General features: G+C 45.2%; 48 protein-coding genes (1 of these 48 cut by a window edge). 24 read left to right on the top strand and 24 right to left on the bottom strand.

The window, feature by feature from the left end; translation table 11 throughout:
- Positions 1 to 833, bottom strand: the 5' portion of a protein-coding gene (locus tag R7E29_RS20075) for a LysR family transcriptional regulator (protein ID WP_053303810.1). The gene continues 67 nt to the left of window position 1, outside the view; the window shows 833 of its 900 coding nt (coding positions 1-833); its start codon is at positions 831 to 833; its stop codon lies off the left edge, out of view.
- A gap of 147 nt (positions 834 to 980) precedes the next feature.
- Here R7E29_RS20075 and R7E29_RS20070 point away from each other — a divergent pair, with 147 nt between their 5' ends.
- The 4 genes from R7E29_RS20070 to R7E29_RS20055 all read left to right on the top strand — a co-directional run bounded on the left by R7E29_RS20070 (position 981) and on the right by R7E29_RS20055 (position 3,641).
- On the top strand, positions 981 to 1,520 hold the full coding sequence (locus R7E29_RS20070; protein ID WP_053303809.1) for an NADPH-dependent FMN reductase: 540 nt from the start codon (positions 981 to 983) through the stop codon (positions 1,518 to 1,520).
- Positions 1,521 to 1,530: 10 nt separating this feature from the next.
- Positions 1,531 to 1,995, top strand: coding sequence for a Dps family protein (locus R7E29_RS20065; RefSeq protein WP_053303808.1), 465 nt, complete (start codon positions 1,531 to 1,533; stop codon positions 1,993 to 1,995).
- A gap of 96 nt (positions 1,996 to 2,091) precedes the next feature.
- Positions 2,092 to 2,973 carry a glutathione S-transferase C-terminal domain-containing protein gene (locus tag R7E29_RS20060; protein ID WP_054577078.1) on the top strand — a complete coding sequence of 294 codons (882 nt, stop codon included), beginning with the start codon at positions 2,092 to 2,094 and terminating at the stop codon, positions 2,971 to 2,973.
- A 32-nt stretch (positions 2,974 to 3,005) separates the two neighbouring features.
- Entirely contained in the window at positions 3,006 to 3,641 is a 636-nt protein-coding gene (locus R7E29_RS20055) for a DsbA family protein (RefSeq protein WP_053303806.1), read from the top strand.
- Between the two features lie 359 nt (positions 3,642 to 4,000).
- Here R7E29_RS20055 and rcnR read toward each other — a convergent pair whose 3' ends face one another.
- Positions 4,001 to 4,273, bottom strand: a complete 273-nt coding sequence (gene rcnR / locus R7E29_RS20050) for a Ni(II)/Co(II)-binding transcriptional repressor RcnR (protein WP_005375370.1) — start codon at positions 4,271 to 4,273, stop codon at positions 4,001 to 4,003.
- Between the two features lie 135 nt (positions 4,274 to 4,408).
- Here rcnR and R7E29_RS20045 point away from each other — a divergent pair, with 135 nt between their 5' ends.
- Positions 4,409 to 5,485 (top strand): nickel/cobalt efflux protein RcnA, encoded by a 1,077-nt coding sequence (locus R7E29_RS20045; protein ID WP_054577079.1) that lies wholly within the window; start codon positions 4,409 to 4,411, stop codon positions 5,483 to 5,485.
- 550 nt (positions 5,486 to 6,035) lie between these two features.
- On the top strand, positions 6,036 to 7,595 hold the full coding sequence (locus tag R7E29_RS20040; RefSeq protein ID WP_017635256.1) for a methyl-accepting chemotaxis protein: 1,560 nt from the start codon (positions 6,036 to 6,038) through the stop codon (positions 7,593 to 7,595).
- A gap of 148 nt (positions 7,596 to 7,743) precedes the next feature.
- On the opposite strand, the gene R7E29_RS20035 is transcribed toward R7E29_RS20040, so the two are convergent.
- The gene (locus R7E29_RS20035; RefSeq protein ID WP_053303804.1) at positions 7,744 to 8,643 is read right to left on the bottom strand and encodes a LysR family transcriptional regulator; all 900 of its coding nucleotides are present in this window, start codon (positions 8,641 to 8,643) and stop codon (positions 7,744 to 7,746) included.
- 141 nt (positions 8,644 to 8,784) lie between these two features.
- Here R7E29_RS20035 and accD point away from each other — a divergent pair, with 141 nt between their 5' ends.
- On the top strand, positions 8,785 to 9,648 hold the full coding sequence (gene accD / locus R7E29_RS20030; protein ID WP_053350528.1) for an acetyl-CoA carboxylase, carboxyltransferase subunit beta: 864 nt from the start codon (positions 8,785 to 8,787) through the stop codon (positions 9,646 to 9,648).
- A gap of 31 nt (positions 9,649 to 9,679) precedes the next feature.
- Here the strand turns inward: accD and R7E29_RS20025 are convergent, their stop codons facing one another.
- On the bottom strand, positions 9,680 to 10,657 hold the full coding sequence (locus tag R7E29_RS20025) for a hypothetical protein (protein WP_318082966.1): 978 nt from the start codon (positions 10,655 to 10,657) through the stop codon (positions 9,680 to 9,682).
- Between the two features lie 449 nt (positions 10,658 to 11,106).
- Between R7E29_RS20025 and R7E29_RS20020 the strand changes: the two genes are divergently transcribed.
- Positions 11,107 to 13,533: a M9 family metallopeptidase gene (locus R7E29_RS20020; protein ID WP_054577080.1), complete on the top strand. Its 2,427-nt coding sequence runs from the start codon at positions 11,107 to 11,109 to the stop codon at positions 13,531 to 13,533.
- 282 nt (positions 13,534 to 13,815) lie between these two features.
- Entirely contained in the window at positions 13,816 to 14,046 is a 231-nt protein-coding gene (locus R7E29_RS20015; protein ID WP_005375384.1) for a PAS factor family protein, read from the top strand.
- Positions 14,047 to 14,123: 77 nt separating this feature from the next.
- On the opposite strand, the gene R7E29_RS20010 is transcribed toward R7E29_RS20015, so the two are convergent.
- Both R7E29_RS20010 and R7E29_RS20005 read right to left on the bottom strand, forming a co-directional pair.
- Positions 14,124 to 14,501 carry a carboxymuconolactone decarboxylase family protein gene (locus tag R7E29_RS20010; protein ID WP_042521541.1) on the bottom strand — a complete coding sequence of 126 codons (378 nt, stop codon included), beginning with the start codon at positions 14,499 to 14,501 and terminating at the stop codon, positions 14,124 to 14,126.
- A 58-nt stretch (positions 14,502 to 14,559) separates the two neighbouring features.
- Positions 14,560 to 14,916, bottom strand: coding sequence for a MerR family transcriptional regulator (locus R7E29_RS20005; protein WP_017821530.1), 357 nt, complete (start codon positions 14,914 to 14,916; stop codon positions 14,560 to 14,562).
- A gap of 521 nt (positions 14,917 to 15,437) precedes the next feature.
- On the opposite strand from R7E29_RS20005, the gene R7E29_RS20000 reads away from it, so the two are divergent.
- Positions 15,438 to 16,787, top strand: a complete 1,350-nt coding sequence (locus R7E29_RS20000; RefSeq protein WP_054577081.1) for an alpha-amylase family protein — start codon at positions 15,438 to 15,440, stop codon at positions 16,785 to 16,787.
- A 108-nt stretch (positions 16,788 to 16,895) separates the two neighbouring features.
- On the opposite strand, the gene R7E29_RS19995 is transcribed toward R7E29_RS20000, so the two are convergent.
- Positions 16,896 to 17,189 carry an ArsR/SmtB family transcription factor gene (locus R7E29_RS19995; RefSeq protein WP_005375388.1) on the bottom strand — a complete coding sequence of 98 codons (294 nt, stop codon included), beginning with the start codon at positions 17,187 to 17,189 and terminating at the stop codon, positions 16,896 to 16,898.
- Positions 17,190 to 17,434: 245 nt separating this feature from the next.
- On the opposite strand from R7E29_RS19995, the gene R7E29_RS19990 reads away from it, so the two are divergent.
- Complete coding sequence (locus R7E29_RS19990; RefSeq protein WP_005375389.1) at positions 17,435 to 17,728, top strand: hypothetical protein; 294 nt, start codon at positions 17,435 to 17,437, stop codon at positions 17,726 to 17,728.
- 92 nt (positions 17,729 to 17,820) lie between these two features.
- Here R7E29_RS19990 and R7E29_RS19985 read toward each other — a convergent pair whose 3' ends face one another.
- The 3 genes from R7E29_RS19985 to R7E29_RS19975 form a co-directional block, all read right to left on the bottom strand.
- The gene (locus R7E29_RS19985) at positions 17,821 to 19,785 is read right to left on the bottom strand and encodes a monovalent cation:proton antiporter-2 (CPA2) family protein (protein ID WP_005375390.1); all 1,965 of its coding nucleotides are present in this window, start codon (positions 19,783 to 19,785) and stop codon (positions 17,821 to 17,823) included.
- Entirely contained in the window at positions 19,782 to 20,399 is a 618-nt protein-coding gene (locus R7E29_RS19980) for an NAD(P)H-dependent oxidoreductase (RefSeq protein ID WP_005375391.1), read from the bottom strand. The genes R7E29_RS19985 and R7E29_RS19980 overlap by 4 nt, the downstream gene beginning before the upstream one ends.
- A gap of 166 nt (positions 20,400 to 20,565) precedes the next feature.
- On the bottom strand, positions 20,566 to 20,991 hold the full coding sequence (locus tag R7E29_RS19975) for a universal stress protein (protein WP_005375398.1): 426 nt from the start codon (positions 20,989 to 20,991) through the stop codon (positions 20,566 to 20,568).
- Positions 20,992 to 21,436: 445 nt separating this feature from the next.
- Between R7E29_RS19975 and R7E29_RS19970 the strand changes: the two genes are divergently transcribed.
- The 7 genes from R7E29_RS19970 (at position 21,437) to R7E29_RS19940 (ending at position 33,257) form a co-directional block, all read left to right on the top strand.
- Positions 21,437 to 23,008 carry an ATP-binding cassette domain-containing protein gene (locus R7E29_RS19970; RefSeq protein WP_033906795.1) on the top strand — a complete coding sequence of 524 codons (1,572 nt, stop codon included), beginning with the start codon at positions 21,437 to 21,439 and terminating at the stop codon, positions 23,006 to 23,008.
- A 206-nt stretch (positions 23,009 to 23,214) separates the two neighbouring features.
- Positions 23,215 to 25,374, top strand: a complete 2,160-nt coding sequence (locus R7E29_RS19965) for a prolyl oligopeptidase family serine peptidase (RefSeq protein WP_017635248.1) — start codon at positions 23,215 to 23,217, stop codon at positions 25,372 to 25,374.
- Between the two features lie 527 nt (positions 25,375 to 25,901).
- Positions 25,902 to 26,693 (top strand): hypothetical protein, encoded by a 792-nt coding sequence (locus R7E29_RS19960; protein WP_132936330.1) that lies wholly within the window; start codon positions 25,902 to 25,904, stop codon positions 26,691 to 26,693.
- A 90-nt stretch (positions 26,694 to 26,783) separates the two neighbouring features.
- Entirely contained in the window at positions 26,784 to 27,926 is a 1,143-nt protein-coding gene (vmeP, locus tag R7E29_RS19955) for an efflux RND transporter periplasmic adaptor subunit VmeP (RefSeq protein WP_318082963.1), read from the top strand.
- Positions 27,927 to 27,936: 10 nt separating this feature from the next.
- Positions 27,937 to 31,077, top strand: coding sequence for an efflux RND transporter permease subunit VmeQ (gene vmeQ, locus R7E29_RS19950; protein WP_262651869.1), 3,141 nt, complete (start codon positions 27,937 to 27,939; stop codon positions 31,075 to 31,077).
- A gap of 120 nt (positions 31,078 to 31,197) precedes the next feature.
- Positions 31,198 to 32,283 (top strand): OmpP1/FadL family transporter, encoded by a 1,086-nt coding sequence (locus tag R7E29_RS19945; RefSeq protein ID WP_167415916.1) that lies wholly within the window; start codon positions 31,198 to 31,200, stop codon positions 32,281 to 32,283.
- 176 nt (positions 32,284 to 32,459) lie between these two features.
- On the top strand, positions 32,460 to 33,257 hold the full coding sequence (locus R7E29_RS19940; protein WP_005385112.1) for a hypothetical protein: 798 nt from the start codon (positions 32,460 to 32,462) through the stop codon (positions 33,255 to 33,257).
- A gap of 47 nt (positions 33,258 to 33,304) precedes the next feature.
- On the opposite strand, the gene speG is transcribed toward R7E29_RS19940, so the two are convergent.
- Positions 33,305 to 33,844, bottom strand: a complete 540-nt coding sequence (gene speG / locus R7E29_RS19935) for a spermidine N1-acetyltransferase (RefSeq protein ID WP_005375417.1) — start codon at positions 33,842 to 33,844, stop codon at positions 33,305 to 33,307.
- 246 nt (positions 33,845 to 34,090) lie between these two features.
- Here speG and R7E29_RS19930 point away from each other — a divergent pair, with 246 nt between their 5' ends.
- Positions 34,091 to 34,243 (top strand): hypothetical protein, encoded by a 153-nt coding sequence (locus R7E29_RS19930; RefSeq protein WP_005375418.1) that lies wholly within the window; start codon positions 34,091 to 34,093, stop codon positions 34,241 to 34,243.
- A gap of 112 nt (positions 34,244 to 34,355) precedes the next feature.
- On the opposite strand, the gene R7E29_RS19925 is transcribed toward R7E29_RS19930, so the two are convergent.
- The 7 genes from R7E29_RS19925 to R7E29_RS19895 all read right to left on the bottom strand — a co-directional run bounded on the left by R7E29_RS19925 (position 34,356) and on the right by R7E29_RS19895 (position 44,354).
- On the bottom strand, positions 34,356 to 35,405 hold the full coding sequence (locus R7E29_RS19925; protein ID WP_025998663.1) for a sensor domain-containing diguanylate cyclase: 1,050 nt from the start codon (positions 35,403 to 35,405) through the stop codon (positions 34,356 to 34,358).
- Positions 35,406 to 35,687: 282 nt separating this feature from the next.
- The gene (locus R7E29_RS19920; RefSeq protein WP_005375420.1) at positions 35,688 to 36,539 is read right to left on the bottom strand and encodes a carbenicillin-hydrolyzing class A beta-lactamase CARB-42; all 852 of its coding nucleotides are present in this window, start codon (positions 36,537 to 36,539) and stop codon (positions 35,688 to 35,690) included.
- 324 nt (positions 36,540 to 36,863) lie between these two features.
- Entirely contained in the window at positions 36,864 to 37,430 is a 567-nt protein-coding gene (copI, locus tag R7E29_RS19915) for a copper-resistant cuproprotein CopI (RefSeq protein WP_054577088.1), read from the bottom strand.
- A 76-nt stretch (positions 37,431 to 37,506) separates the two neighbouring features.
- A complete protein-coding gene (locus R7E29_RS19910; protein WP_054577089.1) occupies positions 37,507 to 40,674 on the bottom strand; it encodes an efflux RND transporter permease subunit in 3,168 nt (1,055 codons plus the stop codon).
- Positions 40,675 to 40,676: 2 nt separating this feature from the next.
- Complete coding sequence (locus tag R7E29_RS19905) at positions 40,677 to 42,395, bottom strand: efflux RND transporter periplasmic adaptor subunit (RefSeq protein WP_213906718.1); 1,719 nt, start codon at positions 42,393 to 42,395, stop codon at positions 40,677 to 40,679.
- Positions 42,396 to 42,407: 12 nt separating this feature from the next.
- Positions 42,408 to 43,796, bottom strand: coding sequence for a TolC family protein (locus R7E29_RS19900; RefSeq protein ID WP_020194750.1), 1,389 nt, complete (start codon positions 43,794 to 43,796; stop codon positions 42,408 to 42,410).
- Positions 43,797 to 43,931: 135 nt separating this feature from the next.
- Positions 43,932 to 44,354, bottom strand: coding sequence for a hypothetical protein (locus tag R7E29_RS19895; RefSeq protein ID WP_017635236.1), 423 nt, complete (start codon positions 44,352 to 44,354; stop codon positions 43,932 to 43,934).
- Between the two features lie 315 nt (positions 44,355 to 44,669).
- Between R7E29_RS19895 and fdhF the strand changes: the two genes are divergently transcribed.
- Complete coding sequence (gene fdhF / locus R7E29_RS19890) at positions 44,670 to 48,908, top strand: formate dehydrogenase subunit alpha (protein WP_318082956.1); 4,239 nt, start codon at positions 44,670 to 44,672, stop codon at positions 48,906 to 48,908.
- A gap of 360 nt (positions 48,909 to 49,268) precedes the next feature.
- A complete protein-coding gene (locus R7E29_RS19885; RefSeq protein WP_005375433.1) occupies positions 49,269 to 49,640 on the top strand; it encodes a hypothetical protein in 372 nt (123 codons plus the stop codon).
- A 109-nt stretch (positions 49,641 to 49,749) separates the two neighbouring features.
- On the opposite strand, the gene R7E29_RS19880 is transcribed toward R7E29_RS19885, so the two are convergent.
- From R7E29_RS19880 to R7E29_RS19865, 4 genes are all read right to left on the bottom strand, one after another.
- The gene (locus R7E29_RS19880) at positions 49,750 to 50,847 is read right to left on the bottom strand and encodes an ABC transporter permease (RefSeq protein ID WP_053303790.1); all 1,098 of its coding nucleotides are present in this window, start codon (positions 50,845 to 50,847) and stop codon (positions 49,750 to 49,752) included.
- A complete protein-coding gene (locus R7E29_RS19875; RefSeq protein WP_054577092.1) occupies positions 50,847 to 51,773 on the bottom strand; it encodes an ABC transporter ATP-binding protein in 927 nt (308 codons plus the stop codon). Before R7E29_RS19875 ends, R7E29_RS19880 begins: the two co-directional genes overlap by 1 nt.
- Positions 51,774 to 51,777: 4 nt before the next feature.
- The gene (locus R7E29_RS19870; RefSeq protein ID WP_213906717.1) at positions 51,778 to 52,728 is read right to left on the bottom strand and encodes an HlyD family secretion protein; all 951 of its coding nucleotides are present in this window, start codon (positions 52,726 to 52,728) and stop codon (positions 51,778 to 51,780) included.
- A 206-nt stretch (positions 52,729 to 52,934) separates the two neighbouring features.
- On the bottom strand, positions 52,935 to 53,726 hold the full coding sequence (locus R7E29_RS19865; protein ID WP_054577093.1) for a PhzF family phenazine biosynthesis protein: 792 nt from the start codon (positions 53,724 to 53,726) through the stop codon (positions 52,935 to 52,937).
- Positions 53,727 to 53,913: 187 nt separating this feature from the next.
- Between R7E29_RS19865 and R7E29_RS19860 the strand changes: the two genes are divergently transcribed.
- Complete coding sequence (locus R7E29_RS19860; protein ID WP_053350504.1) at positions 53,914 to 54,447, top strand: YbhB/YbcL family Raf kinase inhibitor-like protein; 534 nt, start codon at positions 53,914 to 53,916, stop codon at positions 54,445 to 54,447.
- Between the two features lie 19 nt (positions 54,448 to 54,466).
- Positions 54,467 to 55,246, top strand: coding sequence for an AraC family transcriptional regulator (locus R7E29_RS19855; RefSeq protein WP_054577094.1), 780 nt, complete (start codon positions 54,467 to 54,469; stop codon positions 55,244 to 55,246).
- 36 nt (positions 55,247 to 55,282) lie between these two features.
- On the opposite strand, the gene arsB is transcribed toward R7E29_RS19855, so the two are convergent.
- Together arsB and R7E29_RS19845 are read right to left on the bottom strand one after the other, a co-directional pair.
- Positions 55,283 to 56,338 carry an ACR3 family arsenite efflux transporter gene (arsB, locus tag R7E29_RS19850; RefSeq protein WP_005385145.1) on the bottom strand — a complete coding sequence of 352 codons (1,056 nt, stop codon included), beginning with the start codon at positions 56,336 to 56,338 and terminating at the stop codon, positions 55,283 to 55,285.
- Between the two features lie 85 nt (positions 56,339 to 56,423).
- Positions 56,424 to 56,765, bottom strand: coding sequence for an ArsR/SmtB family transcription factor (locus R7E29_RS19845; protein WP_005375451.1), 342 nt, complete (start codon positions 56,763 to 56,765; stop codon positions 56,424 to 56,426).
- A gap of 270 nt (positions 56,766 to 57,035) precedes the next feature.
- On the opposite strand from R7E29_RS19845, the gene R7E29_RS19840 reads away from it, so the two are divergent.
- A complete protein-coding gene (locus R7E29_RS19840; RefSeq protein WP_005375454.1) occupies positions 57,036 to 57,620 on the top strand; it encodes an NAD(P)H-dependent oxidoreductase in 585 nt (194 codons plus the stop codon).
- The last annotated feature ends 51 nt before the right edge of the window (positions 57,621 to 57,671 follow it).

Here is a 57,671-nt window from a genome sequence, read left to right as displayed (position 1 = left end):
TCTTTATGGAAAGGATAAACAACATACAGTGAATGCCTATCAGCTTGCCACATCGATAAAACCTCAACTAATTCCCCAGATTCTAACTCGCCTTTAACGAATAAATCCGGCAGCAATAAAATACCATGGCCTGAGCACGCTGTTTGCTTGAGCGCTAATCCATTGTTTACGACATAAGAACTTGATTGAAGCTCGATCTCTTTGACTTCATCCTCATTTCTGAATAGCCAACGTCTTGCTGACGAAGAAAAACTGTATATGAGGCACTTATGATGAGCGAGATCTTCTGGCTTAAGAATCTCGCTGGATTTTGAAAGATATTCAGGAGAAGCGCAAAGCACTCGTCTCATATCGATAAGCTTTCGGGATCTTAAACTAGAATTGCTTAATTCTCCCCCTCCTCGAATCGCTATATCAATGCCTGAGTCGATGAGATCGACATATTGGTCACTCATGACAACTTCAATAGACAAATCAGGATATTGGTGCATGAATTCACAAATGATGGGGTTAATTTCTAAAATTCCTAACGACATAGGAACGCTTATTTTCAGTGATCCTTTTAACGTATGAGACGACTCGATGACTGACAAATCAGCATGTTTCAAATCATCTAATATGTTGCAAACCTGATTGTAGTAAAGTTGACCATTATCCGTTATGTGCATGTTACGCGTAGTTCGGTTTATCAGAGGGCTTTTAAGATAGTCTTCCAACTCATTGATATTCTTACTAACGGCTGCTTTTGACAGACTTAAATCTTCAGCTGCTGCTTTGAAGCTTCCCAGTTCCACAACCCTTCTGAAAACGGTTAGCGCCCTTATTTTATCCACTTCGACCTCATTTAAACTCTTATTGTTTACCAAAAGTAAACTATTTAGTTACTAACATATAGTTTATTCACCAATGCTAGTCAATTAGTATTTATTGTAATCACCAACACTGAGGTGTTGACCTTAAATACCTAACAGGACTAACTCATGAAAAAGATACTCGCGCTCTCGGGAAGTAATCACAGTCAGTCAATCCATAATACTCTGATTCGTTCCTTGGCTGAAAAAGCCACCCAAACTAAAGTGACCATCATCGAATTGAAAGATTTCGATTTGCCAATGTATGGCATTGATGCAGAGTCAAAAGGTATACCAGCCGACGCCATCACATTGAGACAAATGATGAATGAACACGATGCGCTGATTATTGCTTCTCCTGAGCACAACGGCTCTATGCCCGCATTTTTAAAGAATGTCATTGACTGGCTTTCACGTGTTGCTGAATCAGGTAAATCCTTCTTTGGTGACGATAAGAAACCCGTTCTTTTAGTCAGTACTTCTCCTGGACCGAATGGCGGTGCGACCAATCTCAGAACGATGGCGGAGCTAATGCCATGGTGGGGTGGCGACGTTAAAGGAATCTACAGTTTAGGGAGTTATCAGGAGAAAATTCACGATGGTGAGTTTGACGTAGCGACTAAAGTTGAACTGGAAGCGCTGATGTCTTCCTTTGAAAACGCACTATAGGAGCGTAGGTATGAAAGTGGATATTGGTATAAACGAACAGGATCGTGTTGTGATTGGAGAAGCGCTTAAACGCCTTCTGGCAGACTCCTACACTTTGTATTTGCAAACGCATAATTTTCATTGGAACGTTACTGGCCCCCAATTTCGCGAGCTACATCTTATGTTTGAAGAGCAATACAACGCATTGGCAATCGCCGTCGATGACATTGCTGAGCGAATACGAACACTAGGTGAAGTTGCGCCAGGGACTTACAAAGCGTTCGCCGACCTTAGCTCAGTTTCTGAAGTAGATGGCGTGCCCTCAGCAGAACAAATGGTGTCTATTCTTGTTCGTTCTCATGAGCAAGTGGTCAAGACTTGCCGAGACGTTCTGAAATTGGCTCAGGATGGGGATGATGAATCTTCTGCTTCATTGGTTTCTGATCGAATGCGAGAGCATGAAAAAACAGCCTGGATGTTACGTTCAATGCTGTGAGTCAAATTCGTCGCTGTATACCTTAACAATGTAACGTTGAGCGAAAGCTCGCGTTATTACATATGTTTCCTTAATTTAAGTATGTAGGTGCACCCCATGGCTGTTTTAGAAAAAGGGATTTGGTATCCAAATAAAGAAGTAAAAGACCTGTCTCATGAGGACAGCTTTGAATTGCCAAAAGTCGCTGAGCAAGGGCGTTATCACTTGTACATGTCGTTTGCTTGCCCTTTTGCCCATCGGCCTTATCTGGTGATCAATTACCTAGGATTGAATGACGCAATAACTGTTTCTTCTGTTGCAGCAAAGCGATATTCCGACGGATGGTTATTTGACGATGCTAACTCAGATCCTTTGTACGGCTCTCAAAACTTGATAGAGCTTTACCAACGAGCAAATCCAAATTACACGGGAAGAGTAATAGTACCGATACTATGGGACAGACAAGATCATGCAATTGTAGGTAATGATTCCTCTGCGATAGCAATGGAGCTTGCTACCAACTGGCTACCTTTAGCTAAGAACAAAGTTGAGTTGGTTCCAGATAGTCTGCGAGAAGAAATAGAAAAGCTCAACGAGTGGTTACACGTCAATGTGAATCGAAAGGTCTACCACGTTGGTTTTGCCACAGAGCAGGCAGAATATGATCTAGCCAGTGACACCTTATTTGATGCTATGGAGCAGTTGAACAACAGGCTAAGTCAAACTCGTTATCTGTATGGTTCGAATATCACACTATCGGATCTGTTTCTGTTACCCACACTTGTCAGGTTTGAAGCCGTTTATGAAGTTCACTTTAAGGCCAATAAAAAGCCACTAAAAGCCTTCGATAACCTTTACCAGTATATGCTGGATTTACTCAGTCATGAGAGCATCAGAAAAACGATCGATATCGAGTACATGAAGTTGCATTACTACTTCTCGCACAAGCACATTAACCCTTATGGAATTGTTCCAGCAGGACCGGTCATTAGTTGGTAAGCCAGTAATACTTTCAATCTTGGAGAAAAGTAATGAGCAAAAAAATTAGAGTCGATTTTTTTCACGACGTCATTTGTGGGTGGTGTTATGTTTTGTCACCTCGACTACGCCAGCTTGAAAAAGAGTTTAATTTAGATATCCATCATCATGCATTTGCTTTGTCTGCCTCACGGGAAGAAATGATTGGCAAGTTTGGCTCAATGAAACAAGCGAAGCAAATTATTTTGGAACACTGGGAGCAATGTGCGCGTGCCGACGATAAAAAGCGCGTAAACGTAGAAGGGATGCGTCAGCAGACGTTTGAATACCCATTTTCAACGCCAGGTTTGGTGGCATGTAAGGCGGCTGAACAACAGGGAGGATCCAGTGCTTACTGGGACTATTTTGATGCTGTTACACATGCACATATGAGTGAAAACAGAAATATTGGTGATTTGGACGAGCTTACAGAAATTGCTGGTGAGGTTGGGCTGAATAAGGCTCGTTTTCTTGAGGACTTTGCTTCTCCGGAGCGACAAGCTGAGATACAGCGTGACAGAAAGTTGGCTCAAGAATATGACATCACTTCTACGCCAACGTTGGTTATCAATAAAGGGTGGGTTGTACCGGGTGCTCTCGGTATCAATACATTGCGTAAAACATTAAAAGAGCTCACAAATAAAGTTTGAGTCCCAAGAAAAGCCTTTTCAAATTTTCACAATGCCTTTTGCCAGCTAGATAGCTGGCTTTTTTCAATTTGTGTGAGTTAAAGTTATCCATCTGATGGATATAAGTACTTTCCAACCTGAATAGATTTTGCCCCTATGTGTATCAAGTCGGTTCTGGTTAAAGTTGCAGCCAGAATGATTGATGTGAGCATTATTAGGGAATTTACGGCACTAAGTGAGGTTGTTACGGAATATATTGTTATGTAAATGGCAGGTAGTATGGTCTATATCTGCCATTGCTATTTCCCGCTTAGTAAGCGATTACCTATAAAGGATCTATTCGAGTTTAACCTTAGTGACTTTACTCTAGCGAAGTAGGGTTACTTTATATAAGAGTCCAGTACTTTTAATACGACTTCCATATCTTTTTCACGTTGAGTTTTGTCTTCCTCAAGTACGACGTGTTCAAGTAAGTGACCTTTAATTACTTCTCGCATCAAACCATTTACTGCCCCCCGAATAGCGGCAATCTGCTGCAACACATCTTGGCATTCATGCTCTTCTTCCAGCATTTTTTTAAGTCCATTCACCTGACCCTGTATTTTACTGACTCGAGTGTTGAGCTTCTTTTGATCTCTGGTTGTATGCGACATGTCTTATCTTCTTTAAGTTACGGGCAGAGTTATTCTAACTGATAATGTAGCACTCAATTTATACTGGGGGGTAGTATTTAATACTAGGGGGGAGTATAGTTTGCGATAAATTAGAATCAACAACAGAGAACAACAATGGATTTTGTCGCGTTACTACAACAAGGTAATGGGTGGTTCTTTATTCCCAGTGCCATTTTGCTTGGCGCTTTGCATGGTTTAGAACCTGGGCACTCTAAAACGATGATGGCGGCGTTCATTGTCGCGGTGAAAGGAACGGTCAAACAAGCCGTGATGCTGGGTTTAGCTGCCACACTTTCTCACACTGTAATTGTATGGTTAATCGCTGTTGGCGGGATGTATATTAGCCAGAAATTCACCGCTGAAGCGGCTGAACCATGGATGCAACTTATCTCTGGGGTCATTATCGTGACAACCGGCGTATGGATGTTTTGGCGGACATGGAGCGATGAGCGAGCTTGGAACAAAGCTCAGGATCATGCTCGCGATTGGACGACGCAAGTTGTGGATACAGGACATGGGCATGTTTCGCTTTCGATTACAGAGGAAGGGGAGCATCACCGTTTCCAGTTGCGAACACTCAGCGGTAAACCTTTAACTGCTGAAGGTATCAAGGTTTCGGTATCGAGTGATGGTTATCAACCTGCTGATATTTATCACTTTATAGAGCGTGATGGATACTTGGAATCGGCGTCTTGCATTGAAGTCTCTAATGGACTTTCTGTCACTTTGATCATCGGGCACCATGATCATACCCATGACTTTGATGTACATTTCCGTCCTGGTTCTCATTTAGAAAGCGAAGATAAGGAATATCAAGATGCTCACGAGCGCGCTCACGCTTTAGACATTCAAAAGCGCTTTGAGAATCGAGACGTGACGAATGGGCAAATTCTGCTGTTTGGATTAACGGGCGGTTTGATTCCATGCCCTGCTGCGGTAACGGTTTTGCTTATCTGTTTGCAGCTTAAGGCAATGACTCTTGGTGCGACTTTAGTTGTGTCATTCAGTATTGGCTTAGCCTTGACTCTGGTTGCTGTTGGCGTTGTGGCAGCAGTGGGCGTGCAAAAAGCGACATCTAAATGGAGCGGTTTGAATGATGTTGCACGTCGAGCTCCTTACTTATCGGGCGTCTTGATCAGTGCAGTTGGTTTATACATGGGTATGCATGGATACATATCGCTGACGAGCTAAACTCTGTGGTAAAGATTTTTTTCCTTTCTTTTTTTATGGGCAATGGCTTCATGCCTTGGTTTGCATATTTTGCTGCCGATTCTTGATTGAGAATTACTCGATCTGACATCGCTGCCATATCTACAAACCAAGTCATTCTCGCTTCACCAAACATCTCGTATTACAACCGCTGCGATTGTGGCTCTAATATCTGAACCTGAGATACTAAATGATAAAACGGGAGCACTGACCACAGCGCTCCCGACGGTCAAAACGCTAATTAGAAGTCTTTTCTTTAATGTTCGATACCAATTTGGTCGCATAGTTAAATTTAACTATGCAAACGTTTCCTTTTGCGTACTCGTCCCTTCGCCAAACCTCGTAGAAATGTGACGTTTTGAAGACTTTTTTTCCTTCTGTCTAAAGTAATCGGGAACCAAGCAGATACATAGTTATAAAGTTATGTCTTGCTCTGCCAAACAGACCCAAAATGCAGTTTGGTTGGTTTTGGAGAAGAAAGGCTTAGCGCTCGATTAATGAGCATCAATTGAATTGTATTGAGACAATTATAATGAAAAGAATCATCTTATTAGCAGTCTGCGCCATGTTTGGTATTGCTGTCGTGGCGAGTATGGCATCAACGTACCTAATTTCGAGTCAGAAAATCGATGACATCATCTTAAACAAATCCCAAGTTCAAGCTGAGTTTCTAGCGGGAAATGCGAGTTATATTTTGGAGAACTCAGCCAATCCAATGCAAGATTTACAATCGCTTGTTGAGGGGCTGAAACAACGTTCAGACGTGAGTTATGCCGTTGTAATTGACCGTAACGTAACGGCAGTAGCCCACAGTGATAAGCACAAGCTGAACAAAACCTATAACGATGAATATACTGTTGAAGGCGCGACGAGAGGTGTTCAACAGTACTCAAAGTGGTATGCCGATGTCCAGAAAGTATGGGTGTTTGACATCATGGCACCAATTTATGTGGATGGTCAGTTATACGGTACTTTTGATATTGGTATTCCTATTACCGAAGTGAGCCAAGCGACGAATGGAATTATTACTTACCAGTTGATCTCTATGGTGGCGATCTTCGTTATGTGTGTTTTGATTCTGTCACTTCTGCTAAATAAACTGATGAGACCGCTTTCTGCGCTTAAAGACGCTCTACAAGACATCTCAAAAGGAGACGGAGACTTAACCGTTCGTTTGCCAGCGAAAGGTAATGACGAAGTCGCGCAAATTTCTTCTGCTTTCAACGTTTTTGTTGGGAAAGTACATGAGATTATTACACAAGTTGTAAATACTGGTGTGGAGCTTAATAGTTCAGCTGTCGCTTTGCGTGGGCAATCTCAGCAAGCGCTCACAAGAGGGCAAGAGCAGAACGAGCAAACCATGCTGGTTGTCACATCCATGAACGAAATGATTGCGACGGTCAATGAAATTGCCTCCAATGCTGCCGGAGCGGCAAATGCTGCGAGTGCAGCAAGTAATGAAGCGCAAGATGGCTACACGACGCTAGAAAGAACCAAAACGGCGATGACTAATCTTGAAAACGAGATGAACAGCACTTCCAACATTATCGTGAGTCTTGCTGAAAATACTCAGTCGATTGGTAGTATTCTAGAGGTGATTAGAGGTATTTCGGAGCAAACCAATCTATTGGCTCTCAATGCGGCTATCGAAGCTGCACGCGCTGGTGATGCCGGCCGAGGTTTTGCAGTAGTCGCTGATGAAGTTCGCAACCTAGCGACTAAAACGGCTCATTCTACCGATGAAATTGACAATATGATTCACCAGCTACAAACTGAAGCTCAAAGTGCGGTGAATTCAATGAGTAATAGTAAGACTCTTATTGAAGAAGGAACGGCAGAAACTGAGTTAGCTCGACAGGCTTTAGAAGCAATAGCTGCACAAGTGACGACTATTTCAGATATCAATACTCAAGTAGCAACCGCAACAGAACAGCAATCAACGGTAGCAAACGAAATTAATATGAACATGGATACCGTCAGCCACTCAGTGAAAAGTGCGCTAACGGCGAGTGAGCAACTAGAAGAATCAAGTCAACAACTCGCGGAGCTATCGCGAACACTCGATCGTCACGTGGGAGCGTTTAGAATCTAAACGCCAACTGACCCTCTTTAATAAAAAGCCAGTAAATGTTAATTGCTGGCTTTTTTATTTGAAAAAATCGAGTCTCAAATCGCTTAGCGGTGTCTGTCCTTTCTAAACGATAAAACAAAATATGATAAATTAGTTGAGTAAAGCTTAGCTAAGCGTTAAGTTTCGCATTTTGCTTTAAATGTTCAACAAATATAGATATTTTCTTAGCTACATGTTTTCTAGACGAGTAAAAGGCGTAAAGCACTAAATCCTCAGGTTCGTACTCTAGAGTGACGATTTCTAGCTCACCATTTTTGATCTCATTTTGGCATGACTCAATTGGCAATATTGCGTATCCAAGCCCTGATAACGCGCCATATCTGGCGAGATGACCGCTGTTTACTTTGAATGAAGATTGCACAGTTTGAGTAATATGGCCCCCAACAGGGTTTCTGAATACCCATGGTGCACCATTTACTGCGGTAAGCGTCGTGATGCAGGGAACATGACTTAGATCCGTAATTTTGTAAGGGGTGGCGTATTTCTCAATTAGTTGAGGCGCGGCTAAAATGGCACTGGGCCAGCGTTTTATCTCTCTCGCCACCCAGTTACTGTCTGACAAAGTCCCTCTATGAAAACTCAAAATGACATCAAAGCTGTCAATAACATCATCTTTAGGGTTTAGCGTTGTATCGCAAGACAAAGAGATTGACGGGTATTGCGTGCAAAAGGTGACAACCGCTTTGGCCAGTACAGGTGTGTCTGGCATAAGAATTCGCAGTTTCCCTGTTACCGTGTGTGAGTGGCGCGTTACCGTTTCTAGTGCGGCGTTGAGTTGCTCCAATAACGGATGAGTGCTGCTATAGAGCTCTTCTCCAGCCTCGGTAGGCGTCATTCGCCTTGTTGTTCTATTGAACAACCTAATGTTTAACTTTTCTTCAAGCAGGGCAATGTGTCGGCTGATATTTGATGTTGGTATGTTCAAACACTCAGCGGCTCGCTTAAAGCTGTTGTTCTCATAAACACAGTGAAAACTTTTTAACCAGATTTGGTCAACGTTATCAAACATTTCATTATCCCACTTTATTGGATTATCAAGCCAGCATATCGCACTTTATCTCTGTACTAAGTTACATACAATTTTATTTACAAGTTTAAGCGAACAAACAACGAGATATCGCGCTAGAACGTAATCAATAGTGGTGAATTTATGAGCTGGTTAGAACGGTTATTTGAGAATAAAAATATAATAGGTTCGCGCAAAGCGTCTATCCCTGAGGGCGTTTGGACAAAGTGTCCTGTGTGTGAACAAATACTTTATCGTGCCGCGTTAAAAGAAAATTTGGAAGTATGCCCTAAATGCTCATATCACATGAGAATGGCTGCGCGTCAAAGGTTGATCTCTTTTCTGGACCATGGAACACAACAAGAGTTGGCAAGTGAGTTGGAGCCACAAGATATTTTGGGTTTTAAAGACTTAAAGCGATATAAAGAGCGAATTGCTTTAGCACAGAAAACGACTGGAGAAAAAGATGCGTTGGTGGTGATGGAGGGCAAGTTATTGGGGCTGCCTGTTGTTGCGTGTGCATTCGAATTCTCTTTCATGGCAGGCTCGATGGGCGCAGTGGTTGGCGAGAAGTTTGTCCGAGCAGTTGAAAGCGCAATTAATACAAAATCTGGGTTAGTATGTTTTTCCGCTTGCGGAGGGGCGCGCATGCAAGAGTCTTTGGTGGCACTCATGCAAATGTCAAAAACCAGCGCCGCGTTAAACCACTTATCTGAGCACAGATTACCCTATATCTCAGTATTGACGGACCAAACTTATGGTGGCGTCTCGGCGAGTTTAGCCATGTTAGGAGACATCAATATTGGTGAACCTAAAGCAAGTATTGGCTTTGCGGGAAGACGGGTCATTGAGCAAACGGTACGTGAAAAGCTACCAGACGAGTTTCAGCGAAGTGAATTTTTACTAGCGCATGGTGCGCTAGATATGATTGTCGATAGACGTGAAATGCGCGATCGCGTTGGCCGCTTACTGGCTAAGTTAACCAACGCGAGGGTGGTCTCAGAATAGGTTGTATTAAAGTTAGACTTAGTACTTGCGTTTATTGAGCCGTAATCATTACAAACCGTTCATTTTGCCCCCATCTTGGTTCCGCATTCATTAGGCTGAGATCCAACGCCGTTTGGTATGGGTCAACAGCAAAATGGTCGCTTACTAACCCCCAGAGCATCCAGTTGATTGCGGTTTCATTCTCGGTAAGCTCTTCGAGTGGCGCTTGGAGGAAAAAGTACTCATCTTCGCCATCGTAACCGAGCCGATCATAGATAATGTTGCGTAGCTCTCGATCCAAATCATGTTGGAGGTTGATTGAGTCGTACAGTTGCTCTTCTGTTGGGCCATTCTCATGGTGATAAACATTGCGTTTTGACTCTTTGTGTAAAGTACCTGCGCCAGTTTCAATGCTTACTTTCTTTTGCGAGTGTTGCTCAAGAACTTGAATGATTTCATCCTCTAGTTGATCGAGTTTACTCAGCAAAACTTGATTGTTTATGTCACCAGCGGGGGAGGCCATCGTTTGGAAGGCTTTCACTCTCTTGTAGACTGCTTTCCCGTGAGGAAGGGCTGCAAAACACTGTTCTTGGAGCGCTTCATTGGCTTGCCAAATGCCCGAGTAGAGCTCGTAATCATGTGTATATGGTGGAAGCTCTTCAGTATCTTCCCCTAATAATTCTCGCCAGCGCTTTTGCCACTGTTCTTCTTTTGCGTGTTTTACACGCGCGTATTGCTTAACCCAGCGGTTACGAAGTTTTACCCCAAAAATGGCAAGTCCCCATGGAGCGAGCAAATAAAAATAATAGTGAGAAGAGTTATCCCAAAAGTAACCGTAAACGTAAACACCAAAAGCAAGCACCCAAGTTCCAATAGTACAAGCAATAACCCCGGACATTATTGATGATTGGCGCTTTGTTTCTCTTAATGTATTACCTTCAGCACATAACCAAAAAATGCCGCCAAAAACAAAGGCAAACGTTGTCATGAAGTAGGCAATCCCCGCTCCCAAAAATCCCCAAAGTGACATGTATTATCCCTAGCCAAATATCTGCTTTATTCACTCATCAATGACTGGAGGAGTAAATGTGTTTGATTTGGCGGAGAATTTACCATTAATGCCAACCTTTTGATATGCACTCTATGACTTATTGGGAATGAGTCACAAATAAAAATAGATGGTATCAAGCATCAAAATTTAATTTAGAACCTTTGATTGTCGTGAACTCTATCTGGAAGAGTTAAGGGGGGCGTTTAAGGGCAATTTTCCTCATAAAGTCGTTATTTAGAAAAAGGTAAATTAATGTTTTTATTGATAATTGTGAGTTTTTTTTGGAGTGGGATTGCTCCCATTTAATTAGAGTAAAAGACCTATTTTTGGGAGCGGTTTCATAAATTTTATGACACTGATTTCACTGTTTGAGCTGTAAAGAATATAAACCCCCACTCAATGTATGTTAATAATCAATGAGTGTTGTTATGTCTCATATCCGTTTTTTCCCGCGCCATCGTTTGGCGCTTGCTTGTATGCTAGCGAGTGTGTCTGGCTTCTCTTTTGCACAAAATCAGTGTGCGGTTGCTGATTTACAACAATCGCGAGATCTGGCTACTGCCGTTTCTGGTGCTGAGTATGATTGCTACCACGCTTGGTTTTCAGCACCTTCAGAAACGCTGAATGATATCTATAGTGAAGCGAGCCTAAGCCGTATCCAAGTCGCGCTGGATCAAGAAATTGCTCGCTATCGTGGTGAAGCAGATCAAGCTCGTATTCTAGAGAACCTAGGCGAATTTATTCGAGCGGCCTACTACGTTCGCTACAACGCTGGTACTGGTACACCTGAGTTTTCGCAAGCGTTGAGTCAGCGTTTTGCTCAGTCGACGAACCTATTCCTAAACAACCCTCATGCTTTGGATCAAGGTCGTGAACAAGTTGGTGCAATGAAGAGCCTGACTTTGATGGTTGATAACGTTAAGCAGTTGCCGCTGACCATGGATAGCATGATGGCCGCATTGATGCACTTTAATCGTGAAACCGCGCAGGACACGCAATGGGTCGATGGTTTAAACAACTTGTTCCGCTCTATGGCAGGCCATGCGGCGAACGATGCGTTCTACCGATACATGGCAAACAATACTCACCATATTGATACGTTGGTGAAATTCGCATCTGATAATGCTTGGGCATTAGATACGGATGCAAGCTTTATCGTTTTCAATGCATTACGTGAAACTGGTCGTTTGCTCGCGAGCCCAGATCAGGAGACCAAACGCAAAGCATTGGCAGTAATGCAACAGGTGATGCAGCGTTATCCACTGGGTAGTGAGCATGACAAACTATGGCTTGCTGCCGTTGAAATGATGAGCTACTACGCACCAGAAGGCCTAAATGGTCTGAATATTGAGCAAGCCAAGCAAGATTTAGTTGCACGTGTAATGCCAAATCGTTTTGAATGTCAGGGACCTGCCATTATTCGCTCTGAGGATCTGACCGATGCTCAAGCAGCGAAAGCGTGTGAAGTGCTAGCGGCAAAAGAAGCCGACTTCCATCGAGTTGCGAATACGGGTAATCAACCTGTCGCTGATGATTTGAATGATCGTGTTGAAGTGGCGGTATTCGCGAGTAACACTAGTTACGTTGATTACTCTTCATTCCTATTTGGTAATACAACGGACAACGGTGGTCAGTACCTAGAAGGTGACCCTTCAAAAGCGGACAATACTGCGCGTTTCGTCGCTTATCGCTACGCGAATGGTGAAGATCTCTCTATCTTGAACCTAGAACATGAATACACGCACTATTTAGATGCACGATTTAACCAATACGGTTCGTTCAGCGATAACTTGGCTCATGGTCATATTGTTTGGTGGCTAGAAGGTTTTGCTGAATACATGCATTACAAGCAAGGTTACCAAGCTGCGATTGAGCTGATTGCAGATGGTAAACTGAGCCTTTCCACTGTGTTTGATACCACGTACTCTCACGATACCAATCGTATCTATCGTTGGGGTTATCTAGCTGTTCGATTCATGTTAGAAAATCATCCACAAGACGTCGAAAGCTTGTTGGCATTGTCGCGCTCTGGCCAGTTCGAACAATGGGCACAGCAGGTGACGTCTTTAGGTCAACAATACGATGCTGAGTTTGAACGTTGGTTGGACACATTAAAAGTGGAACCTGAGCAACCTGATACAGACCCAGAAGAGCCAACAGAACCAACAAGCCCTGAAGCACAAGTGACTGAATTGACGGCGAACCAAAGCCTTCAGCTCAGTGGCGAAGCATACAGCGAAAAACTGTTCTACGTTGATGTTCCAGCCAACACCGTTAACTTCAATGTATCTATTGAGGGTGCGGGTGATGCGGATCTTTACATGAGCTACAACAAAGTCGCGCATTACTATGATTTCGAAATGAGTCAATATGCTGATGGCAGCAATGAAGAGATTGTGTTTGAACCAGAGCAAGATGGTTACGTTAAAGCGGGTCGTTACTACATCAGCTTAACTGGACGTGATAGCTATGACTCAGTGAATCTTGTGGCTGCGCTAGAAGTGGAAGCGCAAACACCGCCAACCCAAGTGCAAGATGATTTAGCACCTGTGGTATTAGAGTCTGGTGAAGCCAAAATGCTTACCGTTCACAAGCAGCGTTATGCAGCAGTTTATGTGCCTGAAGGTGTTGAAGAGGTTCGTGTATGGCTAACGGCTCACTCTCAAACTGGTAATGTCGATCTATACGCGAGTAGGGAGCATTGGCCTACAGTAGAGCAGCACGAGTATGCGTCCAACTATGCAGGCAGCAATGAATACCTTGCGATTCCTATTACTGAAGCAGGGTACGTGCACTTCGCTCTTCAGGCTCCAGAGCAAGGCGATGACGTTGAAATGCTAGTGCACTTCAACTAAAAAAATTCGATTAACTAAAGTCGAGATAAAACGTCGCTGATACAGCGGCGTTTTTGTTTATATCGGACACGATTATGAACAAACAGCGGCGAATGCTAGTTAATCGGCTGATCTATCGAGTTATCAGTTGCCCTTTTTCTAAACGGCTTTAGGTTTGTATTGCAATTTACCGCGCACATAAACTTTTTTAGCGACGCGTTCTGTGACCTAGCTTCTGATTTGTGCTTCCCAAATGGATACAATATATATGCACCCCGTGCAATAAAGTGAAAAGGGAAAGACATGAAAACGCTTATTTATGAAACGTTGATTAGCCTTGCTAACCAAGAACCAGAACAACATGCAAGAATCCGACAAAATCTCTATGAACAGTTGGATCTGCCGTTCGATAAGCAGCTGGCTTTGTATTCTTGTGCCCTTGGTCCTGCAAGTTCAGGTAAGTTGGAGAGCAGTCAAGGCATTAACAACGCGGTAGATTGCGCAGTTAAACTGCTTGAAACTCCTGAGCGCTAATTCACTCGTTGTTTTAATCACGGCCCGATCCCCAAGGGCCGTTTTTAATTGCGGTTAAATTGATGTCAACGTTGTTATTACTCTGCTCTTTCCGCTAGCACTTCTTTGAATGCAAACATGCCGTTTAATGCCGCGGGAAACCCTGCGTAGACGGACATCTGCAAAATGATCTCTTTAATCTCATCCTCGCTACAGCCTACATTCAGCGCTGCATTTAAGTGCACTTTTAGTTGCGGCGCGCAATTCCCCATTGCCGTTAGCGCGGCGACGGTTGCGATTTCTCTCGATTTTAGGTCTAAGCCCGGGCGAGCATAAATATCGCCAAACGGATACTCAATGGTGTACTGAGCTAAATCTGGACAAATATCTTGTAAGCTTTCGATGACATTATGACCAGCGTCGCCATCAATTTGAGAGAGTAGTTCTAATCCTTTGTTAAAGCGCGATTGTTCCATCGGTATGTTCCTAGTGAATAAATGTAAACACACCTTAATCGTTAGAGTTAACTCTAAGTCAACGAACTTTTCCACTTGTATACAAGGCAATTTTTTCTTCTAGAGCCGATAAGTGCTTTTTCTGTTGCTCAATGTGGCGTTTGAGGTTTTCTTGGTGTTGTTCTAACAGGGCTTGACGTTGTGGTACAGATTGAGAGCCGACTTCCCTTAATTTGGCATACTCTAGAATCTCTTCAAGTGGCATTGCAGTTTCTTTTAAACGCTTAACAAAGCTTATCCAGTTTAGATCTTTCGAACTATACATTCGATGTCCACTCGCGTTTCTATGGACATGTTTAAGTAAACCGATTTTTTCATAGTATCGAAGAGTATGAGCAGATAGCCCGACGAGGTCAGAAAATTCTTTGATATTCAATATTATCCTCCAAGGTAGAGCATACCCCCATAGAGATAAGCTAAGTTTCGCATTTTGAAGTCATTTCGGGACAGATACAAACAGAAATCTTTAGTCTTTTAACACTAGGTATGGCGATTTACTGGATTTTTGAAACGCGCCAAACGTGATCCACCTGCCAGTTTCGTTTTATTAACAATTGATTACTCAACGGGTTGGCTTGGCTATTTTTATCCTTTGGGCCTATTTTAGGGCGTACATAGATCTTATGTTCTATCTTTTTAAATTGAAGTTTTTGTCAAGCAAAACAATGCTTTAGGTTTGTTTTGGGCTATTTGGGTTGTATGTTGTGTGCCCGTTATTCACTCAGAACGATTTATCGCTGTGCAATGGATGAGTCGCTACGCCTTCGATTTCAGCCTTGAGTTAGTGCTAAAAGGGTGAGTGCCTCTGATGAATAGCTTTTATAATTTCGATTATTGAATTCACTCACAAAAAAATGCAAACAAGTAATCGTGAGTGGAAACGAGCAGGAGAACAACATGAGTGGCTCACAGGAAACACAATCATTCGGTGCAAACGTTATCTTACATGCGTTTGATTGGAAGTATGCTGACATTGCCCAACGAGCAAAAGAAATCCGCAAGCTTGGTTATGGCTCTGTGTTGGTTTCGCCACCAATGAAAAGCGCACACGATGAGCGCTGGTGGCAGCGTTATCAACCACAAGATTATCGTGTTATCGATAATGCCTTGGGTGATACCAAAGATTTTATTCATATGGTTCGTGAACTGGAGCAAGTTGGTGTGTGGGTTTATGCCGACGTAGTGTTTAACCATATGGCAAATGAGGCCCACCTTCGCAGAGACCTTCAGTACCCAAGACAAGAGGTCTTGGAGGAATACCAGAACAACAAGCAGAAATATCAGTCGCTAGCGTTGTTTGGCGATCTATCTCAACCACTTTTTGATGAAGAGGACTTTGTTGAAGCATTCGGCATTAAAGACTGGAAAGATAAGTGGCAGGTTCAAAATGGACGTATCACAGGTGGACCAACCGATCCTGGCTTGCCAACTCTTCGTGTTTGTGACCATGTCGTTGAACAGCAGCGAGCGTACCTAACGGCGCTGAAAGCTATTGGTGTGAAAGGTTTTCGTATTGACGCTGCGAAACACATGACGTTAGAGCATCTTAAGCGTGTTTGGACAGACGACATCACGCGGGATGTGCATATATTTGGTGAAATTATTACCGATGGCGGTGCGACGGAAGAAGAGTATCAGCTGTTTCTTGAGCCGTATCTACAGGAAACTCGCCTAGGTGCGTACGATTTCCCTTTGTTCTCAACCATGTTTAAGGCGTTTGCTAAAAAGGGCAGCTTCAAGTCTCTGATTGATCCCTATTGTTTTGGTCAGGCTCTGTCCCCCGGTCGTGCGATTACATTTGCTATCACACATGATATTCCTAACAATGATGTCTTTCTTGATCTCATCATGGACGAGGAAAACGAATGGTTAGCTTATGCCTATATTCTAGGCCGAGATGGTGGTGTGCCGTTGATTTATACCGACTTAAACACCAGCGGTATTAAAGGCAAAAATGGTCAGCCAAGATGGCAGGGTGCATGGAGCGATCCGAGTATGGCAAAAATGATCCAGTTCCATAATATGACGCATGGCGAGCCGATGAGTGTTCTTGAAGGTAACGATGACATGCTCGTACTTAAGCGAGGTGACAAAGGTATTGTGGTGCTTAATAAATCACAGCGTCAACAGTCTTTGACATTAAAAATCGATGGTAATTGGGTTGATTTGATGACAGAACAAATCATTCCAACTGACGGTAAGTTAATCGTACCATCTAAGTCGTCAATGTTACTCGTCGCGAACTAGAAGATGTACACACCGAGGTTAGCAATTTCGGTGTGTATGTTTTTCATCGTCATTCACGTTCTGCTGAAATTCAATATAAACTCAAACTCTCTCGTTTTTGCTAGAAATTTATGAGCACTCGTTAACGCAACATTCTGCTTTTAAAAAACCAATTACGTCATCTAAGCACTGATATTCTGCAACACAAAAAAGGGTTCTACCCTCACGGCGCTGGGTGAGAAGACCGGCTGAAGCAAGGCTAGAGATATGATGAGAGAGAGTGGATGCTGGAATGCCAAGCTTTTCTTGTACGCCGCCTACCGCGATACCTTTGTATCCCGCTTTGACGACTTCTTTGTAAATACTTAAACGAGTCGGATGCCCTAACTCTTTTAGTGCTTTAGCAACGGCTTCAAGCTCCATACTGACCTCTAAAGAATGACCACAGTAATTTTGTTTCGATAATAGGGAAAGTCTCGGTAAATGCCAACTATTACGATCTCAGAACAATTTAAATCAGATGAGATTCATACTGGCTCATGCCTTCATGGCAACAATTGTCTGTTCTAATGAGACAGATCAATCTTCATTATTATTTCACGCCACGTTCAAAATCCCTCGTCTACACTCAATGTTGAGTTGTCAGTTGGCAGACCAAGGAGGCGGCCATGATTGCGGTTCATAGAGATTATTGTTTGTCTAACAGTTCGGAGTTACATGCCCACGTTAAAGTCAATCCTGTCGGTAAATTAGAAGTTGAGATTGTTGAACTTCAAGAGCGCCACACCACAGAGTTTGATGATTTGTCTTTTGAGAGTCGTGGGTGTGAAACTCGAATCTGTGGTAAAGAAGACACAACTCCGTGGCAGTTCAATCTTGCAGTTACTGATGCGTTAGAGCTTTCTCATTTAGTGGAAGAAGCAAACGAAGAGTATGAGATTTTAATGAATGATCTTATGTAATATCGAGAAGATCATTTTATCCTGCACGGCGTGTGGCTCTGTACTGAAAAAATAAAAACCTCCCAAGCGGGAGGTTTTTAATATGGAGTGCGTTATCGTTGGATAGGCTCTTCTCTTGGTGGTGTTAGCTCTTGGACGTTATCTTCATTAAAGTCATCTGCGTAACCTTTAGGTGGCGGTGTCCAACCACGTTCTGACCGCGATAGTTTGTCATGACGATCTTTTTGCATCTCTTCCGCCATTTTCTCCTCTAACTGAATAAACAGTTGTCGGAAATTGTTGTCATAGCGTTCACCTTCAGAATCATCTTCCCAAGCTTTGTAAAGTATTTCTGACTTACGTGCTTCAACACGCTTATATGTCGCCTTCTGTTGTTCAACAAAGAAGGGGTGAATGCCAAGGGCTTTCATTGTGTGACCGCCCATCTCCAATGCAGAATGGTAGGTCTCTGATTCAATAATATCAGCCCCCGCTTGACGCAAAAGATAGCCATGTCCACGGTCAAAGGCACGTGCAATCACTGTTACTTTTGGGTACGTGTGCTTAACGTACTTCACCAGTTCTACACTCGATTCTTGGTTATCAATCGCCACAACCAACGCAGCGGCGTGCTCAATGCCGGCTGTATGTAGCATATCTGGTCGAGTCGCGTCGCCAAAATAGGCGCGAGTGCCAATCTGGCGCATGTTATCGACTTGGTCAGATTGATGGTCAAGTACCACGGTAGTCACGCCGTTTGATACCAATAGGCGATTCACTATTTGTCCAAAGCGGCCGATGCCGGCGATGATCACCGTGCCTGTTTCCTCAATCGTATCGCTTTCGCGTTCATTTGACTGGCTTTCAAAGCGCGGCAGAATCACTCTATCAAACAGAATAAACAAACCTGGTGTCAGGAACATCGAAATCGCAACCACTAACGCAAGAGTTTGTGAGAGTTCAAATGGGATGACGTGGTTTTGCACTGAAAAGCTTAGAAGCACAAAGCCGAATTCACCTGCTTGAGCCAAGCTTAGGGTAAACAGCCAGCGGTTGCTGCCTTTCACCCTAAATATCAGTGCAAGAATAAACAGCACCAAGGCTTTCAAAACCATCACGCCAATGGTCAATGCCATGACCAACCAGAAATCACCAAAAAGGACCGAGAAGTTGATCCCTGCGCCAACGGTAATAAAGAACAGACCTAACAATAGACCTTTAAATGGTTCGATATTGGATTCTAACTCGTGGCGGAATTCACTGTTCGCCAATACAACGCCAGCCAAGAAGGTTCCTAAGGCAGGAGATAAGCCCACTAAACTCATTAGTGCAGCGATACCAATGACAAGCATGAGTGCAGTTGCGGTAAAGATTTCTCGCAAACCAGAGCTAGCCACATAATTGAGCAGAGGTCGACTTAAAAAGTGTCCACCAACGACGACGATTGCAATCGATGCTGTGATTACGATGCCGTATGCCCAGCCTGGCAATCCCGCAACGAGGCTTAATTCTTCATGGTGCGCTGCGGCTGTTTGAGCCGCGGACTGTGCCTGTTCAATTAATTCAGGTAAGGCCAATAGAGGAATGAACGCCAACATTGGTATCACTGCAATATCTTGAAAAAGCAACACGGAGAAAGCGTTTTGTCCACCTTCCGTCTTCGTTAATCCTTTTTCGCTAAAAGTTTGCAAAACAATCGCAGTAGAAGAGAGGGCGAAGATCAAACCTATGGCTAAGGCTATGGTCCAAGGCTGGTCAAAGTACAAGGCAATACCCATAATCGCCGCGACGGTACCACCGACTTGCAGACCTCCTAAACCCATTAAGCGATTGCGCATCGCCCACAACATTTTGGGTTCGAGCTCTAAACCAACGAGAAACAGCATCATCACCACGCCAAACTCGGCAAAGTGCTGGATTGTTGTTGTTTCTTCACCGACTAAACCGATAATTGGGCCAATGACCACACCTGCGATGAGATAGCCTAAAACGGACCCAAGTCCCAAACGCTTAGCAAGTGGGACTGCAATTACAGCAGCAATCAAATATACGAAGGCTTGTAAGAATATCCCTGTCATGAAGCCTCCTTAATGAGCTCTGGCAATGCGCTGTTAAGCTTGATTAATGACGCCGCAGCTTCAACATCCAACCTATCTTCGACTAAAGCTGTTAGCAGGCTCTTGTACCGCTCAACATGACGAGGGATTCGCCCTTCTTCATCTGCTGTACGTGCGCCAAACATCGCGAGAGGGGCAATGTAGTTCATGCCTGTCAGTGCGGACATTTGTTCAATAGGCGCAAGCAGTTGACGAATCGTAAAGTGGTTGTAGCCTTCTGCCTTATAAGCTTCTTCTTTACCCCCTGCAGACAGCACACAAAGCATGGTCTTACCTTGCAGTGCTGTGCCATCTGTACCGTAAGCAAAGCCATATTCCAAAACCAGATCTTGCCACTCTTTTAAAATCGCAGGCGTTGAATACCAATATAGTGGGAATTGGAAAATCACCACGTCATGCTCACGTAAGCGTTGCTGCTCACGGTCGATATTAATATCGAAACGAGGGTATTCGCCATAGAGATCAACACATGTCACGCCTTCAATTTTTTGAGCTTCTTTGAAAAGTGGAGTATTCACTTCTGAACGATGCTGGGAAGGATGAGCAAAGAGAATGAGTACTTTTTTATTTGCCATAGGGATCCTTGCTATCTAAATAACCATGCCCAGTAGGAGCGCGGGTTGGTTAGAAAATGTAACTCATAAATGATCGCCAAGCTAGTTTGGAAAACGGTTTAAGCTGTTTCAATATCAATAAAAAACCACCAAATAAATTGGTGGTTTTGGGAAGCGTTACGTTTTACTAATCATGAATAGGGACGACTAGAATATCCACCGGTGACTTGTTAATTAAGTGTCTGGAGTAAGAAATAATCTTGCTCCAGAAATCTTGGTGGTGACCACAAATCAGAAGATCCACTTCTTGCTCTTTAATGGTGACCTCTAATTTATCAGCCAAGTCGCCAGTACCTACGAAGAAATGTTTAAGTGGGTAATCCATGTAATCACTAAATGTTTTTAAACATTCCATTGAATGCTCATTCAACGGCCTTTGATCCGGGTTTTCTTTGATGTCTACAAGCTCACGATAGATTTCTCCGTGCGTACCATCAATATGAATAAAGGATATATCGGAGTCGAGATAGTTTGCCATTGATACCGCTCTGTCGATAAGCACGGTGCTTTCATCTGACAGTTCGAGTGCAACAAGGATATGTTTGTATTTCATAACCACGCCCTTATGTGGATTATCTTTACTCTAAGCATAGTATGGCTTGGATAAAAATTGTGTTGCTAAGATCTCGAAATTGTTCAAAGACTTGTTAAAAAGTTAATGTGATATAACAACTTACTGTGAAACTTTCTTTTTGTTCACATTTGGTTAGAAAGCTTGCTTTTTGAACAAAAAAGCGGCTACACTCTGTGCATCATTTCTCTAGGAGATTACGCCAACATGAAGAACTAAACCTGTCATCCATATTTTTACTTATTTTTTGGATCTGCAGGGTTAGTAGGCGTAGCTCACTTTCCGATATTTCTTTGCAACAAGACGACTTTTTGATTTGACGTATATCGTCGAGCTTTACATAGAGCTTAATGCGTTTGTGCACGCGTTTTGTTGCCATTTCAAATCATAGCTACGGCTGTTGTCCCTGTCATACAGGAGGCAAATTATGCCAGTTTTACAAGCTTTTAATGTTAGCCATCAGTTTGATAATGGCGATACGCTATTCCAGTCTATTTCTTGTTCCATGACTAAACGACGTGTTGGTTTGGTTGGGCGCAATGGCATCGGCAAGTCGCTTTTGGCTTCCATTTTAGCGGGAGAAATTCAGCCTGCCAGCGGTGTTGTGACTGCTCCCTCTTCTTTCATGATGTATCGCCAGCAGCCGTCTGATCTGCTTTCAGGTCAGCAATCGATCGCCCAATTTCTGGGAACAGACTCGGCCTTACATGCTTTGAAGCAGATTGAACAAGGTGATGTTTCTGAACATTGGTTCGAACTGGTTGGCGAACAGTGGGATATTGAACTGAAACTCAAACAGCAGCTTGCTGCGATGGGCTTGCCGCAAGACCCTGATTTCTCTTGTGCTCGGCTCAGTGGTGGTCAGTTGGCGCGTTTGCAGTTATGGCAGTTATTTGAAAACGAAACGGATCTTTTGATTCTCGATGAGCCATCCAATCACCTCGATACCGAGGCGAAACAATGGCTGATAGAGTCTATGACGCATTTCAGCGGTGCGATTTTACTCATCAGTCACGATCGTGAGCTGCTGCGAGAGATGGAGGAAATTTGGGAGCTATCGGGCCTAGGTTTACAGGCTTTTGGTGGAAATTACGATGTGTACGCCGAGAAAAAACGCACTGAACTGCAAGCGGTCGAGAGGCAGTTAGCGCAAGTCGATAAACAGAAAAAACGGTTAGCCGAGCAAGCCCAGAAAAATCGCGAAAAAGCAGACCAACGCGCCGCGCAAGGGAACAAACTGCGCAAAGACGGCAGTCAGCCCAAAATTTTGCTTGATGGAAAAAAGGATAGCGCGACCGCCAGCGCTTCAAATCGCAATAAGAATGAGCAACTCAGACAAGCGCATTTACAAGCCAAAGAACAGGCGTTGCAATCGCGACATGAGCAACTCAAGGCGCAAAAGCTTTATCTTACAGATAATCCGAACCGTTCGCGAAAAGTGTTGTCGATACAAGAAGGTATATTACCTTTTGGGAATTCTACGCCTATCACGTTGCAGATTTTTGCGAACGACAAAGTCCATCTCAAAGGGAGAAATGGCTGCGGAAAATCAACCTTGTTAAAGACGTTGCTTGGCGAGTTATCGTTGCAGAGTGGTGAGTTGCAAGTGAATACGCCTTTGTATTATCTCGACCAACATTTTGGTGCAGTGAATCCAAATCTTTCGTTACTTGAGAACGTAATGGAGAGCTGCCAAGAGATGACGGAAAGTGAAGCGAGGACCTTATTGGCCGGGATCGGTTTTCGTCGAGATGCAGTGTTTCGATTGGGGCGCCTACTGAGCGGTGGCGAGAAGATGAAGCTCGCGATGCTGATAGTCAGCCACCAAAATTCTCAGCCTTTGCTGCTGCTTGATGAACCAGATAACCATCTCGACCTCGAGTCAAAAATAATGCTTAGTCAGGCGTTAAATGTATACAAAGGTGGATTTGTTCTGATTAGTCACGACCAAGATTTCGCTTCTGAGTCTGGGGTTTTGCGCCAAATCGAGCTGACTTAGACGAAAGAGAGTAAACGCCATCGTGGCTCTTCAGTATTGTTCCCAAGTTCTACACTTCCACTTACTAGTTTGTAGAACTGGAAGGAAATGAGGGAGTTAGGATGGCTTTCACAACTCGTTTAATGAAATTAGATTCATTTTGTCGATATATAGTAGAGTTCTGATGTATTGCACAAAAAGACAACAGAAAAATAAAAAGGAATTTCATGAAAAAGAACACCCTAGCACTCACAACGGCTCTCGTACTCGGAAGTGTGTTGTCTGTGGCGTATGCAAATGAAGCGGCGCAATCGTCGGTTGAACAGGTAACCCCGAAAACCATCACGTATCCAACCACACAAAAAGTGGATGTTGTCGATGACTACTTTGGTACAAAAGTGAGTGATCCTTATCGCTGGTTGGAAGACGATCTCAGCCCAGAAACCGCAGAATGGGTTAAGGCACAAAATGCAGTGACGTTTGATTATCTGTCGAAAATCCCTTACCGCGAGCAGATTGAAGAGCGCATCACTAAGCTCATGGACTACGAAAAGCAAAGCCAACCGTTCAAAGAGGGTAAGTTCACTTATTTCTACAAAAATGACGGGCTACAAAACCAAGATGTGCTTTATCGGCAGTTAGGTGATGGCGAAGCAGAAATTTTCCTCGATCCAAATACTTTTAGTGAAGATGGCACCACATCGTTAGCGGGAGTGAGCTTTTCACGTGATGGTTCTTTGGTTGCATACAGCATTTCGGAAGGCGGTAGCGATTGGCGCAAAGTCATTGTGTTAGACACAGAAACCAAAAAGCCCGTCGGCGAAACGCTGGTGGATATTAAGTTCAGCGGCATCAGTTGGCTCGGCAATCAAGGTTTCTATTACTCAAGTTATGACAAGCCAAAAGGGAGTGAACTTTCCGCGAAGACAGACCAACACAAGCTCTACTTTCATAAACTTGGAACGAAACAAAGTGAAGACCAATTAATTTTCGGTGGTGTAAAGGACGAAAAGTATCGCTACGTTGGGGGTTACACGTCGGAAGATGAACGCTACTTGTTTATCTCAGCCAGCGTATCGACGTCGGGCAACAAACTGTTCTTCAAAGACCTGAGTAAGCCAAATAGCCCGCTGAAAACCATTTTAGATAACACCAGTTCTGATACTTGGGTGATAGACAACCAAGGCACGAAGCTGTACTTGGTTACGAACCTTAACGCGCCGAACAAACGCGTCGTGACGGTGGATGCGAGTCAGCCGCAGCCCAAAAACTGGAAAGATTTGATTCCTGAAACAAAGAATGTGTTACGCGTTTCTACCGCGGGTGGCAATTTGTTTGCGAGTTATATTGTTGATGCGATCTCGATGGTGAAGCAATACGACATGAACGGCAAACTCATCCGAGAAATCAAATTGCCTGATATTGGCAGCGCATACGGTTTCTCGGGTAAAAAAGATGAAACCGAAGTCTACTATTCTTTCACCAACTACAAGATGCCAAGCACTACGTATCGTCTGAACATCAAAGATGGTGATAGCGAGGTGTACTACAAATCTAAAGCGCCATTTGATCCAGCTTTGTATGAATCTCGCCAGGTGTTTTACACCTCAAAAGACGGAACAAAAGTGCCGATGATCATCACCTATAAAAAAGGGACACCGATGGACGGCAGTGCACCAACCATCCTATATGGTTATGGCGGTTTCAACATTAGCCTCACGCCATCTTTTAGCCCGACACGTGCGGCTTGGTTAGAGCTTGGTGGTGTTTACGCGGTAGCGAACATTCGTGGTGGTGGGGAATATGGCAAAGAATGGCACAACGCTGGCATTCAAATGCAAAAGCAAAATGTGTTTGATGACTTTATTGCTGCGGCTGAATTCCTAATTGATGAAAAGGTAACGTCATCAAACAAGTTAGCCATTAACGGTGGATCGAATGGTGGCTTGTTAGTAGGGGCCGTTATGACGCAACGTCCAGAGCTGTTTAAAGTGGCGCTGCCAGCAGTCGGCGTACTGGATATGCTGCGTTACCATACTTTTACCGCAGGTGCTGGTTGGGCGTATGACTACGGCACGGCAGAGCAAAGTAAAGAGATGTTCCAATATCTGAAAAGTTATTCGCCGGTGCACAATGTAAAAGCAGGGGTGGAATACCCAGCAACATTGATTACAACCGGTGATCATGATGACCGTGTTGTTCCTGCTCACTCATACAAATTTGCTGCTGAGTTGCAATCGAAGCAAGCGGGTTCAAATCCGACCTTAATTCGCATCGAAACCAATGCAGGACATGGTGCAGGCACACCAACGCGTAAAATAATTGAGACAAATGCAGATATTTATAGTTTTGCACTGTTCAATATGGGAATAGAGAAACTGCAATAGTGCGAATTGTTTGCGTTTTAGTTATCGAAACGCATCGGCGATTTATCGCTCGATAATAAAAGGGAATCACAGAGAGTGATTCCCTTTTTATTTATTATAGGCCTACTATTCTAATCTGATACTAGGCTAATCAAACTAAGGTTTTTAAATTATTATAATGTTCTAATTAATCTGAAGAGTGTTGTACGATCGAAATGAAACATTGATCGCGATCACCTAAATACATTGCACTCTCTATTTATATGGTAAAATTAATTAATCATTTGTTATAATGATAATTGAATTTTCATAAGTTTTAATATTTCCTTCTTCATTGGTATTACCAAATTTCAAGTTATATAAGATATAAGTAGCGGTGATTGAACTTTTACGATGCTTTATTTTATTTTAATTAAAACGTCGAATGTTTCGTCATTATTGAATTTGCTTTGATAATTTATGTTATCCAAAGCGAGTTGTGTTGCTTGCTATTTATGATGACCTCATGACGTGAATAATTTTATAATCATTAAAATGGATACAGTTTTATGAATTTAGTGAAACCGTCTGTTGCCATTATGGTTGCAGCCCTACAACTCGCGTCTTCTGCCTATGCGCAGACAAACAATAACGAAGAACTACAAGATATGTCTGACCCACTTGCGGTATACACCCAAGCTGGCTTTGGTATTACTGATAAAGGCGCGAACATCAAAATCGGTCAAACTTACCAATCTAGCCAGCCTGGTACCATGGCGATGAACATCATCGAAATGAAAGGCATTGGTGGTGAGCTATTTGGCATTCGCGACAATGACGATCCAATGTATGCCAATGTTGATGACAGCATTGACTCTTTCCGACTACGTAATTTCCAAGTAGAAGTCGCAAAAGGTCTAGGCCGTCAATTGGATGTAAACTACGATGTTGATAACGATAAATTAGATGCATCTTACAGCTTTATTCAAGGCCTACCTAAGTTTGGTATGTTGCAGTTATTTCCTTTAGCTGGTGCGGGTGTCACTATTGCTAATGATTTTAGTGATGATGACAAAGGTTATGAAATTCCAGGTACTTTCACCGTTGTCGGTATGTACTCAAAAATTGAATTAACCGATAAAATCTGGATTAACTACAACCCAATGTATATGCATACATTGTCAGGGTCTAGTCAATATAAAGACACTTATTACGCGGGTGAAGATAATATCTTAACTCATGAGTTTGCGTTGTCTTATCAAATTAATCCTCGCGCTAATATTCGTTACTTTGCAAACTGGAATGAGCACGTTAATTTCGGTGATGGTGATCACCGTATCGAATTTAACTACCAATTCTAACTCCCTCGTTTATTTCCAGAATAGAAAGTGCGTTTATCCATATATTTAAATATTTAGGCTAGGGCACTTTCTACATAAAGTAGGTTTATCATGAAAGCCAAATATAAATTTGCGTTGGTATCTATTGCTATATCTTCTGCATTACTATCAGGATGCAAAACTGGCGATATCGCAACGAAAACAGCCCAAGCACCCTCTGTTGAAACCGTTACCCTAACCGAAACAAAAATCACTCCTTATCATAATTTTATCGGTCGAACTGAAGCGGTAAATGACGTTGATATTATGCCGCGAGTCGGTGGTGAATTAACCGCGATTCATTTTAAAGATGGCGATATGGTCGAAAAAGGCCAATTGTTGTTTGAAATCGACGACCGTCCTTACAAAGCGGCACTGGCGTATGCAAAAGCGTCGTTGCAAAAAGCAAAAGCGCAACTCGTTCAAACTACGCGTGATGCAGAACGTGTGAAGAAACTCATCAAAGATAAAAGCATCAGTGAGCAGCAATACGATGACGCCATTGCCGCGCAAGCCGCAGCGATTGCTTCGGTAGAAGAGGCGAAGGCGACGCTGGTTTCAGCAAGGCTCGATCTTGAATTTAGCTCTGTGCGTGCTCCTTTCTCTGGTCGCGTGGGTTTCAGCAACTTCCGAGTGGGTGACCGTATTTCGAAAATTCAACTCGTTCCTCTTGTTTCGATCACTCAAATCGACCCAATTCGCTTTGGCTTTGATGTGGATGAGAAGCTCTACCGCCGCGTAAGAAGTGCGATTGATGTAGCTCATCGTAACGATGACAAACTGGATGTTGATTTAACACTGACGCTTTCAGACGGTTCATTGTATCCGCTTGATGGCAAGATCTACGCCGTTGGCAATAAGATCGATTTAGAAACAGGCTCAATTCGAGCAGAAGCACAATTCGATAATCCAACTTACGCGCTTATGCCGGGTGAATATGGCAACTTGACCATCAAGCTGCGCAACAAAACCATTGATGGTTTGCTTATCCCATCGGCGGCTGTTCAACAAGACCAAGTGGGTGACTACGTCATGGTGGTTGGTGATGATCACGTGGTGTCTCGTCGTAACGTTGAACTCGGTCAGACCTACGGTGTGAAACGTGCTGTGCTGACTGGCTTGGCGGCTAACGAAAAAGTCATCGTCAATGGTCTACAAAAAGTGCGTCCGGGTGCAACGGTGAAAGACGTTGAACTACAGAGTGAACAAGGCTGAGTGAGTACTGATGTTAAGTAAATTTTTCATTCACCGGCCGAAGTTTGCTTTGGTGATCTCACTGGCGATGACATTGATGGGTATGATCGCCCTGAAAGTCTTGCCAATTTCTGAGTATCCTCAAATCTCTCCAACGGTAATTACGGTGAGCACCATGTATCCGGGTGCAAACGCGGACGTGGTTAAAAAGACCGTAGCACAACCGATAGAAGCCAAAGTCAACGGCGTTGAAGACATGATTTACATGTCTTCTGTGATTGGTAACGATGGCTCATACACATTGCGTATTTACTTCCGAGTGGGCGCAGATGGCGATATGGCGCAGGTTCGTGTGAACAACTTGGTGGCACAGGCGACGTCGTCTCTACCACAAGAAGTAAACCAAATCGGTGTGACGGTTAAGAAGAAATCTTCCGACATGCTGGGCGTTATCACACTGCGTTCTCCGAAACAGTCTCACGACAGTATCTACCTTTCTAACTACGCGGATCTCAATATTGTCGAGCGTCTAAAACGTATCGAAGGTATGAGTGACATTACGCTGCTGGGTAAGAAAGACTACTCAATGCGTATTTGGTTGAACCCAAATAAACTGGCTACCTTGAAGCTTTCTGCTAGCGATGTTATTGGCGCAATTAAAACGCAAAACATCCAAGTGGCGGCGGGTAAGATCGGTGGTATGCCAGCTCCGGGTGATCAGCAATATCAATATGTTTTGCAAACCAAAGGCCGCCTTACTTCTGCGGAAGAGTTCGAGAACATCATCATCCGTGCGAGCAAGAAAGGTTCTCTGATTCGCTTGAAAGATGTGGCTCGTGTCGAAGTTGGCGCACAAGGTTACGAAGCTGATGGTCGTATGAATAATGAACCAGCCGCCGTTCTGGCCTTGTACCAGTTGCCGACAGCGAATGCGCTAGACGTGATGGAGCGGGTGAAAGAGGCCATGAAAGAGTACGAGAAATCGTTCCCAGATGATTTGGTCTATGACATCGCGTATGACTCTACCGAATACGTAGAGACATCGATTGATGAAGTGTACGAGACGCTGGTGATTGCGGTACTTCTTGTCACCTTCGTTGTGTACGTTTTCTTGCAGAACTGGCGAGCGACCATCATTCCAACCTTAGCGATTCCGGTTTCCATCATTGCGACTTTCGCAATCATGGGCGTGATGGGCATGACCATTAACACCATCTCGTTGTTTGGCTTGATCCTCGCCATCGGTATAGTGGTGGACGATGCGATCATCGTGGTAGAGAACGTGGAGCGGGTTATCCATGAAGAGCATTTAGACTCGATTCCGGCCACGATCCAAGCTATGAAAGAAGTGACGGGGCCAGTATTGGCAACAACGCTTATTTTGTTGGCGGTATTCGTACCGGTTGCGCTATTGCCGGGTATTTCCGGTCGAATGTTCAACCAGTTCGCAGTCACCATCTGTGTGTCGGTGCTGATCTCTGCGATCAACGCATTAACGTTAACGCCAGCGCTTTGTGCGTTGATGTTGAAATCAACTCACTCGCAACCTATTGCGCCTTTGCGTGCGTTTAATCGAGGTTTTGAAGCAATAACGCGCAAATACCAAGGTTTAGTTGGCTTCTTGAGCCGTCGTATTGTGCTGAGTATCGGTGTGTATGGCGCGCTTATTGCGGTGCTGGCGTTTGCGTTCATGACCGTACCTTCTTCTTTCGTACCGAACGAAGATAAAGGCGTGTTCATGGTCGAAATGCGGTTACCAGACGCAGCAGCATTGCAGCGTACTGCACCATTAATGAAGAAGTACGTTGATGAACTAAAACAGATGGAAGGTGTGGAGAACGTGGTTTCGGTTGCGGGCTTCTCGGTAATTAACATGGCGTCGATTCCAAACTCGGGCATGTTGATCATCAAACTGGATAACTGGAGCAAACGTAAAGACCCTGAGCTACACCAACGCGCATTGATGAATAAAGTTAACCAAATGCTGAACTCAACGCCAGATGCCGCTTCGTTCGTTTTCGCGACGCCGGCAATCAAAGGTATGGGTGCGGTAGATGGTTTCAACCTTGTGCTGCAAGACAACTTGGGCCGTTCTCCACAAGAGTTGGCAAAAACAACCGCTGATTTTGTTGCCCAAATCAACCAACTGCCTGAAGTGGCGCGTGCGTTCTCGATTTTCCGTGCCAACATTCCGCAACGTTACATCGATATTGACCGCGATAAAGCGATTTCGATGGGCGTACCGTTGAATGAAATCTTCAGCACACTGCAAGCGCAGTTGGGCGGTGCCTACATTTCTGACTTCAACTTGTTTGGTCGTTCGTACCAAGTGAAAGTGCAAGCAGAAGAGCAATATCGTGACAACATCGACGACATCGACCATCTGTTTGTTCGTTCTAGCTCTGGAAAAATGGTGTCACTGGCAACGCTAGTGAAAGTGAAGCCGATCTTCGGCCCTGATACCTTGTCGAACTACAACATGTTCAGTTCTGCAACCGTGAACGGTGCGCCAGCGCCAGGTTACAGCTCGGGTGATGTTGTAAAAGCCATTGAAAAACTGGCTGCGGAATCTTTGCCAAGTGGTTACTCGTACGAGTGGTCAGGCATGACTTACCAAGAGATGAAAGCAGGCAACATGGCACCAATCGCGTTCGCATTGTCTTTGCTGTTCACCTACTTGTTCTTGGTGGCTCAGTACGAAAGTTGGACCATTCCTGCTGCGGTAATGATGGCGGTTCCAGTCGCGATTCTCGGCGCAATGGGCACGCTACTGCTGGTGGGACAACCGTTCGATTTGTATGTGCAGATTGGTGTGGTCATCTTGATCGGTATGTCCGCCAAAGTGGCGATTCTTATCGTGGAATTTGCCAAAGTTCTGCGAGAAGAAAAGGGCTTATCCATCATTGATGCTGCCAAAGAAGCTGCTCGAATCCGTTTCCGAGCAGTACAGATGACCGCATTCGCCTTCATCTGGGGGGTATTCCCGTTGGTGATTGCATCGGGTGCCGGTGCGGCATCTCGTCACTCACTGGGCTTTGCGGTATTCGGCGGCATGATTCTCTCTACGTTTGTTGGCACGTTACTGACGCCAGTGTTCTTCGTGATGATGCAATCTCTGCGCGAGAAGTTTAAGCGAAAGAAACCCACTGAACTTGAGGTGAGCGAGCAATAACGCTGATTTCAACTGACTGACTCCACAACACCCCCACGCTGTGTGCGATTGGCCAATGCCTTTCATTGATATACAACCACCGTCGCAGCGTGGGTTCCCCTAACAATAATAGGTTTTAACATGAAAAATCTTTCAAAAATCGTCGTAGCGAGTTCTCTACTGACTTGTGCTGCTGCGCAAGCGGGTGGGTTATACCTTTACGAAACAACAGCATCGGATATTGGTTTGGCATCCGCTGGTATGGCGGCTCGTGCGCAAGATGCCTCAGTAATGGCAGCAAACCCGGCTGGTCTGGCGAATGTTTCTGGTAAATCTTTCTCTGGTAACCTGATTGGCCTTTACGGTGACGCGCAACTAGACACGATGACTGGCGATGCGGGCAACGTGATTGGTTTTGTTCCTATGGCGTCGGCATTTTACAGCCAACAAGTGAACGACAAATGGACGCTGGGTATTGGTCTGTATGGCAACTACGGTCTTGGCCTCGAGTACGAAGGTCTTTTGGGTGATCATTTAGATATTCCTACAGCAACGACGCAAGCCTTGACCATTCAACCTTCCGCTTCTTACCGCATCAATGATCACTGGTCTGTGGGTGCGGCGCTTGGCATTCAGTACGGTATGTATGAAGTGGAAACGAAGGGAGCCTTGAACTTCAATGACGAAGACCAAGATACTCAGCTCAACGGCCGAGTAGGTGTGCTTTATGAAGCAACACCAGGCACGCGTCTTGGTCTGTCTTACTCTTCTGAAACCGAATTTGAATTCGACAATAGCAACTCCATTGCTCCGCAACAACTGATCTTCAGTGCTTACCACGAAGTGAATGATGACCTAGCGGTGATGTGGAACGTGAACTGGCAAGACTGGAGCGAATACACAACCACGCTGAACGTAGAGACACAAGACACTTACCAAATCGCATTGGGTACTCAGTATAAACTGAATGAAAAAATGATGTGGAATGCAGGTTTTGCATTCGATACCAGCATGTATGAAAGCCAATCAAACGGTGACATTACCGTTCCTACTGGCAAGGCGTACCGCATTGGTACAGGCATTGATTACAAATTGGATTCAGAAAACTCAATTGGTTTCGCGTTTGAAGCGGTCTTGATGGAGTCTTCAGAAACGCCACGCTTCCAAGCGGGCTTTGATGAGCCTGCACTGTACTTCATGAGCATGAGCTACAACTGGAAAAACTAATCATTCCTAATCGCTAAAACGCCTTCCTTACAGGCCATTCTACCCTAACTACCTGCACTGGATGCTGTCACGCCATCTAAGGTAGTTAGGGCGCTTTTGTCACATCCAGTGAGTGATGATTCAAAAAATATCTGCGCAGCTAAGTGCGGGTATTCAACATCTCAAAGGACTAAAAAATGAAAAACAAACTAGCGTTAGTGTGTACGACTTTGTTGGTCAGTACGCTGGCTCATGGTGCCGAGCATCGAGTAAAAGACAATAAAAACAAGTTGGCGGATGACCCAACAAAAGTCATCACGAAATTTGGCGCGTCGTACGCAAACAACTACGATTTTGATGATCAAAACATCTCATTCTCGGGCTCACTTGCGCTTGACCAAGCGCGCAAAATCAACCTGCGTATCAATGATGATGCGAGCGAGTGGCGTATTGGTGGCTCGTGGTTGTTTCCGGTCGGTATCGTGAACTTCAACTTCGGCAAAAATGAATACGTAAACGGCGCGGATCAAACCAACTACAGCGTTGGTACCTTTATGCCGCTAAGTTATTTCGGGATTGAGCCAGCAGGCTTCCAAATTTTCCCAATGGCAGGCTATACGTACAACACTGGTGATGTTCCTGTTTGTGACGGTGCAGAAAGTAGTCTCTGTAGCGAGCCTAACTTTACGGGTACGCCAAGTGCAGAGAATGGCTTCAATATGATGAGCTCTTCAGGCAGTAGCGGTTACGTTGGTGCATTTGCGCTGAAATCGTTTACCAAAGAGCTGACGTTAATCAGCTTCGCAGCAGGCACTTACGGCTCAGAAAACAGTGAAGGAGAGAACTACAAAGGCTTCTTTGGTGGTATTGGTCTTGGTTACCTCGTGAGCAAACGCCACTCTTTTAACGTAATGACGTTTGTCATGGACAACAACACCTATTTGGATGAAGCAGACAAGCGCATCGTATTATCATATCAATATCAATTTGAATAAATAAAAACGCAGCCCAAATAGCTGCGTTTTTACTTTGATAGAATGAACTAGTGAATTGAGTTGTTTTCTTCGATCTTTTTCTGGTACTGGTGTTTTAATATATACATGCGCTTAACATCGCTGTAAGCGCCGTTAATAAAGTATTCTTCTACAAGGTGACCTTCTTCGATAAAGCCGCACTTTTTGTATAAGTGAATAGCGACTTCGTTATCCACTGCGACTAATAAGTAGATTTTACGTAGATTAAGAATTGAGAATGAGTAATCTAACGCACGATTAATCATCTCTGTCGCATAACCTCGGCCTTGATGCTCTGGGGCGATGATTATCTGAAATTCCGCGCTGCGGTGAATGTAGTTAATCTCGATCAGCTCAACTAAGCCAATTACGATGCCGTCTTCATCTTCGACGACAAAACGCCTTTCAGCGTCATCATGTATATGTTTTCGATAAAGTTCTTCGAGCTCGTCATAAGACTCGTAAGGTTCTTCGAACCAGTAGGCCATGATATTTCGGTTGTTATTCAGTTCATGAATAAAGCGCAAATCAGAACGCTCTAATGCACGCATTTTTAGGCCTTTCTTCATCATTTTTCTCCAATGAGGGCGGAGAATACCTCCGCACTTGATGCTAGAAAATATTACCGTATTTCACAAGAATAGCGCATCTTTTTTTGGAAAATATCCTGTGATTTTCAATGTGGAAACTTAGAGTTCACGACAAATATAAATTAATCTTTACGATAAAAAACTCGATTAGGTGCTTTGCCTAATATCGTATTAAATACCGCGCAACGACTTAGTGTCTTAATCTAAACAAACAAGGTATTCAATATGTTTTCAATCGGTGACGTAGTAGTAGCGACTAAAGGTATCGATCTTGGCGAAATGGTTGTTACAGGTTTAAGCAGTGGCGGTTTTTACACACATGTAAAAGCAGGCGAAAAAACACTAACTTACCCAGCTAAAGATCTTAAGAAAGCATAATTAAATTTGCTCATTCTTATTTTTAACTGGCTTAAAGTTCGTACTAGTTATTTTAAGCGGGTTAGAATCGATAAAAGGTAGCGCAATGAGTCGCTACCTTTTTTTATTTTTTCTACCTTTCTTCACCAATATGAAACTCAACGCGATTTCTTCCAGTTTCTTTTGCCTTGTAAAGTGCTAAGTCGGCGCGTTTAACTAATGGTTCAAATGAGTCGTCGAGACGACAGACTTGAGTTACCCCAATACTCGCGGTGAAGCTCATATCACAACCTGAATGTTGAACGGTCGTCGTTTCTAGTGCATTACGAATTGTTTCTAATGTGTCTAGAGCTTGCTGTGATGAGCGACTTCTTAATACGATGGCAAACTCTTCACCGCCAACTCTGGCAAGTAAGTCACAATCAAGTAGATGACTTTTAATAGTATTGACTGCATGGATCAGTGATTTATCGCCTGCGTCATGACCAAATCGGTCATTGAGGCTTTTAAAATTGTCGAGATCTAAAATAGCAACATGGAAGTCAATGCCCAGGGTTCGGTATTCATTTAGGCGGCTTTCGATTTGTCGCATGAACTCTCTGCGGTTTGGAATACCTGTTAGATCATCCGTCGTGGCGAGGTGTTCCATTTTCATAATCTGTATATGAAGGGCAATGTTTAAAGCAATCCAATTAGCGATGCACTGAAGCTGTGCCGCTTGTTCGTTTGTGTAAATGTGCGTTTGATGATGCGCAACATTAAGCGTTCCTAGGCAGACTTTACCGTGCATTAAAGGCGCGTCCATACACGTACCCATACCATTGGATGCGAGCATCACACAATCGATCTCATCAGATTGCGTAACATCGTCGCAGATCATCAGTTGTTGCTTTTTGAACACTCGGCCAACAAACGCTTGATGAATGGGCACTAAAAATTCAGCGGGAATCGCTTTACTACCAGAGAAAGAGTAGACCTTTAAATGATCATTGTTTTCATAAAGTGTGATACTCGCACGGTCAGAATTAAATATACGATTTATCCATTCTGCCACCGTATCAAGTACTTGCTGTAGTGTTTCCGATTGAGCTAAAAAGTGAACAAACCCTATCGGCATACATATCGGACTTTCCATGTTTTGCATCGATAAGTCATCAGGGTTAAAAGTTCTTTCAAGTCTCAATAGACATCTCCTTGGCAATGTTGCAAATACCAACAATAAATTACGTGAAGCTATTTTGTAGAAAATGTGCTTCTTGGTAAGAGTATGGTTTAATTATCGCCGTTTGTGTGCATTTGGTTGCTTAATGTGGGCGTTAACTCACCCTAAATAAGTAAATCTTATACCTATTTATAAGTAAGTCATTACTCAATAAGTGGTGTTTTTAAGATGGAAGTACAGAATGAGCCCTTCTGGAATAGAAGGGCTAGAAAAGGATACAAATAGGGTCAGGTGAGTGGTGACTTAATTGTCTTTGTACTTTTGTAAAATCAACTGACTTATCTGCGCAACGAGTTGGTCCCTAGCTTGAAGTGAGAGCTCGGTTTCTGTGACATAAATACTAATGTAAACAGGTCGATGATTTTCCTTCCATATAATCGCGTTAATGCCACGCGAACCATGACCCCCCGCACCAGAACGGTCTGCAATAGACCAACCTGTTGGTAATACAGAACGCATTAACGAGTCTGAAACTTTGTTGTCCTGCATCCAGATTTTTAATTGTACACGAGACTCATAAGACAACGTTTCGCCTTCGACCAAAGTTCGAAGAGTGTTTAGTATGGCGTTAGGTGTGGTTGTGTCGCGGCTGTCGCCTGGTGTGGCTTCGTTCAAGCGAGGTTCTATTCTGTCTAGGCGCGTTGCTTTATCTCCAATTGTTCGCAGAAACATTGTTACGGCCTTAGGGCCGCCAATTTCATTTAATACTAAGTTGGCTGCGGTATTATCACTCATTAACATAGCGGCTTCACACGCGTGCTCTATGCGTGTGTTTTGGCCTGCGAGCTTATCCATCACTGGAGACCATACAACGATACTGCGCTCATCGACTTTTGCGGTCGCATTCTTACTTAGCTTACCGCTGTCCATATCACTTAGCATTTTGGCACAAGCTAGGGTTTTGAATGTGCTCATGAGTGGGAAGCGTTCATCGCCACGGTAGTCCCAACGCTCGTCTGCTTGGGTATCCCAAACTGACACCCCAATTCTGCTTGAGGTTTGTTGCTCGAGGAGAGAAATGTCCTCATTCAGTTGGGACGCGTAACTTAGGGTTGAGCAAACCATTAGCCCAGCCAACAAAAATAACTTTTTCATGGATCGTGTTCTTCAATTTTAGTTTTAGTTCGCACCGTAGCGATGTCACGTAAACTATAACGAGCCAATACTCTAAACACTGTTAAATCTATGTCTATTTTATGTAGGATTCTTTGCAATACGCTTAAACGGTCTAAATATGGGGAGAAGAGTGTTGCTATCAAGGCCTGTAGTTTGGCTTATATATTACGTCAGTGATTCGGTCACAAAAATATCTTAGCGTGAGACACTGACTCAGAATTTCTTGTCATGAGCTAACGAATAGTTTGATCCAGAAATAAAAGGAGCTGAATCATCAGCTCCTTTGTCTAGTTGGATAATTACTTACAGTTCAATCTTTTTAACCATGCCCGATTCTGCATGGCCCGGAATGTTGCACGCGAACTCAACCTTGTTGTCACCGTGGAAGTGCCACAGTAATTGCTTCGCTTTACCTGGTTCTACCGTAACTGCGTTGTCTGAGTCATGCATGTGATCGCCACTCATTGTCTTCATCATTTCGCGATGTTCTAGCTGCTCTTTAGCCGAACCAATCGTAAACTCGTGGTTGATCTTACCTGTGTTCATGACTACAAACTGCACCACATCGTTTGGCTCAATCTTAACGTCTTTCTTGAACTTGATGGTCATGTCATCACCCAAGATAACGTGTACCACCTTGTCTGGCTTTGCACCTTTTGCTGGCATACCTACTGCCGACATGCCCGGCATATCCATCATGTTTGAATGGTCCATTTTACTGTGGTCCATCTTCATGCTGCCGTGGTCCATATTTTCATGCTTCATGTTGTTATGATCCATGTTCGCGTGGTCCATGTTTGCATGATCCATTTGGGCAAACGCAGTCGTTGTTGTTAGGGCTAGAGCAAGAGTGATTAGTGTCTTTTTCATTTTTATATCCTTGTTTTAATTCATTAATAATTTGGTTGCTTCCCCCCAAACGAATTGATTGAGGGGAAGGTAGGGATTAAGCGTTGTTGTTTACATCACTAGCTTGGTGATTAGTCGCATTGCTCTGGCGCAACTCGCGTTGTTTCCACAGCTTGAAGATGGCTGGAAGTACCAACAGTGTCAGCAGCAGTGCCGATGCCATACCGCCAATCATTGGGGTGGCGATGCGTTGCATTACTTCTGATCCTGTACCTTCGCCGTACATGATCGGAATCAGACCAATAATGACCGTCAGTACCGTCATCATTACTGGGCGGACACGCAGGCCTGCACCTTCACGAATGGCATCGGTTAGGTCTTTCGCCTCAAGCTTCTGTTGGCTCTCTTCCGCATCCAGCTTTTTGTAGTGCCATGCTTGGTTGAGGTAGACGAGCATGATGACCCCAATTTCAACCGCGACGCCTGCGAGGGCAATAAAGCCGACCCCAACAGCAATCGAGAAGTTGTAGTTGAGGATATGCATGAGCCACAAACCACCAACCATAGCGAGCGGTAGGGTAAGCATGATGATCATCACTTCGCCAACGCGACGGAAGCTGAAGTAAAGCAGCAGCATAATGATGGCGATAGTGATTGGTACCACGACACTCAAGCGGTCTTTCGCACGCTCCATGTATTCGTATTGACCAGACCAAGCCAGCGAGTAACCAGCAGGAAGTTCCAATTGATCAGCAACAACCTGTTGTGCTTCTACGACGTAAGAGCCAAGGTCACGACCATCGATGTCGACAAATACCCAGCCGTTTGGACGCGCGTTTTCCGTTTTGATCATTGGAGGGCCGTCTTCGTAACGAATATCCGCTACGTCAGCCAGCGCAATACGAGCGCCATTTGGTGTCACTAACGGTAGGTTTTGCAGTTTAACCACTGAGTCGCGGTAGTCTTGTGGGTAACGAACGTTGATTGGGTAACGCTCCAAGCCTTCGATGGTTTCACCCACATTCATACCGCCTACCGCAGTAGAGATCACTTGTTGAACGTCTTTGATGCTTAAGCCATAACGCGCTGCGGCACGACGTTTAATGTCGATCGTGACATAACGACCACCTGCGACACGTTCTGCGTAAACCGATGCTGTACCTTGTACGCCATTAAGAATTGGCTCCAGCTGGGAACCGATCTTCTCAATCACTTTCAGATCGGGTCCGGCGATCTTAATGCCGATAGGGGTTTTAATGCCCGTTGCCAGCATGTCGATACGCGTTTTGATCGGCATTACCCAAGCGTTAGTAAGACCAGGGAACTGAACCAGTTTGTCGAACTCTTTGCGTAGTGACTCGGTTGTAACCCCTTCACGCCATTGATCGCGTGGCTTCAACTGAATCACGGTTTCAATCATGGTGAGTGGCGCTGGATCGGTTGCGGTCTCAGCTCGGCCAATCTTGCCCCATACGGTTTTCACTTCAGGAACGGTTTTGATCAGCTTGTTGGTCTGTTGTAGAAGCTCGCGCGCTTTACCAATCGAGATACCCGGATAGGTCGTTGGCATGTACATCAAGTCGCCTTCATCCAGCGGAGGGATGAACTCGCTACCCAGTTTACTGGTTGGGTAGTAAGCCGATGCCATTAGACCTAATGCGATAACAATCATGGTCTTAGGGTATTTTAAGCTGGTGTTCAACAGCGGGCGGTACAGCGCGACCAAGCCGCGGTTAACCGGGTTTTTGTGCTCCGGTAACACCTTACCTCGAATGAAGTAGCCCATAAGAACAGGGACAAGTGTGATTGCCAAACCTGCTGCCGCTGCCATGGCGTAAGTCTTAGTGAACGCAAGCGGCGAGAACATCTTGCCTTCTTGGCCTTCTAAGGCGAACACCGGTACGAAGCTAAGAGTGATGATCAGCAACGAGAAGAACAGCGGTGCGCCGACCTCTTCTGCGGCTTTACCTATTACTTGCCAGCGGTTTTTATCGGTCAGTGGCGTTCGTTCAATGTGCTTATGAACGTTTTCAATCATCACGATCGCACCATCCACCATGGCACCGATGGCTATCGCAATACCACCCAAAGACATGATGTTGGCGTTGATACCTTGCCAATGCATCACAATAAACGCAGTGAGAATGCCAACTGGTAGGCTCAGAGCGATAACCAACGAAGAACGAATGTGGAACAGGAACAACGCACACACAATCGCAACGACGATGAACTCTTCTGCAAGCTTCTTCCATAGGTTTTCTACCGCTGAATCGATAAGGGTAGAGCGGTCGTAGGTTGCGACAATTTCCACGCCTTCTGGCAGGCTGCGTTGTAGGTCTGCGAGTTTGTCTTTGACTTTCGCAATCACTTCACTGGCGTTCTCACCAAAGCGCATCACGATAACGCCACCGACCGCTTCACCTTCGCCATTCAGCTCTGAGATACCACGGCGCATTTGTGGACCAAGGTTAATGTCTGCGATATCACCTAATAGCAACGGTGTGCCTTTCTCAGTGACTTTGAGAGGCAGTGATTTAATGTCTTCAATGCTGGTTAGGTAACCCGTGGTACGAACCATGTGTTCGGCTTCCGCAACTTCGATAACGGACGCGCCGGTTTCTTGGTTACCGTTTTGGATTGCCATGTTCACTTGTTGCAGAGTGAGGTTGTAAGCACGCAGCTTGGCAGGATCAATCTGCACTTGATACTGCTTCACCATACCGCCGACGGTAGCGACTTCAGAAACGCCATCAACGGTTTGCAATTCGTACTTCAAGAACCAGTCTTGCAGGCTGCGAAGATCCGCCAAATCATGCTTGCCGGTTTTGTCTTGTAATACGTAGCTGTAAACCCAGCCCACACCCGTTGCATCAGGACCTAGCGTTGGTTTTGCGTTCGGTGGGAGCTTTGGTGCTACTTGGCTTAAGTACTCCAACACGCGTGAACGTGCCCAGTACATGTCGGTATCATCGTTGAAAATGATATAAACGTAAGAGTCACCAAAGAAAGAATAGCCACGAACCGTCTCAGCACCCGGCACGGCAAGCATGGCGGTGGTGAGTGGGTAAGTAACTTGATCCTCGACGACTTGAGGAGCTTGACCCGGATAGCTTGTCTTGATGATCACTTGCACATCAGAAAGATCCGGAATCGCATCAACAGGCGTATTCTTTACACTGTAAAGTCCGCCTAATACAAGGGCTAAGGTCGCGACCAACACTAGGAATCGGTTGCTCAGTGACCAACGAATAATAGCATTGATCATAATTAACCCTCGACGGCTGTTGTTGCAGGAACTAGCTGTTTAAGAACGTAGTCAGATCCTTGTTTTTCAACTAGAAACCGAACTTTCTGTCCTTCTTCAAAACCCGATAGAACAACGTCTTCACCCACAGAGAAGTTCATCTCGCCAGCATCCCAGTTCCATTCTGCAACCGGTAGGTGGTTTAAGGTGATCATGCCAAAATCAGCCATCAGCATGCTAATGTCACCAGTTAGCCAAACTTCTGCGGCAATGACGCTGTTGTCTGCCTTATAGTCGATGATTTGGTACTGACCCGACTCCGTCTTTTGCATTTCAAATTCGATAGCCTGACCTTTTTTCAAGTCACCCATCTCGACGCCATCTGCGAAAGTGAAGTTCATTACCATGCCCGGCCAATCCCATTCTGGTACAGGTTGGTGGTTGATGGTCAGCATGCGGTGATCTTTCATCACATCCGTGATCTCACCTTTGGCCCATGCCGTTTCTGCCGCTACTTCTACACCATTGATGCGAGACAGATCTGCCGATTGGCTTGATTCAGAGTCGAGCATGAAGTGAGATGACGTAACGATCTTGTCGCCTTGTTTAAGCCCTTGTAATACTTCGATTTGTTCGCCAGCTTCGCGGCCAACTTCAATTCGAGCAGAACGGTATTTGCCATCACCTTCCGCCAGAACAACGCGAGTCATACCGCCAGAGCGGATAACAGATGATTTGGGAATCGTTAATACTGCGTCGTCAGTGACAGGCTGCAAGGCAATATTGGCGAACATGTTTGGCTTCAATGCGCCATCTGGGTTAGGGAATTTAAGACGCACACGCAACGTACGTGTTTTCGGATCGAGGATTGGGTACACGTAATCGACAACACCTTGCCATTCATTGCCCGGAATCGCGTCAAGGGTCATCGTGGCTTGAGAACCCGCTTTCATCCAGTGCGCTTGACGCTCAAAGACTTCTGCATCAACCCAAACATTGTCCAAAGGACCTGCACTGATCACCGCTTGAGCAGGGGACAAATAGCCACCTTCACGCACGTTTAAGCTCGCGATAACGCCATCAGCAGGCGCTTTGATTTCAATGGTTTGCGATGCTTTACCACTACGAGTAATGGATTTGATTTGAGCACGGTCAACCCCAAGCGTTACCAAGCGTTCGGTCGCCCCTTTTACAAGACCTTTGCGGCCAGTGCGGTACGCATTCAGCAATTCTTCTTGTGCTTTAACCAGTTCAGGAGAGTAGAGCGTGAACAGCACATCGCCTTTCTTCACTTTCTCACCCACGGCATTGATGTAGAGTTTTTCTACCCAACCCGCCACACGAACGTTGGTTTGCCATAACAGACTTTCATCAAAGGCAATATAGCCAACCGTTTCGATGCGTGGTGACAACTGCTGCAGTGTCGCGTTTGCGGTTTTAACCCCGAGGTTGTTTTCTACTGAAGGGTCAATAGTCACTGTACCCGGTGCGTCTTGTTCACCGGATAGGTCTTCTGCGTAAACCGGAATCAAATCCATGCCCATTGGGGACTTACCCGGTTTGTCGCGTTTGTAATTCGGATCCATTGGGGCAACCCAGTAAAGTGGATCATTAGAGCTCGCGGCAGATTTGCCACCCATCGCACTCATGTCGTGAGTCGAGCCCGCAAGAAAATGATTAGCACCAAACCCTAAAGCACCACCAACAATCAGCGCGATGGTTGCAACTTGTAATGTTTTCATTGTTTTACCTTATTATTTTTTAAATTCAGACAGTTCTGGTTGCTCGACTTGATAGTCGAAACCACCGAGTAGGGTGGCTAAATTGCTGTTTGCGATGTTGAGATCGGTCAGTAGACGTTGTTGCTCCAATTGCAGAGCCAACTCGTCAGTCGTGGCGGAAATCACATCGTTAAACTGCGCTGTGTTGTTTTGATAACCCCGCTCAACGGCTTGAATGCGCGCTTTCGCTTGAGGCAATAAGGTGGATTGATAACGTTCTAAACGCTGGGTTAAGTTGCCGCGATCAACCAGCAAAGTGTTCACCTTGGCATTCATCTGCGTTAGTAAGGTGTCCTTTTGTGATTGTGCCGCGCCAACTTGGTATTGAGCGGCCGCGAGATTGCGATCTTGGCGGTCACCCGTAAACAACGGAATGTCCATGGTGAGGTAAGCGCTGACCAAGTCTGATGCGGGTTCACCCATCATGTTGTCGGCTTGGCGGTAGGCGTACATTACTTCGACGCCAAACTGCGGGTTGTAGGCTTGCTCAGCAATTTCCACCTGCGTTTTATTGGCAGAAATGCTGACGTCTGCCATCTTAACCATCGGGTGTTGGCTGAGTTGCTGATAATGCTTAGTGGAACCCTGACTGGCAGCAAGTTTGCTGTTCAGTGTGTCCCAGTTCAATTGGTTGCTCGCGTGCAGAGCCTGTTCGTTTGCCAACCAATCTGACCCCAACCATTCGGAGAGTTGAGAGATAAGACGACGTTGCATTTGTGCGTTGGCTTGCAGTTTCTCATCCAACTTGCTGACTTGTAATTGAGCGTTGAGTAGGTCTTGCGCTTCACTCTTACCAATCGAATAGTTGGTTTGAATAAAGCTTTCCATCTCCTTCATCAACTTGCGGTTCTCAAGCATGATTTGCTCCGCGCGTTGCTGGTAACCAAGCTCTAACCAAAGTTGAGTCATGCTGTTGGCTACCTCAAGCTCACGAGCATGAACTTGAAGCCCAAGGCCGTCGGCTTGTTGATTGGCTTTCTTCTGCTGTAAATCAAGCGTCGAGCCACGCTCAAATTGTTGCATTAAACCAACGGAGATGTTGGTCATTGGGTCTTCATCGAATTTGAAGCTGTCGACAGGCAAGCCACCAAAACCCACTTTCAGTTTTGGGTCCATCAAGGTCGCACTTGCGACGCCCGTTTCACGCATGGCAGCAGATTGCGCTGAGTATTGCTTACGATTGCCATCGTTACTCAAAGCGACGTTGATCAGTTGGGCAAGCTTGGTCGTCGAAGCTCGCTCACTTGATGCGGAATTTTGTGCTGCGTGCGTCTCTTTACCTGCGGCGTTAACCAAGGTTGGTGCAGCGACCAGAGCCACCATAAAAATAGGTGCAGCTAAGCGGTATGGTTTGATATCCATAATCTAAATCCAGTGTTCGCCGGATCGATGGAGGTGCGGATTTTATTGCGGGAACAGTAAAGCCTTGTTACCTCATCGTTCAGGCGCATTAAAACAACCTGCGATACACGCGCAGGGTCGAATGCTAGGACGGATTTAGGCTATAGGAGGTCGGTACAGGTCGCGGCTGACGTGTACGACTGGGGAAGCAACTTCAGGAGTAATGGTTGCGCGATAGACGACGGGCATTGGGCTATTGATAGGATTCGGTAGGGGGACGAAAACTATCGTACACGCGGCAGTGCAGCAGGTATGAACCATGCCGGAGCCTCCACCACAGTTCATGCTGGTTTCTCTTGCATCGCCATCTTCGGACATAGAAGCGTCAGTCATGGATACGTCCATCATGCCAGGCATACCGCAGTGTTCGCTGTCACTCATCATAGAAGGATGGTGAGCCATGCCAGTAGACATCATTTGAATATTCATCAACGGCTCACTGTTCGCCACACTAGATACCAATAGCACTAGCGTCGTGAAGAGAGTTAACCAGATTGTATGCAGCGATTTTAAGTGCATACCCTTTCCCATGTGTTTGATGAAAATGATGAAACCCCTTCGATTCTAAAGGTTAACCTAAGGGTAAGGTCAATCATTTATTACTCTTATTATCAAAATAGTCCAACCCTTCAGTTTTCGCACTTTCGAGGGAGTAAAACGTTTGTTAAACACCGAGTGTTGAAAGTTAGCGAAAGAAGCCCTCGCTTTTTATGACACGTGAAAAATGTGGTTTATAAGTTTTACATCACACTAACTTGTCTTACAAATGATTATCCTTATAGAATGCATGGTTTTACTTGTGCAGATTTGGATTTGCTTTGCTGCGGGGGTTGCATGATAGAAATTGTCATCGATGGAAAATATAGAATTGTAGAAGAGGGTCTAACCCTTTTAGAAGCAGCAAAAGTGTGTGGGGTCGAGATCCCATCGCTGTGCGGAATGAACAAAAGTAATGAAAAAGTACCGTGTGACTTGTGTGTAGTTGAAGTCGAAAGTGGCGGTACTAAGCGTGCGTGTGAACTCGAAGTTTACCGCGGCCTTAATGTGGTCACGCAATCAGAACAATTAAGCGAGCACCGCAGCAAAGCACTTAACCGCATCATGACGGACCATTACGCCGATTGTGAAGCGCCATGTAAAACCGCGTGTCCTGCGGGCGTGGATATCCAATCGTACCTTTATCACATCGCACAGAACGATCATCAAAAAGCGATTGAAGTGATTAAGCGTACGCTTCCTATGCCGTTATCGATTGGCCGTGTGTGCCCGGCATTTTGTGAGAGTGAATGTCGCCGCTCGTTAGTCGATGAGCCTATCGCTATTCGTCAGCTAAAACGTCATGCCGCGGATGCGGATTTGTCTGCGCATGAAGCCTATGTACCAGAAAAGAAACCAAGCAAAGGTTTGAACATTGCCGTCGTCGGCAGTGGTCCTGGTGGTCTGACGGCTGGCTACTATCTATCGAACGAAGGCTACGATGTTACGGTCTTTGAATCCATGCCAAAAGCGGGTGGTTGGTTGCGTTATGGCATTCCTGAATACCGTTTGCCAAAAGACATTCTCGATAAAGAAATCGAACTGATGTGCCGCAATGGCATGCAAGTTCACACCAATCAAAAGCTGGGTGTGGATTTCACGCTTTCTCAATTGAGCGAAGAATACGATGCAGTGTGTTTGGCTGTCGGTGCGTCTCAAGCGGTTGAAATGCATTACACAGGCAGCGACCTTGAAGGTTGTTACCTGGGCGTTGATTACCTGAAAGATTACGTTACTGAGCAAAACTACGTCACGGGTCAGAAAGTCGCGGTGATCGGTGGTGGTAACACGGCAATTGACTGTGCTCGTACTGCGCGTCGTGCTGGTGCAGACACCACGTTGATTTACCGTCGTACCCGTGACGAAATGCCGGCAGAAGACTACGAGATTGTCGAAGCGGAACACGAAGGGGTGAAATTCCACTTCTTGACCAACCCTGCAGAAAACCTTGCCGATGAAACCGGACGCGTGAATGCGATTCGTCTAGAGCGCATGGCGTTGGGTGAGCCGGATGCATCTGGTCGTCGAAGCCCTAAACCAACCGGCGAGTTCTTTACCGAAGAGTTCGACACCGTGATTGCGGCAGTATCGCAAAAGCCAGATCTGAGCTTCCTCGAAGGTGAAGATTTGTCGATTCCACTTACGCGCTGGAACACCTCTGATGCAGATGAAAAGACCATGCACACAGGCACAGGCAACATCTTCAGTATTGGTGATTTCCGCCGTGGTCCTGCAACGGCAGTTGAAGCCGTGGGTGATGGCCGCGTTGCGGCAAAAGCCATTGATCTGTTTTTGAATGGCGATATGGCAGACATGCCAAAGGCGGCGTTTAACTCGCGTAAAGAGAAGAAGCTCTCTCAAGTCGACCCGCTTCACTTCGAGAACATCCAGAAAGTCGCTCGCTCTATCATGCCAGAATTGACTCCAGCACAACGCGAGCAAAGCTTCGCTGAAGTGGAGTTGGGTTTTGATAACGAAGAAGCAATGAAAGAAGCAGCGCGCTGTCTAGAATGTGGCTGTCAGGCAAATACCGATTGTGCGCTGCGTGATTACTCCACCGAATATGAGGCTGAGCAAAGCTTTGACTTCTCCTTGCAGATTAAATCGCATCAAGATTGGTTAGATCTTCGTGCGAAAGACTTGCGTCATAAGTACGAAGTTGACCGCAGCTCTGAGTTTATTGAGTTTGATGCCAACCGCTGTATTAGTTGTGGTCAGTGCATCCAAGCGTGCCGCGACAAAGCCGTACACGGTGTACTGAACTTTGTGTGCGATAAACAAGGTCGTCCAGCATTACGTCCTGATGATCGTCCACACTTTGGAAGTAACAAGAATGGCTTAACCCTAATGGGCGATTCGAACTGCGTGCAATGTGGCGCGTGCGTTCAAGTGTGTCCAACGGGCGCAATGGTCGATAGTCGTGACCGTTCGCAAGGTCGTACTGAAGATCTGAAAGCGGTCGACACCATTTGTACATACTGTGGTGTGGGTTGTAAGTTGACCATGTTCGTGGACGAAGCAACCAATACGATTCGTTACGTGAAAGGCGGTGACTCGCCAGTGAACCAAGGCATGCTGTGTGTGAAAGGGCGCTTTGGTTTTGATTTCATAGGCAGTGAAGAGCGTCTTACCACGCCTTTGATCCGCAAAGACGGTTGGTTGCAGCCTGCAAGCTGGGAAGAGGCGATTCAACTGATTGCGAGCAAGTTCTCTGGCATCAAGCAAGATTTTGGCAGCAACGCATTAGCGGGTTTCTCTTCAGCGAAAACCACCAACGAAGACAACTACGCGTTCCAAAAATTTGTCCGTCGTGAACTGGGCACCAATAACGTCGACCACTGTGCGCGTTTGTGTCACGCATCGAGTGTAACCGGACTTGAAGCGTCACTGGGTAGTGGTGCAATGACCAATGACATCCCAAGTATTAAGCACTCGGATGTGATCTTCATTATTGGTTCGGATACCACATCGGCGCACCCGATTATCGCTTCACATATCAAACAAGCAATTCGTCACCACGGTGCTCGTTTGATTGTGGCTGACCCGAAACGTGTTGATATGGCAGAGCATGCTGAGCTGTATATGGCGCACCGTCCGGGTACAGATGTGATGCTCCTAAATGGCGTCATGCAGCAGATCATCAAGAACGGTTGGTACGATCAAGAGTACATCGAAGAACGTGTCGACGGCTTTGATACCTTACTGCAAGAAGTGATGTCGCCAGCTTACAACCTCGATAAAGTGGAGTTGATTACGGGCGTAAAAGCCGAAGACATTCAAGCAATGGCGCGCATGGTCGGCACCGCGGATCGTACGGCTGTTTACTACTCGATGGGTATTACTCAGCACACGACAGGTCATGACAACGTCCGTTCTATCGCTAACCTGCAATTGCTGTGTGGCAACATCGGTATTGAAGGTGGTGGTATCAACCCGCTACGTGGTCAATCTAACGTGCAAGGCGCGTGTGATATGGGCGCTTTGCCAAACAGCTTCCCGGGCTATCAAAAGGTATACAACCCAATTGTGCGTCAGAAGTTTGCGATTGAATGGAACGCACCAAATCTGCCTTCTGAGCAAGGTCTAACCCTGACAGAAATCATTGATGCGGCTTGCCATCGTGACGTTCGTGGTATGTACATCATGGGTGAGAACCCAGTGTTGAGTGACCCTAACCAAGCGCATGTGATTGAAGGTTTAGAAGCGCTCGATTTCTTAGTGGTTCAAGACATCTTCCTAACGGAAACCGCTCAATACGCGGATGTGGTTCTACCTTCTTGCTCGTTTGCAGAGAAAGCAGGGCACTTCACCAATACGGAACGTCGTGTTCAGCGTGTGAGTCCGGTTGTCACGGCGCCGGGTGAAGCGAAAGAAGATTGGTGGATTATTCAAGAAATCGCCAATGCTATGGGCAGTGATTGGGATTACCACTGCGTGTCTGATATCACCAATGAAATCACACGAGTGACACCTCAATACGCGGGTCTTCGTTGGGATGCCATTACGCCAAACGGTGTACAATGGCCGAGCAACAAGAACAACCCTGCGGGTACTCGCATCATGCACCAAACCCAGTTTACTCGTGGTAAAGGGCAAATGGTGGGTGTACCGTTCCGTTATGCGGCTGAGCTGCCAGACGAAGAGTACCCACTTGTGTTAACGACGGGTCGCGTACTTGAGCAGTTCCATACTGGAACCATGACGCGCAAAACCAAAGGGTTGGATAACCTTGCTGGCCCACGTGCGATGGTGAGTGTGGAAGACGCAGAAGCGCTAGGCATCAGTAATGGTCAACGTCTGACGGTGTCTACACGTCGCGGCAGCATTGAGATTGATGCCTTTGTGACTAAGCGTATTCAAAAAGGAGTGGTGTTCATTCCATTCCACTTTGTTGAATCGCCAGTCAACCGCCTAACGACAACGGCTACTGATCCGCATGCGAAGATCCCTGAGTTCAAGGTCGCTGCGGTTAAAGTGGAAGTGAGCGAAAAGACAACGCAGACAGAGTCTCTCGAAGATAGTTACCAACACGTTTAAACTCGGTGAGTCACGTTGTTGTCACTGACAATTTGAGCCTAGTTGATGGGCAGATAATCTAATCTTGATTTCCGCTCTCACTACATTCACTCGGATTGTCTTTTTCTTCAAACTCCTTTTACTTTTCTGTTATCACCGCGCTCCGGTTAGTTTTCCCTTCTTACTTCTTACTGTCTCTATGGCGTATTTTTGTTCAAGCCCATGATGAGAGTGCAATAAAGTTTGTTGTTGAGCTTGTCATAGAATTGACTGTCTCTGACTGTCCTCTGTTATTTGGGCAAGTTCTATAACCTAAACTTTGCTCGCTTCCTATACTGAATTAACGAAGCAAGATTTTTATAACAACAAGAGGAAGCTTGTATGACAAGAACAACCTCATTTGCACTCGTTTTATTACTTATGTGCGCGTACTTTGGTTACAACCGTTATTATGTATACCCCCAGCAGTTGGAAACACAGGCGAAGTCGATGCTAATACAAATGGCAAATCGCGAAGAGTGGGTAGATGTGTTTGAGATGATGAATCGCGTAGACGCGCATAAGGGCCATTTGGAACTTGTTGCTGACGTGACATCCTCTGATGGTCAGCGAGCGTACAGTGAAGGTATTATCACGTACACGGATCGCGAAGGCGTTGTCTGTAAACAGGTAGTGTTCAACTTTAAAATAAACTCTTTGAAAAACTACAATATTTCCGATTTACGAGATTGTTCCTACGGTGAGTACTATTAATATTGTCTGAGAGTTGAGCTCGATAGCACAGTGTATGAATACACAAACAAAAAATAGCCCTTCGTTGGGGCTATTTTTGTTTTTAAGGAATGAACGCAATATCGTGGGATTAGTCGAGTGATTTTTTGAAGCGAAATGAAGCGACAATAAGGCCGATAACGGTGAATCCAAGTAACCAAACTGTATCTCGCCATAGCTCTATTAGGTCTGCACCACGCAGCACCACACCACGAATAATTCGCATAAAGTGGGTGGCAGGCAGCGCTTCGGATATCCATTGTGCCGCGATGGGCATTCCTTCATAAGGGAACATAAATCCGGACAGAAGAATCGATGGCAAAAGAATAAACACCGTCATCTGCATTGCTTGAAGCTGCGTCGTCGCAATGGTGGATATCACCAAACCTAAGGTTAAACTCGCGGCGATAAACAGCAGCGTACCAAACAGTATCTGACTAATGGCGCCGTTTATCGGCACGCCAAATATCCAGTGTCCCAAGCCTAAAATGATAAACACCTGAATCAGACCAACAAAGATGTATGGAATGATCTTCGCTACCATGAGTTCGATGGAGTGGATTGGCGTAGTAATCAGTAACTCTAAATTACCGCGTTCCCGTTCTCGAACAATGGCTGCACTGGTGAACAAGATCATCGTCATGGTCAGAATCACGCCCAATAAACCGGGGACAATGTTCACCGCCGAGCGCCTACTCGGGTTGTAATACAGCGCCACTTCAAAGGTTTTGGTTGGGGCAGGGCGTATCTCAAAATCAAAATCCGTTAACGGCATGGTTTGCAGTGAGAGAATCGCAGAACTGATCATGGTGTCTGAACCATCTACAATCCACTGGCCAAGCTCTCTGCCTTGTACCATACGTTGGGTTAAGTCGCTAGGCAGAATTAAAGCCGCTCGCACCAAACCGTCTTGAATGGCTTGCTCGGCTTCTGAAGCGGTAGCAAAGGTTTCGACCACATCGACCACTTGTGTGACTTTGACGGACTCGGTGATCACACGCCCGGCAGTGCTGCCACTTTGATCGACGACGCCAACGGGAATGTTGCGAATATCGGTATTAATGGCAAAGCCGAACAGCAGAAGCTGAATTAGCGGGATCATCACGACCATGCCAAAGGTAATGCGGTCACGTGAAAGCTGACGGATCTCTTTGATCATCACCGCTTTCATGCGGGCAATAGATTTCATCATTGGCGACCTTCTCCCGTCACGCTGACAAACACATCTTCCAAGCTCGGGCGAGCAATGTTCATCTCGCAGCCATCAAGCTCAGGAAAGGTTTGGGTTAACCATTCGATCGGTTGTTCGATGTGCTCGTGGATCAAAATGCGTAAGCGAATGCCGAGCTGTGCGGCAGAACGGACTTCTTCGCGCTGAATGACTTTCTCTTTTAGCTCGCGTAAGTTATCCGCTTTGACTTCGACGATGTTAACGCCCATTTGCGCCATGAGTTCTTCTGGCTCACCATCGGCGCGGATTTCCCCGGCTTCCATAATCGCCAGACGATGACAGCGTTCTGCTTCATCCATGTAGTGCGTAGTGACCAAAATCGTCGTACCTTGGTCAGAGAGATCAAACAATTGCTCCCAGAAATCGCGTCGGTTCTCTGGGTCAACCGCAGACGTGGGTTCATCGAGAAACAACAGTTCTGGTTTATGCATGGTGGCTGCGGCGAGAGACAAGCGTTGTTTCTGCCCGCCACTCATTCCGCCGACGCGCTGTTTGCGTAGTTGGTCGAGACCGTAGGTGGCTAGTTGTTCTTCGATGCGAGCTTTTAGGGCCTTGGTTTCCATACCAAAGATTTGTCCAATAAACTCAAGATTCTCTTGAACCGTCAGGTCATCATAAAGGGAGAACTTTTGCGTCATGTAGCCAATCTTGAGGCGCAGAAGCTCAGATTGTTTTGGGATCTCTAGCCCGAGTACATCAACATTGCCCTCACTTGGGCTAAGCAATCCCGTCAATACTCGAATGGTTGTCGATTTACCGCAGCCGTTAGGGCCAAGAAAACCATAAATACTGCCTTTAGGCACATTAAGCGTGATGTTGTTGATGGCGGTGAAGTCACCAAACTTCTTCACTACATTTTCAGCTTGAATCGCGAATTCGGTCATTGGCTTACTCCACCAAATCCACTTGCGCTGGTATACCTGAAGGCAAGGATTTTGCTGAGTCTTGAAGGTCGACTTCTGCTAGGTACATCAAACGAGAGCGTTCTTCCTCGGTAAGCGCGAAATAAGGTGTGAATGAAGGCTCAGTCGCTACCCAACGAACGGTGCCGCTATATGGTTGCTCAACGCCATCTACATGCACGTTAACCGTTTTACCCGGCACAAAGTTGACTCGATAATTGGCAGGAACATAAACACGGGCGTATGGGACGTGGCTCGCTTGAATTACGGCAACAATGCCATTCACAGGAACGCGTTCACCAAGGTTAAACGGTAGGTTATCTAACAAGCCATCTCGCGTGGCCGTGATGGTGAGTTCTGCCAGCTTTTGTTCTTGCAGTGCTACATCGGCTTTTGCAGCCATGAGTGCGGCTTTCGCTTGTTCAATATCTTCAGGACGAGAGCCAGCGGTCAGTTTGCTGAACTCTTCTTGTGAGGAGTCTAGCTCTGCACGGGCAGAATCTCTGGCTGCTAAAGCGGTGTCTTTTTCTGATTGACTGATGAGTTTCTTGCGAACTAACTCCGCTTTACGTTGGTAGTTCTTTTGCGCTTCAACCAATTGAGCTTCCGCTCTGGCAACGCGTGCTTGCGCTGCTGCAATGTCTTCTGGTCGCTCACCATTGGTCAATTTTAAAAGATAAGCGTCAGCCTTGGCTTGTTCAGCTACGGCGTGAGCTAAAACGGCTTCTTGGTTCTTTGTATCGAGCTGAACCAGCACTTCTCCTTCGGTGACTTGGCTGCCTTCCTTAATGGGTAGGGCACGAATTATCTCGCTAGAGGTGGCAGTAAAGGTTACGCGGTCACGTTCTAATGTGCCAAGGGCTTGCTGTCCGTCATCTTTGGAACAGGCAGTTAAAAGAGTCAGGACTAGGGTGCCAAGAATGATTCGCTTCATCATGCGACGCTTCCTCTAAGAAGGTGAGCTCGAACTCGTATCAAGCTATAGAAGAGTGTGGGACTGCATTCAGTGTAACGTGAGTCAGTTTTATCCGGCTAGGAAGTTAATTCCTTCAATATTCATCAATTGATTAATTATTGAAACTGGCTTTATCCTGCTGAAGCCGTGCTTTACTTGGCTCTTTTAGTTGATTACGTGAATATCATTTAAACAAAAATCTTGCCTTTCATGTAGAGCACGCCGTCGCCAGATACTCTTACTTGTTCGTCAGTAACTTCACAGTGCAAAATACCTCCGCGCTGAGAAGCTTGGTAAGCGACCAGTGATGTTTTGCCTAACGCTTCTGCCCAGAACGGTGCTAATCCAGCGTGAATCGAGCCAGTTACGGGGTCTTCGTCACCACCATTTGCAGGCCAAAAGTAACGAGATACAAAGTCTTGTTGATCGCCTTTCGCGGTAACGACCACATCGTAAGGAGCGAGTGTCTTGAGGTGCTCTGAACGGTATTGAACCTCAAGTACCTCCTGTTGGCTGTCGACCACCACGAAATACGCTTGAGGGCTAAGCAGTACGCGTTCCACATCGCAACTTAGGCCTTCAATCAATGCCGAGGGAATATCAGAAACGGCTTTTGGAAGACGAGCAGGGAACGTCATCTCGATCTTACCTTGCGCATTCTTCTCTACGGTGAGGGTTCCTACTTCCAGAGTATGAAATTCAATCGTGCCATTAATGCCAAGCTCATCAAACAGCACTAACGACGAGGCCAGTGTGGCGTGTCCACAAAAGTCGATTTCAGTTATAGGAGAGAACCAACGAATCTCATATCGGTTTGCGCCAATGGATTTTAGAAAAGCCGTTTCCGACAAGTTGTTTTCTGTCGCGATATTTTGCATCAATTCTGGGGCTAGCCATTCCTCTAACGGTACCACCGCTGCTGAGTTGCCTTTGAATTGCGTATCGGTGAAGGCGTCCACCACGTAGATATCCAATTCCATTTTCCTTCCTTATTCCGTGAGCGATTAATTAGCATAAACCAAGTGCAATTAAGAGAGTAAGAAATTTGTGTTAGAATCTTAAAGTGTCAAAATTATAGATTATTTTGTGTTTTTTGATACTTACTGACAAGGATTCGGACTGCTGGGTACTTACACTAGTGTTGAATTCATTGAAAGGAAGAAAAACATGAAAGCGATCTACAAATCAGTTTTGGCATTGAGTGTTTTTGCGGTCGGTTCTACCCATGCATTTGAACTCGTGAGTAGAGATATTCAAGAAGGCCACCCGATGGCGAAGACATTTGAATACTCTGGTTGGGGATGTGATGGCGGGAATCAATCACCACAATTGATGTGGAAAGAAGCTCCAAAGGGCACAAAAAGTTTTGCGATCACCGTGTATGACCCCGACGCGCCAACAGGCAGTGGTTTTTGGCATTGGATAGCGTTTAATATTCCATCCACCGTTAGCGAGCTGCCTCGAGGCATTGATATGAACAAGTTAGGCGGCAAAGAATCTCGTATTGACTACGGCACAACGGGGTTCGGCGGCGCGTGTCCTCCAAAGAATGATGGGATGCATCGTTACCAGTTTACGGTGTGGGCATTGCCAACTGAAGAACTGAATTTGGATGAAAACACGCCACCAGCCATTGTAGGGTTTACTTTGAATAGTGTTGCTTTGGGTAAAGCGACATTAACCACGACTTACACGCGATAATTGAATATAAGGGGAGAGAATGGGTCACCAATATCAGGTTACGCTGTTTCGTGCGGAGCAGCAGCAGAAGCTTCGTAATGTCAGGATTCACTCCCCAAGCCTTATTCAGATTGTTAAGGGGAATAAACATCTTTTCTGGAATGATGAAGTACTCGACATCCATCATCCAAATATCATGCTTTGTGAAGCAAATGCATCCCTAAATTTTGAAAACCTTCCTCTACAAGGGCGATTTCTTTCTCGAATGTTCAGTTTTCACTGTGTGCCTAGCGATGAAATGTTGGAGCTAAGCATGAGCAACGCATTAGGAAACTATGTACCCGTTGTTGAGACAGATAAAGCATTGAAAGCGACGTTAAATGCTTTGTTTTCGTTTGAGCGGGAAAGCTTAAGTGAAGCGACACAACGCTATTGGATTATGGGCCTATATCAGCAGCTAGCTGAGAGAGGGTTATTGCATCGGTTGTTCTCGAGTTCACATATCTCTTTTAGTCAGAAACTTAGTCGTTACTTATCGCGCTCTCCAGGGGATGAGCATCCATTAGACATGGTCGCGGGGCACTTTGCTATGAGCCGAGCAACATTGATACGCAAACTGAAACAAGAAGGTACCCAGTATCGTGAAGTATTGGCAGAAGTGCGCTTAAATCACGCACTTTACTTGATGCAAAATGGCTCGTATAACGTTGCTATGCTCGCACAGTTGTGTGGTTATCAGTCAGAGGGGCGTTTTAGCCAACGCTTTAAAAGTAAGTTCGGCCTAACGCCCAGCGAGTATATTAAAACGGTAGTGAGTTAATGTTTTACCGCTTTTGTATTTTTTGTGCTTTTTAGGTTAGCCATAATATTTGGCTTTCATTCGCAATGCTACATTCACCAAAGCAATCAACACAGGCACTTCGATCAGCGGGCCAATGACACCAGCAAAAGCTTGGTCTGAGTTTAGTCCAAACACCGCGATAGAAACCGCAATAGCCAATTCAAAGTTGTTGCCTGTTGCTGTGAAGGCAATCGACGCATTTTTGTCGTAGTCGATGCCCATTTTCTTACCAACGAAGAAGCTGACAAAGAACATCAACACAAAGTAGATAGCCAGTGGAATTGCTACACGGAATACATCCATTGGCAGTTCAAGAATCATCTCACCTTTTAAGCTGAACATCAGTACGATGGTCGCAAGTAGGGCGATAAGGGTAATTGGTGAAATGCGTGGGATGAACACGTCGTTGTACCATTGCTCACCTTTCGCAGCGACCAGCCATTTACGGCTTAGGAAGCCCGCTAGGAATGGGATACCAAGGTAAATCAGAACGCTTTCCGCGATGTCCATCATCGAGATATCAACCACGAAACCTTCGTAACCAAAGACTGGTGGCAACACAGTGATGAATAACCATGCCATCACACTGTAAGTCACGATTTGGAAAGCGCTGTTTAGTGCAACTAGGGCTGCACCGTATTCTTTGTTACCGCCACCGATATCGTTCCATACCAATACCATGGCAATACAACGAGCAAGACCAATCAGAATGATACCAACCATGTAACCCGGATGATCACCTAGGAAAGTCAATGCAAGGATGAACATCAAAATAGGGCCGACAATCCAGTTCATGACCAAAGACAGCGTGATCGCTTTTTTATCTTTCGTCACTGTGCCTAGCAAGTTGTAGTTCACCTTTGCGAGTGGCGGGTACATCATCAAAATCAAACCAATCGCTAGCGGTACGTTTGTGCTACCAACTGACATTGACTCGTTCCACTCAGCAACTTGAGGGAATGCTGCGCCAATACCTACACCGATTGCCATTGCCACAAAAATCCACACCGTTAGGTAACGGTCCAAGAAGCTCATTTTGTCGCTGGCACTATTTAAAACTTGAGTAGTCATAGTGTTCTCTTATTCGTTTATCGTCGAAAGGCGATAGTTAAAGGTATAGTTTATCTCTGCACGCCTGAACAGCGTGCAAAGGGCATTAATCAAATAACTTGGAAAATCCTAGATTGAACTGATCAAACGCGTCGCGTTGAATGCGGTAACACACCTTAGGTGGGTTTGGCTCGGCGCTGATAAAGCCTGCTTGCTTTAGAATACGCAAGTGCTCGGAAACAGTAGATTGCGCAAGACCCAGTTCAGAAACCAAATCACTGTTCAAACAACCGCCCATGGTATCGAGCGTGTGCAGGATATGCAGAATGCGCAAACGTGCTGGATGCGACAAAGCTTTTGCTTGCGCTGCTAGAGTTTGTTCTTTCTCGAGCTGTTGTTGCGTTGTCTGAAAAACGACTTCGCACGTGTCCTTGCACTTATCACTCATTCGCTGGCCTTAATAGTTAATCGTCGAATTGCGATAAATTGTACGCCTGCTCTGTGGAAGATGCAACAAATCGATGAAAAAATTAATCGTAAAATAACGATGAATAAAAAATTGAAAAAATATATGTTTTAAAAACAGTGATATAATAAAAAATTAAGTAGGTTACTAAAAGTTAACTAATTGCACTATATTTCTAGGTTACCATAATAAACCACACCCGACGCACAATGGTTACTGCGTCATCTTGTGAACTTATTTAAAGGTAATCCCATGAGCAACGTACTGATCATCAATGCACACGAACCATCACCATATTCAGAAGGTCGTCTAAATGCTTCTCTTGTCGACAAAGCACAGACGCTTCTGCAAGCAAAAGGCCATGAGGTTCGCGTTGTGACAATGCAAGATGAGATCAACGTAGATGAGCAACTCGCACACTTTGAGTGGGCTGATCGCGTGATCATCCAAAGCCCAATCAACTGGATGTCTGTGCCTTGGTCATTCAAAAAATACATGGACGACGTGTTTACTGCGGGTATGGGCGGCGCACTGTGTGCATTCGATGGCCGTAGCGCAGAAGAACCAAAGAAAAACTATGGTACAGGCGGCACTCAAACCAACAGCAAATACATGCTGTCACTGACATTCAACGCGCCAGAAGAATCGTTTGATGATGAGAACGAATACCTATTCCAAGGTAAAGGCGTGGACGATTTGATGTTCCACATGCACGCTAACTTCCGCTTCTTTGGTATGTCAGCACTGCCTACATTTGCTTGTTACGACGTGATGAAGAACGCAGATATCGAAAACGATTTTGTTCGTTTCGAAGCGCACATTAACGAAAACTTCTAATCCTTTTAGAAAGATAGTGCGAACTGAATGATGAATTGAGATGGACTGCTA

Source organism: Vibrio sp. Vb1729 (assembly GCF_033338655.1).
Classification (GTDB): Bacteria; Pseudomonadota; Gammaproteobacteria; order Enterobacterales; family Vibrionaceae; genus Vibrio; species Vibrio alginolyticus.
This window is presented reverse-complemented; position numbering and strand designations above follow the sequence as displayed.

Coding starts and splice junctions, on each gene's coding strand:
- R7E29_RS20070 (WP_053303809.1), top strand. CDS start 981: ATGAAAAAGATACTCGCGCTCTCGGGAAGTAATCACAGTCAGTCAATC.
- R7E29_RS20065 (WP_053303808.1), top strand. CDS start 1,531: ATGAAAGTGGATATTGGTATAAACGAACAGGATCGTGTTGTGATTGGA.
- R7E29_RS20060 (WP_054577078.1), top strand. CDS start 2,092: ATGGCTGTTTTAGAAAAAGGGATTTGGTATCCAAATAAAGAAGTAAAA.
- R7E29_RS20055 (WP_053303806.1), top strand. CDS start 3,006: ATGAGCAAAAAAATTAGAGTCGATTTTTTTCACGACGTCATTTGTGGG.
- rcnR (WP_005375370.1), bottom strand. CDS start 4,273: ATGTCGCATACAACCAGAGATCAAAAGAAGCTCAACACTCGAGTCAGT.
- R7E29_RS20045 (WP_054577079.1), top strand. CDS start 4,409: ATGGATTTTGTCGCGTTACTACAACAAGGTAATGGGTGGTTCTTTATT.
- R7E29_RS20040 (WP_017635256.1), top strand. CDS start 6,036: ATGAAAAGAATCATCTTATTAGCAGTCTGCGCCATGTTTGGTATTGCT.
- R7E29_RS20035 (WP_053303804.1), bottom strand. CDS start 8,643: ATGTTTGATAACGTTGACCAAATCTGGTTAAAAAGTTTTCACTGTGTT.
- accD (WP_053350528.1), top strand. CDS start 8,785: ATGAGCTGGTTAGAACGGTTATTTGAGAATAAAAATATAATAGGTTCG.
- R7E29_RS20025 (WP_318082966.1), bottom strand. CDS start 10,657: ATGTCACTTTGGGGATTTTTGGGAGCGGGGATTGCCTACTTCATGACA.
- R7E29_RS20020 (WP_054577080.1), top strand. CDS start 11,107: ATGTCTCATATCCGTTTTTTCCCGCGCCATCGTTTGGCGCTTGCTTGT.
- R7E29_RS20015 (WP_005375384.1), top strand. CDS start 13,816: ATGAAAACGCTTATTTATGAAACGTTGATTAGCCTTGCTAACCAAGAA.
- R7E29_RS20010 (WP_042521541.1), bottom strand. CDS start 14,501: ATGGAACAATCGCGCTTTAACAAAGGATTAGAACTACTCTCTCAAATT.
- R7E29_RS20000 (WP_054577081.1), top strand. CDS start 15,438: ATGAGTGGCTCACAGGAAACACAATCATTCGGTGCAAACGTTATCTTA.
- R7E29_RS19995 (WP_005375388.1), bottom strand. CDS start 17,189: ATGGAGCTTGAAGCCGTTGCTAAAGCACTAAAAGAGTTAGGGCATCCG.
- R7E29_RS19990 (WP_005375389.1), top strand. CDS start 17,435: ATGATTGCGGTTCATAGAGATTATTGTTTGTCTAACAGTTCGGAGTTA.
- R7E29_RS19985 (WP_005375390.1), bottom strand. CDS start 19,785: ATGACAGGGATATTCTTACAAGCCTTCGTATATTTGATTGCTGCTGTA.
- R7E29_RS19980 (WP_005375391.1), bottom strand. CDS start 20,399: ATGGCAAATAAAAAAGTACTCATTCTCTTTGCTCATCCTTCCCAGCAT.
- R7E29_RS19975 (WP_005375398.1), bottom strand. CDS start 20,991: ATGAAATACAAACATATCCTTGTTGCACTCGAACTGTCAGATGAAAGC.
- R7E29_RS19970 (WP_033906795.1), top strand. CDS start 21,437: ATGCCAGTTTTACAAGCTTTTAATGTTAGCCATCAGTTTGATAATGGC.
- R7E29_RS19965 (WP_017635248.1), top strand. CDS start 23,215: ATGAAAAAGAACACCCTAGCACTCACAACGGCTCTCGTACTCGGAAGT.
- R7E29_RS19960 (WP_132936330.1), top strand. CDS start 25,902: ATGAATTTAGTGAAACCGTCTGTTGCCATTATGGTTGCAGCCCTACAA.
- vmeP (WP_318082963.1), top strand. CDS start 26,784: ATGAAAGCCAAATATAAATTTGCGTTGGTATCTATTGCTATATCTTCT.
- vmeQ (WP_262651869.1), top strand. CDS start 27,937: ATGTTAAGTAAATTTTTCATTCACCGGCCGAAGTTTGCTTTGGTGATC.
- R7E29_RS19945 (WP_167415916.1), top strand. CDS start 31,198: ATGAAAAATCTTTCAAAAATCGTCGTAGCGAGTTCTCTACTGACTTGT.
- R7E29_RS19940 (WP_005385112.1), top strand. CDS start 32,460: ATGAAAAACAAACTAGCGTTAGTGTGTACGACTTTGTTGGTCAGTACG.
- speG (WP_005375417.1), bottom strand. CDS start 33,844: ATGAAGAAAGGCCTAAAAATGCGTGCATTAGAGCGTTCTGATTTGCGC.
- R7E29_RS19930 (WP_005375418.1), top strand. CDS start 34,091: ATGTTTTCAATCGGTGACGTAGTAGTAGCGACTAAAGGTATCGATCTT.
- R7E29_RS19920 (WP_005375420.1), bottom strand. CDS start 36,539: ATGAAAAAGTTATTTTTGTTGGCTGGGCTAATGGTTTGCTCAACCCTA.
- copI (WP_054577088.1), bottom strand. CDS start 37,430: ATGAAAAAGACACTAATCACTCTTGCTCTAGCCCTAACAACAACGACT.
- R7E29_RS19910 (WP_054577089.1), bottom strand. CDS start 40,674: ATGATCAATGCTATTATTCGTTGGTCACTGAGCAACCGATTCCTAGTG.
- R7E29_RS19905 (WP_213906718.1), bottom strand. CDS start 42,395: ATGAAAACATTACAAGTTGCAACCATCGCGCTGATTGTTGGTGGTGCT.
- R7E29_RS19900 (WP_020194750.1), bottom strand. CDS start 43,796: ATGGATATCAAACCATACCGCTTAGCTGCACCTATTTTTATGGTGGCT.
- R7E29_RS19895 (WP_017635236.1), bottom strand. CDS start 44,354: ATGCACTTAAAATCGCTGCATACAATCTGGTTAACTCTCTTCACGACG.
- fdhF (WP_318082956.1), top strand. CDS start 44,670: ATGATAGAAATTGTCATCGATGGAAAATATAGAATTGTAGAAGAGGGT.
- R7E29_RS19885 (WP_005375433.1), top strand. CDS start 49,269: ATGACAAGAACAACCTCATTTGCACTCGTTTTATTACTTATGTGCGCG.
- R7E29_RS19880 (WP_053303790.1), bottom strand. CDS start 50,847: ATGAAATCTATTGCCCGCATGAAAGCGGTGATGATCAAAGAGATCCGT.
- R7E29_RS19875 (WP_054577092.1), bottom strand. CDS start 51,773: ATGACCGAATTCGCGATTCAAGCTGAAAATGTAGTGAAGAAGTTTGGT.
- R7E29_RS19870 (WP_213906717.1), bottom strand. CDS start 52,728: ATGATGAAGCGAATCATTCTTGGCACCCTAGTCCTGACTCTTTTAACT.
- R7E29_RS19865 (WP_054577093.1), bottom strand. CDS start 53,726: ATGGAATTGGATATCTACGTGGTGGACGCCTTCACCGATACGCAATTC.
- R7E29_RS19860 (WP_053350504.1), top strand. CDS start 53,914: ATGAAAGCGATCTACAAATCAGTTTTGGCATTGAGTGTTTTTGCGGTC.
- R7E29_RS19855 (WP_054577094.1), top strand. CDS start 54,467: ATGGGTCACCAATATCAGGTTACGCTGTTTCGTGCGGAGCAGCAGCAG.
- arsB (WP_005385145.1), bottom strand. CDS start 56,338: ATGACTACTCAAGTTTTAAATAGTGCCAGCGACAAAATGAGCTTCTTG.
- R7E29_RS19845 (WP_005375451.1), bottom strand. CDS start 56,765: ATGAGTGATAAGTGCAAGGACACGTGCGAAGTCGTTTTTCAGACAACG.
- R7E29_RS19840 (WP_005375454.1), top strand. CDS start 57,036: ATGAGCAACGTACTGATCATCAATGCACACGAACCATCACCATATTCA.